Raw genomic sequence first — 57,671 nt, 5'->3', positions numbered from 1 at the left:
GTCCAGCGGGTGCGAATCACGGAAGACCCGCCGGGTGTACGGGTCGACGCGGTCCAGCAGCGGGTCGTCCCGGTCGACCACCCACAGCTCGGCGTCGGCGGTGGACGAGAAGACGTCCCGGCCGCTCACCGCGCCGCTGCCCGCACGTACCCGCAGCCGGGTGCCCTCGTGCCGCTCCCAGAAACGCTGCGCGTCGGTCAGCTCGGCCGGTGGCACCGCGTCGGTCACCGCGACCGCGGTGTCCACGGCCAGGCCGCTGGCGATCCGGCGGACCAGCGAGGCGCCGGAGAGCTGGGTGAGGTTGAAGTACTCCGACACCCGGGCCCGGAGCACGACCTCGTCGCCGACCGTGGGGACGTAGCCGCCGATCAGCGAGGTGAACGTGCCCATGAACACGAAGATGCCGTCGGAGCTGGTCGGGTCGCCGTCGGTGTCGCCGGTCCGGCTCTGCAGGAAGAAGCCGTGCTGCTCCGCCCCGGCCGAGGTGCGGGCCAGGGTCAACTGGGTGATCACGCCGCGTACGTCGTACAGCGTGCTGCTCGTGCCGTTGCCGCTCGCCGGTGCGAGCGGCGACCGGTCGGTCGGACCGGACTCGGCGCCGGTGGTCGGGCCCTGCACCTCGCCGACGGTCAACTCTCGGGTCACCTGCACGGCCAGCGCGCAGGTGGCGGTGCCGCCGCCCGCGTCGGTCGCGGTGACGGTGACGGTGTACGCCCCGGCGGAGAGGTCGGCGCTCGCGCCGACCGTGGCGCGGGCGGTGCCACCCACGCCCTCGGCGGGGGTGAACGCGCTGCGGGTGATCGAGCCGGTGGCCGGTGCCGGGCTCACCGCGGTCACCGCCAGGTCGACGATCGTGTCATCGGGGTCGGTGGCGGTGACCTCCCGGGTCGCCGCCGTGCCGACGGCGGTGACCAGCGGACCGCCACAGGTCAGCGTGGCCGGCGCGTCGACCGGCCCGCCGCCGTCCACGGTGTGCGTACCGAGCCCGTCGAAGGTGTCGACCGGGAAGCCGGCCCACTGCGTCGCGGGGTCGAACGCGTCCGACGGGTCGGTGTCGCCAGCGGCCACGGTGGGCAGCCGGCGCAGCGTGTTGTCCGCGGTGCTGGTGGCACCGGCACCCCACTCGGTGCCCGGGTCGACGCCCACCTGACCGATCGAGTCGAGCACGGTGGTGCCCCGGCGCAGCACGACAACGTCGTCACCGTTGAACAGGCTCGCCCCGGTGGTCTGATCGGCCTGGGCGAGAACGGCGGCCCCGGCCGAGGCGCTGGCGAACACGAACGCGTCACCGGCGGCCACGCTCCCGGTCAGCGCGATCGTGGTGGCCGTGGTGGAGCCGTTGAAGTAGAGCTGGAGTTGGTAGCCACCGGCGGTGAGGTCGACCGGGGCGCCAGTGCCGTTGAACAGTTCGATCGCCTTGTTGTTCGACGAACCTTCGACGTACTCCGAGATGAACAGGTCGGTGGGCGCGGCGCTGGCCGCGGTGGGTGCGACGCCGAGAGCCGTGACGGTCACGGCGGCGGTGGCGGTCGCGAGCGCGGCGATTGTGCGGCGCGGGCGCATAGGGCCTCCACGATGGGTGGATGGGGTCAACGCACGTTAAGGTGCGCAACTGTCCACCGTCCATCCCCTGATGGACGGTTTCGTGAATTCCTCAGCGTGGCGGATCGAGGCGGTGCACCAGCTCGGCGACGTCGACGCTGTATTCGCACCAGTCCCGGTCGGGCCGGTAGCCCAGCTCCGCGTTGACCTTCAGCATCGCCTCGTTGGCCTGCGCGTTCCAGGTCTGCACCTCGATCAGCTCCGACTCGGCGGAGCGCAGCTCCAGCAGCATCCTGGCCTTGATCGCCCGGTCGATGCCGTAGCCCCGGTGGTCCTGCGCGACGATCGTGTCGTACTGGTCGGCGCGGGTCGGGTGCTGCGCCGGCACCACCACCTCGGTCAGGCCGGCCACTTCACCGCTCTGCTCGTGTCGGGCGAGCACGATGTACGGTTTCATGCCCCGCCGGTGCAGGGTGTCGAGGCTGTCGCGCAGCCGCTCCGGGTCGTAGGAGCTGGGGCGCAGCTCGCCGTCGTCGACGTCACGTACCTCGGCCTTGGCCCGCGCGTACGCCTCGATCAGGTCATCCGGTGGCCCGCCGGGGAAGAACTCCAGGTGGTAGCCCGCCCCGATGCCGGTGGCCATCTCGGCCAGCTCGGCCCAGTCGACCGAGGTCAGGTCGAGCACGCTGCGCGTCTCCACGTATTCCCGGATGAAGCCGAGCGACTCGTAGAACCCGACGGCGGGCGTGTCGCCGACCACCTCGACCCCGATCGACCGGAAGCCCTCCTGGTAGACCCGACGGGCGGCACGCAACACCAGGTCACGACCGAGGCCGCCGCGCCGCACGGACGGGTGCACCAGCACCTCGAGCACGCCGATGTCGCCGAGGAGCAGCACGTGAACCTGGCCGAGCACCGCACCCGGGTCACCGGGGGCGGTCGGCTCGGCCTGAGCGATCCAGGAGATCCGCCGCTCGCCGGGCATCACCTCAGCGAGGTATTCCCGCAGCGAGGTCTCCCGCCACGGCGGGTCCTGCGGCAGATCGGCCGCCAATACCGCGTTCAGCGTGGCCAGCAGCGACGCGATCTCGGCGGACGACGCGGTCCTGGGGTCCCACTCGCGCACCATCACCCGTCTAGCTTGCCGCTAACAGCTGCCCGGGGGAAGTGTCCAGTTCTCCAACGTATCCGGACGATCACTTCACGAACGACTGGCCCGTCCGTACCGGTTTGCGGTGTCGTAGACGTCCTGGGCGTACCGCCGTACGTCGTTGTAGGAGAGGATCGCGTTCCACCAGTCGCCCGGAATGCTCAGGTTCCGGCCACCCTTGCAGAGGTAGTTTCCCGCTGCCAGGGCGGCGTCGTCCAGGTCGTGCGGGTCCTTGCGGCCGTCGTTGTCGGCGTCCGCGCCGATCTCCTGCCAGGTGGTCGGGATGAACTGCATCGGCCCGATCGCACGGTCGAGGACCCTGTCCCCGTCCAGCTCCCCACGGTCGGTGTCGATGATCCGCATCCGACCCTCCTTGCCGTCCAAGGGCAGCCCGATGATGTTGGGCAGTGCCTTGCCGTCCTGCCCCAACCGCGCGCCGTTGGCCGAGCCGTGTCCTGATTCGACCTGACCGATCGCGGCCAGGGTGGTCCAGCTCAGGGCGCAACTGCGGTTGGTTTGCGTGAGCACCAGCTCGGCGTATCCGTACGCCTGCATGGCGGTAGCCGGGATGCCGACCTTGGCGCCGACCTGCTGAGCCCAGCCGGCCAGGGCGTCCGACGGCCGCCCCCCGGTCACCGGCCCGACGGCAGGCCCGGTCGGCAGACCGTAGGTGGGTAGCCCGCCACTGGGCAGCGGGCCGGTCGGGATCGGCCCGGTGGGCAGCGGGCCGGTGGGAAGGCCGGACGGCACCGCCGGTGGTGCGGCCGCCGTCGGCGGGGCGGACGAGTCGGCCGCGACCGTGCGGGGTGCGCGGATCGTGGCGGGCACGAGCAGCGCGCCGGCGGCGGCGGTCGCGGCCACCAGCGCCAGCAGGAAGACACCAGGCAGGGTGAGCCGGCCGCTCGGCCGACGAGCCCAGGCGCGGGTCGCGCGGGCGGCGGAGGCTGCCGCCCGGCGCGGTGGCAGTCGTACCGCGTGCGCGAACGGCATGCGCCGTCGCCGGGTGGGGGCGTCGGGCGCCGGTACGACGGCCACCCCGTCCACAAGGGTCTTCGTCAGACCCGCGACCTCGGCCTTGGCGTCTTCGGCCTTCGGGTCTTCGGCCTTCGGGTCTTCGGCCTTGGCGTCCTCGACCTTCGGGTCCTCGGCCTTGGTGTCGTCGACCTTTGGGCCTTCGGCCTTGGCGTCGGCGGTCGGGGACGACTCGGACTTGCCGGGGCTGCTCTCGTCGGTGGCGTTCGCGTCCGTGCCGGACCCGGCGGGATCGGTCGGGGTCGCTGCCGCGGTCGGCGTGTTCCCGGATCGGCCGCTCAGCCATGGTCGGCGTGGGCGGGGCACCGCGCGCACCGGATCGGGCGCTGCCCCCGAGCCCTCGAGTGGCCCGTCCAGCGGCGCGGCCGGTCGTAACGGTTGCACACGCGTGTCGTCCTCGCCGTCCACCACCCGTCGAGTATCACCCATACTCCGCCAGACGTCAGATCCACGTACCCTGGTGGCATGCCCCGGTACGAGTTCCGCTGCCGCGCCTGCGGCGACACCTTCGAGGTCAACCGTTCCATGGCGGCGGCGGGCGATCCCGCCACCTGCCCACAGGGACACGCCGACACGGTCAAACTGCTCTCCGCGGTCGCGGTCACCGGCCGGGGTGGGGCCACCGGTGGTGCCCCGGCGCCCGCCGGCGGTGGGTGCTGCGGCGGCGCCTGCGGCTGCTGATCGGGCCAATTCGCCGCCGCCTGGTGAACTGGCCTTGCCGGGAGCGGGTCCGAGTGGCACCTTGAGGCGGCACCTGCCCGGCCGTTCTCACGATGTGTGACCTCTCGGACTCAGGCAGCATGAACCCGACGTCACGGGCGGAGGTTCCACGCATGTCGCCACGGATCCAGCTCCCGAGCGGTTGGGTGACCTTCGTGTTCACCGATATCGAGGGCTCGACCCGGCTGGCTCAGCTGCTCGGCCCGGACTACCGCCCGGTGCTCGCCGAGCACCGACGGCTGCTGCGCCGGACGCTGGCCAGCACGGGTGGCGCGGAGTTGCTGACCGAAGGCGACTCGTTCTTTCTGGCCTTCGAGGACGCGGCGGCGGCGCTGACCGCGTGCCTGACCGCCCAGCGCGCGTTGGCCAACCACGACTGGCCCACCACAGAAGCGGCGCCCCGGGTGCGGATGGGCCTGCACACCGGCTACGCCGAGCCGCGCGACGGCGAGTACGCCAGTCCCGAGGTGCACCGGGCCGCCCGGGTGGCCGCCGCCGCGCACGGCGGGCAGGTGCTCTGTTCGGCGTCCACCGCACGTCGGGCCGAGCCGTTGCCACCCGGTGCGACCCTGCTCGACCTGGGCCTGCACCGGTTGCGCGGCTTCGACGACCGGGAACGACTGTTTCAACTGCTCGCGCCGGGGCTGGAGCGGCAGTTCCCCCGGCCCCGCACCGCCGACGCGGTGGCGCACAACCTGCCGACCCAGGTGACCTCGTTCGTCGGCCGGCAGGCCGAGCGCGTCGAGCTGGGCCTGTTGGTGGAACAGCACCGCCTGGTCACCGTGCTGGGCGCGGGCGGCGCGGGCAAGACCCGGCTCGCGGTGGAGTTGGCCAGCGGGGTGGTCGAGGCGTACCCGGACGGGGTCTGGTTCGTCGACATCGCCGCGGTGACCGACCCGGGGCTGGTGGCGTTCGCGATCGCCGCGGTGCTCGGCCTGCGACCCGAGCCGGGCCGGCCGATGCTGGACACTCTGGTCGAGTACGCGGCCGGCCGCCGCATGCTGGTCGTGTTGGACACCTGCGACACGCAGCCGGCCGCCTGTGCTGAGGTGATCGCCCGACTGCTCTCCGGCGGGGGCGGTGTGCGGGTGCTGGCAACCAGTCGCGAGTCGTTCAGCCTGCCCGGCGAGGTGGTGTGGCGGATCCCGCCGCTCTCGGTCGACCCACGGGCGGACGGCACCGAAAGCGACGCGGTGGCGCTACTGCTGGACCGTACGGCGGCGGCGCGCGGCGGCCGGCAGCCGGATCCGGCCGAGTCAGCCGATCTGCGCCGGGTGGTGCAGCGGCTGGATGGGTTGCCGCTTGCCATCGAGCTGGCCGCCGCCCGGCTGCGGGTGCTCTCTGTCGGTCAGCTCGCCGAGCGACTCGACGATGTGCTCGGCACATTGGACGCAGGCCGGGAGGACCCGGAGCCGCCGCCGGTGGAGCGGGGTTGGTCCGGCAACCAGCAGGACACCGTGGACCTGGTCGCTGCGGCGGCCGGGGCGCCGCCGCCCACTCCGGCGAGCAGGGCCGTGCAGCGTTCGGCCACCGAACGGCACGTGACCATGCAGGCCACCGTCACCTGGTCGTACCGGACGCTGGGGCCACGGGCCGCCCGCCTGCTGCGGTGGCTGTCGGTCTTCGCCGGGCCGGTGGACCTGGCGACGGTGGAGTGGCTGCTGGGTGACGACCCGCTGGATCCGCTCTCGGTGCTGGTGGACAAGTCGATGGTGCTGGCCGAGCCGCGTGCCTCCGGCAGCACCTACCGGATGCTCGACCCGATCCGGGCGTACGCGGCGCGCCGGTTGGTCGAGGCGGGTGAGGAGCAGGCCGCCCGGGACCGGCACGTGGCCTGGTCGGCGCATGCGCTGGACCGGGCACACCTGGGCCAGGACGGTCGGCCGGTGACGCTGTCGCTGTACGCCCTCGACCCCCTGGCCGGGGAGTTGCGTGCCGCGCTGCGCTGGTGCGCCACCGGGGGCAGCGCCCGCGCTGGTCTCGGCCTGGCTGGTGGCCTGGACCAGTGGTGGCTTGAGCGGGGCCTGGCCCGGGAGGGGCGGCTGTGGCTGTTCCGGTTGTACGGGCGGATCGCCGAGACGGGCGAGCGGATCCCGGAGGCGGAGCTGGCGGCGGCCTACCACATGCACTCGCTGCACGCGGGTGCGGACGGCGAGTTCGCCGAGGAGTTGCGCTACTCCCAGCGGGCGGAGGCGGCCGCCCGCCAGGCCGGTGATGCCGGGCTGCTGGCCCGGGTGCTCGCCGGCCGGGCCGCGCCGCTGGTGGACATGGGGCAGTTCGTCGAGGCCGAGCGGGTGTGTCGGGAGGTCATCGACTGGGCGCACGGGCAGGACGTGGTCGGCGAAGCGCTGTTCGCGGTGTTCAGCCTGGCCGAGCTGCTCTGGCGGCGGGGTGCCCTGGAGGAGGCGGCGGATCTGCTGGGGGCGGTCCGTCCGGTGGAGGCGGCCCGGCCGGTGGAGCGGGGCCGGCGTTCGGTGGACATGCTTCTCGGGATGGTCGCGCTGGCCCGGGGTGACGTGATCGCCGCACACGAGCACCTGCTTGTCGCGCTGCGTTCCCGGATGGGCCACGGCTACCACGGCCGCGCGTGCGACACGTTGAACGCGGTCGCGGTCCGCTGCGCGATCGGTGGGGACCGGTTGACCGCCGCCCGCCTGTTCGGGGCGGCGCAGGCCACCCGGGCGAGCATGCGAGCGACCCCGGGCATCTACGGCGGCTACTGGGCCGACCAGCAGGCGGAGTTGCGCGCGGTGCTGGGCGACGCGGCTTTCGACGACGCGTACGGCGAGGGTGCCGAGTTGGGGCTGGACGAGGCCGCGGCGCTGGCACTGGACGTGGAACACCCGGACCTGGCGGCCGATTCGACCCGCTTCAGCACCGGCCTGTCCCAGCCAACCCCCCGCCGCCCCGCCGACCCAGACCGCCAACCAGCCACCCGAACCGAACGCGCCTGACCCCCACCCACCCCACCCCCGACGGCCTTGTTGACCAAGAGGTTTGCGTCAGGAAACGGGCTCCCGGTGACCGAAACCTCTTGATCAACGCGGCCGGAGGGTGGGGGTGGGGGGTGGGGGTGGGGGTTAGGCGCGGGCGGCGGCGCGGCGTTCGGCGTCGGCCTTCATGCGGGCGGCGCGGTCGATGTCGGCCTGCTGCACGGCTGCCACCGAACCGAAGATGCTGACCGCCTGGTAGTAGGTCCAGGCCAGGCTGTAGCAGGCCGGCCGGACGATGGTGTTGTACGTGGCGCAGACGCGCTTCAGGTCCTCGTAGAAGGCGCTGTCCAGTCGGGACTTGTTGGCGGAGAACTGGCCGACCGCCTTGTAGTTGCGGTAGCCGAAGTCGTGCCGGTAGCAGCCCAGGTTGAAGGTGAACCCGAGCGGGTTGTCCGGGCTCGACGAGCAGTAGTCGGTGGACCAGTTGAAGTTGTACTCGACCCAGGGTGCCCGGTTGAGCCGGGCGCTGTTCCAGGAGCTGTAGCTGGACGCACTGGTCTGGGTCCAGCTGGAGAGCACCGACAGCCGCTGTTCGGGGGTGACGGCAGCGGCGGCGGGGGAGGCGACGGCGAGGGTGGCGAGCAGCGCGAGCGCGCCCGAGGTGAGCAGGGTGGCGAGACGTCGGGGCACAGGTGACCTCCGCGGGTGAGCGGGCGGGACTTAAGTTACCGGCGGGTTACCGGATGTTGATGAGTCTCGATCAACTGATCAACCGCGCGGTATGTGCTGCGCCAACTATTGGTGACATACGTCGAAACAGACGAATGCCCCGGGCGCGCAGGGCACCCGGGGCAATCGGTGAGGGTCGGACGGACCGTCAGCGCAGGACGAAGGCCGGCGGGCTCGTCGGGCTCTCGTTGGCCGACCGGTCCAGCGCGGTGAGCTGGTAGGTGTACCGCCGGCCGGGCTCGGCCGACGTGTCCACCCAGGACTGGGCGTCGCCGGAGGTGGACCGGACGGTGCCGACCAGGTGCGCCGCGTCCGCGGTGCCGCACCGGCCAGGCGGCGTGGTGCCGTCGAACCGGTAGATCGCGTACGAGGTGGCGGTGCCGAACGGGCCGGCGCCGTTGGCCGGCTGATGCCAGGTCAGTCGGACCCCGTCGCCGTTCCGGACGGCCTCGGTGACCACCGGGAAGAGCAGCGGCTTGGCCGGCAGGTGTGGCATGGCCGGCACCAGCGCCGGACGGGAGTAGTGCTCGGCGGCGTAGATGTCGGTGGCGCCGAGCCGGTTGGCCCGCACCTGGACGGCCGAGAAGTGCACGTTGCCCTGCACCCCCGGGTGCGCACGGTTCAGCGTCAGGTGGTCGGAAAGCTCACTCGGGTTCTGCCAGAACGGCCCGTACGCCGGGTCGCCGCTCTTGTAGTCGGCCTGACCGATGTAGAGCTGCACGCGGGTGCCGCGCACCGTCTCGGCCCACCACGGCACCAGCCGCGCGTAGTCGGCCGCCGGGTACTGGCCGATGTGCCAGTAGAGCTGCGGCACCACGTAGTCGATCCACTCCTGCTTGACCCACCTGCGGGTGTCGGCGGAGATGATGTCGTACGACTGGCTGCCGGTGGTGTCCGAGCCGAGCGGATCGGCGGCCTTGTTGCGCCAGATGCCGAACGGACTGACCCCGAACTTCACCCACGGCTTCGCCGCCTTGATCTTGCCGTTCATCTCCTGGATCAACAGGTTGATGTTGTCCCGCCGCCAGTCCGCCCGGTTGGTGAAACCCCGGCTGTACGCCGCGAACGTGGCGTCGTCCGGCACCTGGTGGGTGCCGCTCGGGTATGGGTAGAAGTAGTCGTCGAAGTGCACGCCGTCGATGTCGTAGCGGCGGACCGCGTCCATCATCGCGGTCTGTACGAACTCGCGGACCTCGGGAATGCCGGGGTTGTAGTAGAGCCGGCTGCCGGCCACGCCGGCCGGCGGGTAGGCGAAGGTCCAGTCCGGGTGCTGCCGGGCCGGGTGGCCGGGGGCGAGCTGGGTGGCGTCCGCCCCGGCGCCACCGGGGGCCGGCATGGAGACGCGGTACGGGTTGAACCAGGCGTGGAACTCCAGGTTGCGCCGGTGCGCCTCCTCGACGAGGAAGGCCAGCGGGTCCCAGCCCGGGTCCTGACCACGGACGCCGGTCAGGTACTCCGACCAGGGCTCGTACGGCGAGGGCCAGAGCGCGTCGGCGGTCGGCCGGACCTGCACGACGACGGCGTTGTGGTGCAGCCGCTGGGCGAGGTCGAGCAGTTCCCGGTACTCGGCCTGCTGGGCGGCGACCTGGTCCGGCCTGGTCTGGGACGCCTTGCTGGGCCAGTCGATGTTGACCACCGACGAGATCCACATGGCCCGGAACTGCCGTTTCGGGGTGGCCGGGTCGGTGGCGCAGGTGGTGGTCGTGGTGGTGGCCGCGCTGGGCGCGGCGCTGGCGGGGGTGGTGGTGACGAGCGTGCCGAGCAGGGCTGCGACCAGCCCGGCGGCTCCGAGCCGAGTTGCCTTCATGCGGTGTGTCCCTTCGTTGGGGCTCCCGGGTGTCCGGCGCGGCACGCCGGCAAGATTCGCCGTCGGCTATCTGCCGCTGGTAGGAAATTTTCACACCTCGACGGTTCCCGCAAGGGTTCACGCCGCCCGATTCGATGGCCGGATGTCGGGTCCCCGCCGAGCCGATCGTCGAGGTCACCGAGAGTGATGAAGATCGCATCTGATGTCACCGTGCGTACGGGCGGTTGGCGGCTCTCGCCGGTGGGTAGCAACGCCGGTCACCGGCCGCTTCGGTGGCGGTCACACGGTGAAAGGGGTGAACGCGGTGTCCGTGCTGCGTACCAAACCGATCAGGGACGTGATAGCCCAGAGCGAGACGGACGGCGACGACGGTCGGCCCGGGCTGAAGAAGCGGCTCGGCGCGGTCGACCTCACCGGCTTCGGCATCGGGATCGTGATCGGCACCGGCATCTTCACGCTCACCGGGATCGAGGCCAGGGACAGCGCCGGACCCGGCGTGGTGATCTCCTTCGCCATCGCTGGCGTGGTGGCCCTGCTCGCCGCGCTCTGCTACGCCGAGTTGGCCTCCAGCGTGCCGACCGCTGGCAGCGCCTACACCTACGCGTACGCCACGATGGGCGAGATCGTCGCCTGGATCATCGGCTGGGACCTGCTGCTGGAGTTCGCGCTCGGCGCCGCCGTGGTGGCCCGCGGTTGGTCCGGCTACCTCGCGGAACTGCTCGACCTACCGACCCGGTGGTTCGGCGAGGAGGGCAGCACGGTCAACGTCGGTGCCATCGCCATCGTGCTGATCCTCGGCGTCGTGGCGATCGTCGGCATCCGGGAGTCCGCTCGGATCACCAACCTGCTGGTGCTGGTCAAGGTGGCCATCTGCGTCTTCGTGGTGATGGCTGGCCTGTTCTTCGTCAGGGCCGCAAACCTCACCCCGTTCATCCCGCCGACCGAGCCCGCGGGCAGCGGCGACGACGGCATCAAGCAACCGGTCACCCAGGTTCTCTTCGGGCTGGAACCGTCGGTCTTCGGCTTCGTCGGAGTGCTCAGCGCCGCCGCCGTGGTCTTCTTCGCGTACACCGGCTTCGAGGCGGTGGCGAACCTGGGTGAGGAGACGAGGAAGCCCAAGCGGGACCTCACCCTCGGTCTGCTCGGCACGCTGCTGATCTCCACGGTGCTCTACATCGGCGTCTCGCTGGTGGTGGTCGGGATGGTGCCGTACACCGAGATCGACCGGGGCGCCCCGATCGCGTCGGCCTTCGAGGCGGTCGGCGCCGGCTGGGCTGCCGTGCTGGTCTCCATCGCCGCGGTCGCAGGTCTGACCAGTGTCATCCTGGTCGACCTGGTGGCCATGGGTCGGGTCGGCTTCGCCATCGCCCGGGACGGGTTGATCCCGCCCTCGATCGCGAAGGTGCACCCACGCTGGGGCACCCCGTACCGGATCTCGGCGATCATGACGGTGGGGGTGGCGCTGCTGGCTGGCTTCCTGCCGCTGTCCGCGTTGGCCGACCTGGTCAGCATCGGCGCGCTCTGTGCGTTCGTGCTGGTCTCGGTGGCGGTGCCGATCCTGCGCCGCAAGCGTCCTGACCTGGAGCGGCCGTTCCGGGTCCCGTTCTCGCCGGTGCTGCCGATCGTCTCGGCGCTGGCCTGCTTCTACCTGATGCTCAACCTGTCGGTGGAGACCTGGCTGCGGTTCCTGGCCTGGATGCTGCTCGGCGCCTTGATCTACTTCGGCTACGGCTACCGCCGCAACCGGCTGGCCCGCCACGAACCGGCGGTTGCCCCGGCTCCCCGCGAGCCGAGCGTCTGACCGATGTGCGGAGGGGTCGAGCGCCCCTCCGCACGATCAGCTCAGGGGCGGGGCTGGGGCGTGGCGGTCGGGCCCTTGACGACCGGCTTGCCGTCGACCCAGGTCACCTCGTCGAGCCAGACCTGCCGACCGGGGTCGGTGCTGCCCTCCTGACCGGGCGGCCAGGCGTGGTAGAGCAGCCAGGTCCGGCCGTCCTTGACCACCATCGAGGCGTGGCCAGGGCCCGAGGCGGCCTCGTTGCTCTTCAGGATCGGGTTCTCGGCGGCCTTCACACAGGGCCCGGTCGGGCTCTCGCAGACCGCGTAGCCCTCGGCGTACTCCGCCCGGTCGTAGGCGTTGGCCGCGAAGAAGAGCAGCAACCGACCGTCCTGGCGGTGGAAGAACGGCCCCTCGATCAGGGTGCCCTCCCACGGCTCGGTCTGCTTGAGCAGCTTCGTCGGCTCGCCGAGCAGGGTCAGGCCGTCCTCGGCGAGGCGCTGCGACCAGAGCCAGGTGTCCACCCCGATGGCGTTGCCGTCGTTCTTCCACAGCAGCCAGAGGCTGCCGTCGGTGTCGCGGAACGGGCCGGCGTCGATCGCCCCGCCCAGCTCGGCCTGGCAGATCAGCGGGCCGGCCGCGTCGTCCCGGTACGGCCCCTGCGGCGCGCCGGCCACCGCCCGCCCGACGCACTGCCGCCCGGATTCCCGGCCCGCGACCGTGTAGTAGAGCACGAACCGGTCCGGTGCCAGCTGGATCGCCTCCGGCGCCCAGGTCTTGCCGGCGTCCGCCCAGTCCGGCAGTGCCGGCAGGGCGTCCCCGGCCTCGGTCCAGTCGACCAGGTCGGTGGAGGTCAGCACCGGGACGTTGCGGCTCCCGGAGTTGGTGTGGAACAGGTACCAGGTGTCGCCGACCCGGATCGCCTGCGGGTCCGGGGCGTCGGTCTGCACGACCGGGTTGGTGATCATGCTGGGGTCGCTCCCGCTGCTCGTCGTGGGGGTGGGTTCGGTGTCGTCGGCGCAGCCCGAAACGAGCAGCGCGGCGGCGATGATGATCGCCGCCGCGCCGCCGCGCCAGGTCGTTGTGGGGGTCACCCCTTCAGGCCGCTGCGGGAGACGCCCTGGATGATGTGCCGCTGCGCCAGGACGAAGAGGATCAGCACCGGCAGGCTGGCCAGCACCGCGCCCGCCATGATCACCGGGTAGTCGGTGACGTACGAGCCCTGGAGCAGGCCGAGACCCGGCGGTAGGGTGAGCTTCTCCGGGCTGAACAGCACGAAGATCGGCCAGAGGAAGTCGTTCCAGTTGGTGAGGAACGACAGCACGGCCAGGGTGGCCAGCGCCGGCTTGGACAGCGGCAGCACCACCTTGAAGAAGATCTGCCACTGGTTGGCGCCGTCCAGCGTGGCGGCCTCCTCCAACTCGTTCGGCAGGGACAGGAAGAACTGCCGTAGGAAGAAGACCCCGAACGCGCTGGCCGCGCCGGGCACCACCACCACGGCCAGGGTGTCGATCCAGTTGAGCTGGTCGACGATCAGGAAGTTCGGGATGATCAGCGAGGTCGGCGGGATGAACAGCGTCCCGACGATCAGCGCGAAGGTCACCCCGCGTCCGCGGAACCGCAGCCGGGCCAGGGAGTACGCCGCCATCGAGGCGGTCACCAGCACCAGCAGCGAATGCAGCGTGGCGGCCACCATGCTGTTGAGGAACCAGCGCAGCACCGGGTTCGCCGAGTTGTTGAGGATCTGCTCGTAGCCGTAGCCCGCGAGCGGGTTCGGCAGCCAGCTCGGCGGGATCTGCTGGGCGGCGGTGTAGGTCTTCAGCGAGGTGATGACCATCCACACCAGCGGAATCAGGAAGATCAGGGCCAGCGCCACGAGGGTGGCGTAGAGCACGACCCGGCTCCCGGTACCGGAACCGCGGGTGGTCGGCGTGGGCGTCGTCATGGCGGTCCCCTCAGTCTTCCTTGTAGCGGAAGAGGCGGAAGTTGGCGATGCTCACGACGGCCAGCATCAGGGCGAACATGATGCTCATCGCGGCGGCCCGACCGGCGTTGTTGTTCCGCAGGCCCTCCTCGACGATGAACCACACCACCGTGCGGGTCTCCGTACCGGGCGTCCCCTGGGTGATCAGGAACGACTGGCCGAACATGTTCGCCGAGGCGAGCACGGTCGTGGTGATCACGAAGAGCAGCACGGGACGCAGACCGGGCAGGGTGACGTTGCGGAACCGCTGCCATGCGCTGGCGCCGTCCATCCGGGCCGCCTCGTACAGCTCCGGCGAGATGTCCTGAAGACCGGCCAGGTAGATCACCGCGTTGAAGCCGGAGGTCCACCAGACGGTCACTCCGACCAGGGAGATCCACGCCCACGGCATGTTGGTCACCCAGGGGGTGTCCGACGGCAGCCCGACCACCCCGAGGAGCCGGTTGACCAGACCCAGGTTGGCGTCGAGCAGGAACCGCCAGAGCAGGCCGATCACCGCGACACCCAGCACGTACGGCGCGAAGTAGACCGCCCGGAAGAAGGTCCGGCCCGGGAAGGAGCGGTTGAGCAGCAGCGCCAGCCCGAGCGGTACGACCACCAGCAGTGGCACCGACAGCACCGTGAAGATGGCGGTGGCCCGGACGCTCTGCCACCAGTCGCCGTAGACGGCGGAGTCGCTGGAGAAGAGCTGCTTGTAGTTGTCCAACCCGACGAACGGCCGGTTGGGCAGTTGGAAGTCCCACTGGTGCACGCTCAGCCAGAGGCCGAGGATGATCGGCAACAGGCCGAAGACCCCGAACAGGACCAGATAGGGGGCAAGGAACAGGTATGGCGTCGCCCGTCTGGTCCGACCCGCCGAGGCGGCCCGGCGGGCTGCGTTGGCCGCCGGGGGCGGCGCGTCACCGCGCGCCGCCCCGACCTCGATCACGTCCGCCACTGGCTATCAGCTCCCGTACTTCTTGCGGTTGTCCTCGAGCTGCTTGTTGGCCTTGGCCACGCCCTCGTCGAGCGCCTCCTTGGGCGTCTTCTTGCCCAGCGCAGCCACGTTGAACGTGTCGTAGAAGGTCTTGATGACCTCGCCGAGGCCCGGAGTCGCCGGCGGGAACGCCGCGTACTCCAGCTCGGGGGCGAGCGCCGAGATCTCCGGCAGCGCCTTGAACTCGGCGCTCTCACGGACCGCCTTGCGGGCCGGGATCTGGCCGCCCTTGGCCCAGTCCAGCGAGTGCTGGCTCAGCCAGTTGATGAAGACCTTCGCGCCGGAGACCTTGTTGGCGTTGGTGGCCCGCTGCTTCACGATGGTGAAGTTGTGCGAGTTGGCCCAGGCCGCCGGCTTGCTGCCGATCTGGGGAAGCGGCGCGACGCCCCACTGCACCTCGGGGCTCTTCTTCAGATCGTTGATCTGCCAGATGCCGTTGAAGGTGAAGGCGTTCTTGCCGCTCTTGAACGCCAGGTACTCGGCGTCCTGACCGACGTTGGCCGGCGAGTGGCCCTGCTTGATCATGTCGACCAGCCAGGTGCACGCCTCGACGGCCGGGTCGGAGTTGAACGTCGCCTTGGTCACCTCGGCGTCGAACAGGGTGCCGCCCCACTGGTTGAGCAGGGAGTAGAACGTCATGCCGCCGGTGAACTGGAACGGGCTGACCCAGAAGCCCTGCACGCCGGCCTTCTTGAACTCGCCCAGCGCCGCCGTGAAGTCGTCCTTGGTGGTCGGCGGCTTGTTCGGGTCCAGGCCGGCCTTCTGCATGACGGCCTTGTTGTAGTAGAAGCCCAGCGGGTGCATGTCCAGCGGAATGCCGTACCGCTTGTTGTTGTAGAGCCCGCCCTTCCAGACGGTCGGAGCGAAGTCCGCCTCGGAGAGCTCCAGGTTCTTGGCCACGTCGTCCAGCTCGGTGATCACGCCGCGGGCGGCGAAGGTGGCGAGCTGGTCCATGTGCATGACCGCGATGTCCGGACCATTGCCGCTGGAGGCCGCACCGGGGAGCTTGTTGTAGTAGTCCTCCCACTGGTACGTGGCCACCGAGACGGCGATGTTCTTGTTCTCGGTGTTGAACTGGTTCACCAGAGCCTTGAAGATGTCGCCATCACCGCCGGTGAAGCCGTTCCACAGCTTCAGGTCCACCTTGGGGCCGGTGTACTCCTTGCCACCGTTGCCGGCGGCCGGCCCGGAGGCGGTGTCATCGCCGCCGCCGCAGCCCGCGAGGGTCAGCGAGGCTGCGGCGCCGAGTCCGAGACCGAGGCCGAGCAGGCGGCGCCGGCTCATGTCGTTCTGGATCATGCGTATCTCTCCTTGGAGGGGGACGGAATGAATTGTGCCTGCTCAAACCCGGTGCGACATCAGGCGCTGATCGGGGCGAAGCGCAGCACGCTCCAGGACACGGCGGGCAGGCGCACGGTGCACCGGCCGCCGTCGGGGGTGGGGGTGGGCAGTTCCCGCGGCGTCACCCGGTCGGGCTCGGCCTCGGTGTTCGTCGCCGACGGGTCGGACCCGGCAGCGATGCTCTGGAAGGACAGACCGGACATGCCGGGCAGGCCGCGCAGGTCGATCTCCAGCGGGAGGTCCGTCTCGCCGCGGTTGACCGCGAAGACGGTCAGCTCGCCGGTCTCCTCGTCGTGCACGGCGACGGTGTCGAGCACCGGCACGTCCCCGTACTTCTTCGTCTCGTAGCGCGGCGACACCGGGTCGGTGCGCAGCACGGTGCCCCGGGCGTACCGGGCGGTCAGCGCGAACGGGTGGAAGATGCTCTGCCGCCAGGCGGGGCCGCCGTTGCGGGTGCGGATCGGCGCGATCACGTTCGCCAGCTGGGCCTGTGCGGCCACACCGACCCGGTCCGCGTGGCGCAGCAGGGTGATCAGCAGGTCGCCGACGACCACCGCGTCGACGGCGGTGAAGTCGTCCTCGATCAGCGCCGGGGCCTCGACCCAACCGCGCCGGTCCAGGTCAGCCTGGAGGCGGGACTCGTACCAGACGTTCCACTCGTCGAAGGAGATCTTCAGCTTGCGCTTGTGCCGCTGCTTGGCGGCGACGTGGTCGGCGGTCGCGACGACCTCGGTGATGAAGTTGTCCATGTCGACGGCGGAGGCCAGGATGCTGGCCTGGTCGCCGTCGGACGGGTCGTAGTAGGTGTGCGCCGAGATGTAGTCGACGTGCTCGTAGGTGTGCTCCAGCACGGTCGCCTCCCACGAGGCGAACGTGGGCATCCGCCGGTTGGAGCTGCCGCAGGCGATCAGGCTGATCGAGGGGTCGATCATCTTCATGGCGCGGGCGGCCTCGGCGGCGAGGCGGCCGTACTCGTCGGCGGTCTTGTGGCCGACCTGCCACGGGCCGTCCATCTCGTTGCCCAGGCACCACAGCCGCACCCCGTACGGGTCCTCCGCGCCGTGCTTGCGCCGCAGGTCGGAGAGCTCGGTGCCGCCCGGGTGGTTGGCGTACTCCAACAGGTCCAGTGCCTCCTGGACCCCGCGCGTGCCGAGGTTGACCGCCATCATCGGCTCGACACCGGCCTCGGCGGCCCAGGTCATGAACTCGTCCAGCCCGAACGCGTTGGTCTCGATCGTCTTCCAGGCCAGGTCGAGCCGGCGCGGCCGGTTGCCGACCGGGCCGACCCCGTCCTCCCAGCGGTAGCCGGAGACGAAGTTGCCGCCCGGGTAGCGGACCACCGAGACGCCCAGTTCACGGGTCAGCTCCAGCACGTCGCGGCGCAGGCCGCGGGAGTCGGCGCTGGGGTGGCCGGGCTCGTAGATGCCGCCGTAGACGCACCGCCCCATGTGCTCGACGAAGGAGCCGAAGAGGCGTCGGTCGGCCGGGCCGATGGAGAAGGCCGGGTCGATCGTCAGCTGCGCGGTCCGCAAGGGTTCCACCTTTCCTCATTGCCGGTGCCGGGTGACCGCAGTCACCGTTCACCCGGTGTCCATCGTTTCTACAACGTTGTAGGCAACGTTGTAAAGGGCTGCTGACGCGGTAGGGTGCGGAGTGTTACATCGGGGAGGTTGCGGAGTGCGACACAGGCTCAAAGACGTGGCCGAAAGGGCCGGCGTGTCGGTTAAGACCGTCTCCAACGTCGTGAACGGCTACGTGCACGTTCGACCGGACACCCGGGCCCGGGTCGAGGAGGCGATCGCCGAGCTCAACTACCGGCCCAATCTCTCGGCGCGCCACCTGCGCAAGGGCCGCACCGGCGTGATCGCGCTGGCCGTGCCGGAACTCGACATTCCGTACTTCGCCGAGCTGGCCCGCTACGTGGTCACCGCTGCCGCCGAGTACGGCTGGACGGTGCTGATCGACCAGACCGGCGGTCGGCGCGAGCAGGAGCGGGTGGTCGCCTCCGGCATCACCGACCACCTGATCGACGGGCTCATCTTCAGCCCGTTGGCGCTCACCGCGGAGGACCTGGCCGGCCTGGACGGCACCCCCATGGTGCTGCTCGGAGAACGGGTCGAACACGGCCCGGCCGATCGCGTGATGATCGACAACGTGGCAGCGGCCCGGGAGATCACCAACCACCTGATCCAGCTCGGCCACCGCCGGATCGCGGCGATCGGCTCGCAGCGCACCGACGAGGGCGCCAGCGCCCGACTGCGACTGGCCGGCTACGCCGACGCGCTGCGCGCCGCCGGGCTCGACTACGACGACGCCCTGGTGGCGCCCGCGTCGGCCTGGCATCGCGCCGACGGCGCCGCCGCCATGCGGGGCCTGCTCACCTCCGGCGTACGCCCCGACGCCGTCTTCTGTTTCAACGACACGCTCGCCCTCGGTGCCCTGCGTGCCCTGCACGAGGCCGGCCTGCGGGTGCCCGAGGAGGTGGCGGTGGTCGGCTTCGACGACATCGAGGACGGGCGCTTCTCCATCCCCACCCTGAGCACCGTCGCCCCGGACAAGGAGCAGATCGCCCGTCTGGCCGTCGAGCTCCTGGCCAACCGCCTGGACGGCGACCGCACCGCCCCCGCCCGTGAGCTCTCCGCCCCCTACCGCCTAGAACTCCGCGAATCCACCCAAACCCCCTAACCCCCACCCCCATTCTCATCCCCACCCCCATCCCCCACCCTCCGCCCCTCACCTGCCCCGGTGATCAAGAGGTTTGCGTCATGGAGAACGCGATTTCTGACGCAAACCTCTTGATCACCGGACCGGATGGACGGGCGAACCGGGCGTACCGGGTGGGGTGGGGGTGGGGTGGGTGGGTGGGGGTTAGTCGAAGAAGCGGGCCAGGTGGGACTTTGGTGCCGGGTCGGCATCGGGTGGGAGTGGGGTCAGGTCGGCGAAGATCGAGGCACCGTCGCAGCCGGCGTGCAGTGGGTACCACCGCGGGGTGCCCGGCGGCCGGAGCTGGCAGATCCCCTTGAACGTCTGCACGTCCATCAGCCGGACGTGGGTCGGGTCGGCCACCGCGTTCACATGCCCCCACCAGGGGCTCATCACGTGCAGCACCCCACCCGGGCGGAGCACCCGGTGGCACTCGTCCACCAGCGGCAGGAAGTCGATCAGGTGCTCCAGGATGTGCACCGCGAAGAGGACGTCCACCGAGTCGTCGGCCAGCGGTAGCGAGCCGGAGAGGTCCGCCACCGCGTCCACACCCGGAGCCGGGTAGATGTCCAGCCCCAGGTTGCTCGACCACTGCTTGGTCGGCCCGCAGCCGAGGTCCACCACCACCGGTTCCCGCCCGCCGACGCCAACCCGGCACCAGACGCCGTAGACCCCGGCCAGCCGCCCCACCAGGTCCCGTACCAGCCGTAACTCGGCGGGTTCGGCGACGTCCCCGCTCAGATGGGCCACTCCCCGGTCGAACCGCACCTCGACCGCGAGGTCCCGCAGCCGGTCATCGTGCCGGACCTGGTCCGCCCATGCCTGGGTGAGGAAATCGTCGATCGCCCGCAGCCGGTCGGCCGAGGGTGGAGTCTGCGCCAAAGCGACCATTCGGGCCACCTCCCGCCGCGCGATACCCGCATTCGCACCCGATATGCCCCGCTCGTCGGCCGCGCCTGCGGGTCGGCGTGCCGCGCGGTCGGCGTGTCGCAGTCCTCGGGGCAGGACCGTATCGAGCCTGATACCTCAGAGTCATAAAAATGCCGGTGAGGTATCGGGCTCAACTGCGACCTGTGCCCGGCGGCGCTGGAACGAGCCAGCGCCCCGGCGGTCGGAGCCGACAGCCCCCGGAGCCGGCGCCCTGGCCGGGCCGGAGAGAGCCGGAACCGGCGGAGGTCAGCCGGAGAGGGTGCGGCGGCCACCACGCATCCGCTGGCGGGGTGGCGGAGCGGCGGGCTTGGGCCGCTTGAGGTGGTAGCGGTGCAGTTCGTTGTTGCCGGGCAGGGATGGATCCTCGCTCATGGCGACCAACTCCCACCCCTGGTCGCCGGCCCGGTTCAGATGGGCCAGGGCCGTGTCGCCGTACAGCGTCACGTCGACCATCGAGCCGTCCGGGCCGTACCAGACGAAGACGACCTCCCAGCCGAGGTCGTTGGTCGCCGCCTGGCGGCGACGGACCAGCAGGGCGTACTCCCACTTGAGCATGGCGTCATTCTCACCCCGCGGTGGCCCGCCGGCACGGATCAATCCTCGGCGATCCGCCCGGCATCGACCCGGAGCCGGCGGTTCGTCTCGATGGCGGCCAGCATCCGCCGGTCGTGGGTGACCAGCAGCAGCGTTCCGGGGTAGCTGGCCAGCGCCGATTCGAGCTGCTCGATGGCGGGCAGGTCCAGGTGGTTGGTGGGCTCGTCGAGCACCAGCAGGTTGACTCCCCGGCCCTGGAGCAGAGCCAGCGCCGCCCGGGTCCGCTCACCGGGGGAGAGGGTGGCCGCCGGTCGGGGCACGTGCGCCGCGCGCAACCCGAACTTGGCCAGCAGGGTCCGCGCGTCCGCCGGTGACATGTGGGGTACGGCCGCCTGGAACGCGTCGATCAACGGCGCGTCGCCGAGGAACAGCCCGCGCGCCTGGTCCACCTCCCCCACCACCACGCCGGGCCCGAGCGAGGCGGTGCCGGCGTCCAACGGCAGTCGCCCGAGCAGCGCGGCCAACAGGGTCGACTTGCCCGAACCGTTCGCCCCGGTCACCGCGACCCGGTCCGCCCAGTCGATCTGGAGGTCGACCGGGCCGAGGGTGAAGCCGCCCCGGCGTACGACCGCGCCGCGCAGCGTGGCCACGACGGCGCCGGCGCGGGGCGCGGCGGCGATCTCCATCCGCAGCTCCCACTCCTTGCGGGGCTCCTCGACCACGTCGAGCCGTTCGATCAGCCGCTCGGTCTGCTTGGCCTTGGCGGCCTGCTTCTCGCTCGACTCGCTGCGGAACTTGCGGCCGATCTTGTCGTTGTCGGTGGCCTTGCGGCGGGCGTTCTTCACGCCCTTCTCCATCCAGCCACGCTGGGTGCGGGCCCGCGCCTCCAGCCCGGCCTTGGTGTCGGCGTACTCCTCGAAGTCCGCGCGGGCGTGCCGGCGGGCCACCTCGCGCTCCTCCAGGTAGGCCGCGTAGCCACCGCCGTAGTGGTGCACCTGCTGCTGCGGCAGGTCCAGCTCCAGCACCCGGGTCACCGTGCGGAGGAGGAACTCACGGTCGTGGCTGACCAGCACCGTGCCGGCCCGTAGCCCGGTGACGAACTCCTCCAGCCGCTCCAGCCCGGCCAGGTCCAGGTCGTTGGTGGGCTCGTCGAGCAGGAACACGTCGTACCGGCTGAGCAGCAGCGACGCGAGCCCGGCCCGGGCCGCCTGGCCGCCGGACAATCCGGTCGTCGGGTGGTCCAGGTCGACCGCGAGCCCCAGGTCGGCGCTCACCTGCTCGGCGCGCTCGTCGAGGTCCGCGCCGCCGAGGGCGAGCCACCGCTCCAGCGCGTCGGCGTACGCGTCGTCGGCGCCCGCCGCCCCGGCGGTCAGCGCCTCGGTCGCCGCGTCCAACGCCGCCTGCGCGGCGGTCACTCCGGTCCGCCGGGCCAGGAAGCCGCGTACCGTCTCGCCGGGCCGCCGTTCCGGCTCCTGCGGCAGGTGCCCGACGCTCGCGGTGGGCGGGCTGAGCCGCACGGTGCCGGCCTCGACCGGCAACAATCCGGCGAGGGTACGCAGCAGCGTCGACTTGCCGGCCCCGTTCGGCCCGACCAGGCCCACCACGTCACCGGGGGCGACCACCAGATCCAATCCGGCGAAAAGTGGGCGGTCCCCGTGCCCGGCGGCCAGGTCCTTGACGATCATCGTGGCGCTCATCAGGACGGCAGCCTATCCGGCTGCTCGCATACGTGCGGACGGCAGCGGGCAGACTCAACGACGTGGTGACCACACTGGCGATCGACTGTGGCGGCGGGGGCATCAAGGCGTCCGTGCTCGACGAGGCGGGGACGATGCGGGCCCGGCCGCTGCGGGTGCCGACCCCGTACCCGCTGCCGCCCGCGCTGTTCGTCCGGACCCTGCTGGATCTGGGCGGGCGGCTGCCGGTCGCGGACCGGCTGACGGTCGGCGTACCCGGGATGATCCGGCACGGGGTGGTGGTCACCACACCGCACTACGTGACCCGCAACGGCCCACGCACCCGGATCGACCCGGACCTGGTCGCCGAGTGGTCCGGCTGGGACGCGCGGGGCGCGCTGGCCGACGCGTTCGGGGTGCCGGCGCTGGTGCTCAACGACGCCGAGGTGCATGGCGCCGGGGTGGTCGCCGGCACCGGCTGCGAGCTGGTGCTGACCCTCGGGACGGGGCTGGGCAGCGCGCTCTTCGACGGCGGGGTGCTCGCGCCGCACCTGGAGCTGTCGCACGCCCCGGTTCGCTGGGGCACCACCTACGACACGTACGTGGGCGAGCCGGAACGCCGCCGGCTCGGCGACGCCTTCTGGTCCCGACGGATCCGGCAGGTGGTGGACGGGCTCCGCCCGGTGTTCCGCTGGGACCGGCTCTACCTGGGCGGGGGCAACTCCCGACTGATCCGGCCCGAGCAGCTGGCGCGGATGGGCGACGACGTGGTGGTGGTGCCGAACACCGCCGGAATCGTCGGCGGTGTCCGCGCCTGGGAGCTGTCCGCCGGACGCCGGGACGCCCGTACCTGACCCTGTCGCGGCCGGAACTGACCCGATCTCGACTCCCGGGAACAGTCGCCAAACGCCAGGTGTTGTGCCAGCGTCGGAACAGGTGACGGTGCGACCCGAGGAGGTGGGCAGATGGATCTTCTGGCGGACTACCGGCGGGCGACCATGTTCTTCGAGACCGGTGACCCGAGCGGGGCAGCCCGGCTGCTGGAGCCAATCGTCGACGCCGAGCCCGGCAACACGGCGGTCCGGCAGTTGCTGGCCCGGGCATACTTCCAGTCGGCCCAGCTCAACCGGGCCGAGGAGCAGCTGCGCGAGCTGGTCGACCGGGACCCGAGCGACCACTACGCGCACCACGTGCTCGGTCGCACGCTGGAGCGGCTGAACCGACACACCGACGCGCTGCGGCACCTGCGGATCGCCGCGGCGATGTACGCGGCCAACGACGACTACCGGATGGCGCTGGAGCGGGTGGAGACCCGTCTGGGCGGCAGGCGCTGAGCCTGACCCGGTGACGCGTGCGGGGCGGCCCTTCGGGGCCGCCCCGTCGTCGTCGGGCAGGCCGAGGCGCGTGCCTAGGATGGCGGACATGGGACCTGACCGGCCGGGGGCTGCGGCATGAAGCTCAAGCTGGACCTGCACGAGATCTTCAACAAGGGCCAGGACATCGACCGCGCGTTGCGCGGGATCATGGACGAGGCGGTGGCGAAGAAGGCCACCCTCGTCGAGATCATCCCCGGCAAGGGGTCCGGGCAGCTCAAGAAGCGGGTGCTGCGGTTCCTCGACCAGAAGGACGTCAAGCAGCTCTACCACCGCGTGGAGAAGGACTCGAAGAACTTCGGCCGACTCTTCGTCCACTTCCGCTGGAAGTAGCGACGCCATAGCCTCTGACCTGCGGCTCCGGTCGCTTCCAGGGCCGTTGAACCATGATCATGCCGTGTCCAGGCCGTCAAGGCGGCCCGCTTCGCAGGCCGCTCGCGCCGCCGAACCAGGGCCGGGCCGATGGCCCGCCGCCGCGCCTCTGGCCTTCGGCCGCCAGCGCGTCGGTGGTAGCCCGCCGGCGGCGCGACACACGAAGAAGCCCCGGGCCGCCATGATGGGTGGCAGATCCGGGGCTTCGGTGTTGAAGACGACGACCAGGGCGTGCCTCCGGCGGGGCGCTCGGGCACTCCAGGATGGTTGGCGCCATCCCGACAACCTCCGTCCGGGCAGAGCCGAGCGGATGGGGCCTGCCCGGTCAAGGTCGTTCAGACGGTGGGTGCTCCACCTTGACCGGGCAGGCCCCACCCACTCCACCGGTGTGCGGACGAAGGCCGACAGGATGGCTAGAGGGGCGCGACGGCGGATGAGGTGGCAGTTCGCTCGATCTACTCTGCCCGCAGCGAAAGACCGGCTAGGGCTCCCCACCCACGATTGAGCTGGACTCGCTAACTAGCGTTGCTTCCCGATTCAGCCATAGTTGCCCACCCCTCGACTATTGCATGCGTGTCCGCTATGGCCTTCATGCCGCCTCGCAGATGGCCTAGCGGCTTACGCAGCGCACGTGACAGCGAGTCGCCTGCTTGTAGCTGCTCCAAGAAACCTTCAATTTGACTCGCCATCCCGCCAACCGAGTCTGCCAAGCCCCGAACAGTTGCGGTGAAGCTATTCACCTCATCGGCGTCACCGTCGACCTGGCTCTCTAGGTGCATCTTTTCGATAAGGCTTCGAACCCCAGGCTCAGCCTCTGCCACCGATCGGAAAAAGTTGTTGCCTAATTCTCTCACTTTAGCGCTCGGCTCAGCGATTTCGGCGGCGTACTGTTGCGTGATAATGAGACGCTCCCGCGCAGACGCCCGATTCGATCCGGGTTGTCCGAGCCGCGCGCCCACCTTCTCTGTGGCGGCCATGATTTCCTGGAGTTCCGCCCATACTGCCTCCAGAGTTCCTTGCCATGATTCGACGCTTTCCTCTGCTGTTGCCACTTCTTCGAGGAATCCCGGCATTTCTTCTTCACTAACTTCAACTATAGCCGGGAGGGGCCTTGCCGACTCGCTCTCCATCACTTCGACGAGCCGTTTCGCAAGAGCGTGAACTTTTGTTCGGTACCGCTCGGAATGCTCCTCGGCCAGCCGCAGCTGTCGCCAATCGGCTTGCTGGGTTGCTCTTACTGTCACGGCAATTTCATCGTCCGTGTGTTCGTCTGCGACAGCCGGAGTTTCCGAGTAGAGAATGGGCATCACGAGATCGTTCGCACCTACGCTATTCGCTCTAGCGGAGAACTCAACGAATTCTTTACGGCACTCCCTGCTTCTCAGGTACAAGGGGGTGATCACTGGGATGAAGAACGCTGTTCGCGCCAACGCGTCATCTATGACGTCTCGCCACTTTTGACCCCAAGCGACCGCCGAACTGTCAACGAACAATTCGAGCTGTTCTCCCGTGAGAAGCTCATACTCGTTGGCAATCGAGTCAGCCAGTCGGCGAATTCGGCCATTCTCAAGTTCGTTGTCCCGATGGGTGTAGCTCCAGAAACAAATTGGTCCCGAAGTACTCACGATCCATCCCTCCAGCTCGGGTTCTACTGCTAGCGCATGGCCAGGGCGAGGTAAGCAGTGGCGAGATAGTAGCTGGATGTGGCGTGCAATACCGGTAGCGGGCCAAGGGAGTGGAGGGGGTGTCGCTGAAATTATGCCCTAATGGCCCCGATGTGATCGGCTTTCGATCGCAACGGGAGGCGAGGTGGCTGAGATGCTCAAGCATCGTGCCGGCAGTCGACGGTAGGGCTGGAGGACGCAGAAGGAGCGCCTCGCGAAGATCATTGGGCTCAGATCCGGCACAACTGGGACCGAGAAGACGTGTCAAACGTCGAGAGGTGTTGGTGACGGCTGTGCAGGCCATCCCGACGATCCGTCCGATAGCAGATGATCTATCTAAACCGAAGGTATAAGGGGTTCAAATCCCCTGGATCATTGGCCGCCGCGCTGCTCGTGCAAGGCGATGAGCGCTGCTTCGACTCGTAATCCCACACCCGTCAACACGAGCACGCCGGCCAGGACGTACCCGCCGGTTTGAGGGTTCTCCGGACTGACCATGAGCAGAGCGATCAGCAGACCGGCTCCAAGCGCTACGTTGCCGCCGACTCGGGTTGATCCGCTGCGGGTGTACCGGAGATCCATGTCGCTCACGATAGTGAAGGAGCCGAACTAACGGCGGCCCCGAACTCCCAGCGTCGGTTCGCCTGCTGCCCGACGGGACCACCCCAAGATCATGCCGTTTTCAGGCCGCCTAACGAGGGCCAGCAGTGACCATCGTTGGCCACGCATGCCAGGTCTAGCGGCAGCTCAGAGGACAGGTCGTCTGGTTTGATCGACTACGCCCCTGCCCTGGATCAATACCGCTGGAAATAGCGGCGACATAGCCTCTGACCTGCGTCTCAGACCGCTGCCAGGATCATTGAACGACGACCGGGACAGAGTCACGGCAGGTCATGAGGGCGAACCCGTGCCCCGCCGACCTGAGGTCGACGGGGCACGGTTGGTGCAGGGAGTAGATCAGGCGACGAAGCGGGTCTTGCGGCGGCGGGCCGCCACGAAGCCCGCAGCACCGGCGGCGAGCAGTACGCCACCGATGCCGGCGGTCAGGCCGGCCTTGGCACCGGTGATCGGCAGCGAGCCATCGGTGTCCCCGCCTCCCTGGCCGTCATCCCCACCGGGAATCTCGCTCCCGCCGTCAGCGCTCGCGATGATGGTGATCGTCGCACTGTCGTTGGCTGGGTTGAGATCCACGCCCGTGTCGAAGGTCAGCCGCACCTGGGCGGCCCGGGTGCCGGCCTCGTCCAGGCGCAGCTCGAACTCGTACTCGATTTTCTCGCCCTGCGCCAGGCGTTTGTTCTCGCCGCAGCGGTACTCCTTGGCGCCGAGCTTTCCAGGCACCCACTCGCCGTAGCTCGAGCAGGTCATCGGAACGCGTACGGCCGTGACGCCACTCGGCAGCGAGAGCAGGGTCCGGGTCCGGACATCCTTGACTCCGTCGATGCTGACAGCCGCCGGGCCGTTGTTGACGTAGCCGACCTTCAGCGGCACCGTTGCGGAACGGAGGGCCAGCATCGCCGTAAGGTCGGGTGCCGCACCAGGGCGACCGTCATCGTTCTGATCCTCCGGGGGTCGATCCCCTAGCATGGCGTCATGACCGTAGATCTGTTCGCGGGCATCCCCGTTCGCGACTACGCCGCCGCGGCGGCCTGGTACGAGCGACTCCTCGGTGCCCCGCCGTCGTTCCTACCGAACGACACCGAGGCGGTGTGGGAACTCGCCGAGCACCGGTACGTGTTCATCGAGGTGCGGCCCGACCATGCCGGGCACGCCATGCACACCGTCTTCGTCAGCGACTTCGACGCCCGTATCGCCCAGATCGCCGAGCGCGGCCTGGAGCCGGCCGGGCGCGAGACCTACGACAACGGCGTTCGCAAGGCCACCTTCCGCGACCCGGACGGCAACGAGATCGGCTTCGGCGGCGAGCCGGTCTGACGGAGGCCGGCGAAGCTGATCAGGCCGGTTTCAGCCGTCTCGCTCGGGCAGTTCGGCGCGAAGTCGTTCGTATTCGACCTGAGTGCCGATCGCGGCCCGGTGTTCGGGGTGACTGACGTAGTGCCCGATGACAGCGGCGAGAAATCCCGCGTCGACGTTGTCCGTCCGCAAAGCGCCCCGGCTCCACGGAAGGCCACGCCGCACGACCAGTTGAGGTTCCGCGACGCTCATCCGGAGCCACGTGGGGCGGTCGGCGGCCGGGGGGATCTGTGGGGCCCGCAGGGCCTCCCACGGCACAGTGATCGAGCCCAGAGCCCAGGTCTGCCGTACCCCGTGCGGGTGGAGCCGCACCCCGTAAGCCCGCCACGCCCGAGCCGTCGCCAGCGCGCCCAGTACGACCCAGCCGACATCGATAACCACGTCGAACGTCGACACAGTGCCCTGCCTGGTCGAGCGCACCAATGCGCCGAGGTAGGCCGACGCGGGCCCGAGGAAGCCCAGGGCGAAGAACACCGTCCACGCCGGTCCGGGTGTGGCGAAGGCCGGAATGTGCGGCTGCACCACGAAATAGGCCGGACGGACCCCCATGACGATGATCGCCAGGATCAGGGCCGCCAGGGCGAGGACGAACAGGAGGCGGAACAGGCGTGGCCCCAGGGTGGGCGCGAACCCGAGGGTCGCGGCGCTCACGCCGGTCACCAGAAGCCCGAGCACCAGGACGAGGTGCCGGTGGCGCACGGTGGCAGCGGAAACCTTGGCGATCATGCCCGTGACCATACGAGCCGATGATCGCAGGACCTGCTGGCCGATCGGTCGACCCTGAACGCCGAAGCGCCCGGGGTAGCCGGCCGAGCCGCTGGAGGTGATCGGTCAGTAGGTCTTTGCGTCCGGGCGGGAGCCGTGGCCGGACGGGCGTCGGGACCAGCACTGCGGGCGCTGCCGGACGGCGAGCTCCAGTGCCTGATGGTCGGACTCGATCATTTCCCGGGCTATTCGACGCGCCATTTCCAGGCGGTCGACGTGCATGTCAAGATCAGTCGGGCCGGCGCCAGCCATAATCGAACTCCTCGTCAGCGTTCGAACTATTCGCATCATCCGTCACGCCGGGAGCCGTCACCATTCTCCGATCGGTGGAAAGCGCTCGCCGTACGGCTCGGTGTCGCGTACCCCGGTTGCGCCGATGGTAGCGACGCCCGCGCCACCCCGCCCGGAACTGCGGAAACCCGGCCTTGCTGGAGGTTTGTACATTGCACGGTGCGCGGATCGGGGGGCGCGACATGTCCGGTGAGGGATCTTCGCTACGGGAGGACCGCCGTGCAGCATTCGAGCAGGACCGATCCGTTGTTCGTCGCCGTCGAATCCGATTCGATCACCCGTGCGGATGTGGCCGGGCTCATCGCGGGGCGGCTGGCCGCCGTCCGGGTGCCGGGGCTGCTGTCCGCGGCCCGTTGCCACGCGATCACCGCCGCCCTCGCCGACGCGCCCATGGACCGCTACGACGAGAGCCGGGTCTTTCCGGTCGTCGCCAAGTTCGGCCCGGCCATCAACGATCACCGGGTCGCCGGTGAACTCCGCGAGGACTACTGGGACGCGGCCCGCGCGGCCGAGAAGAGCTGGTCGACGCTGAGCCTGGCGGACGCGCCACGGGAGCTGTGCCTGGCCGCGTTCCGGGCCGCCTGGCCGGACGTCGCACCCGGGCGGCGGCAGGGCCGGGAGATGCACGTCGGCATCGTCCGCGAGATCAACGCCGGTCTTCAGGTGCACTTCGACGACGCGGTCCGGGAGTACGCCGGCCGGCTGCTCGACGGTGAGGTGGTGGCGCAGTTGGCGTTCAACATCTACATCCGGGTGCCGCCGGCCGGTGGTGAGACCGTGCTGTGGCGGCGACGCTGGCAGCCGCACGACGAGGACCTGCGGATCCCTGGCGGATACGGCTTCCACGAGTCGGTGGTCGCCGACGCGCAGTCGTTGACACTGCGGCCCACGCTCGGGGAGGGCTTTCTGTTTGATCCGCGGCACTATCACACGGTGCGTCCCGCGACGGATGGCCGACGGATCTCCATAGGATGTTTCGTCGGGCTCACCGACGCCGGTCGACTGGCCCTCTGGTCGTAGTGAAGGGCGTGTTCCCATGGTGGACAGAAGCGACGTCGAGGCGGCCGCGGCCCTGGTCGAGGGGCGGGTTCGGCGAACCCCGGTCATCGCGGTCGATGGCGCCGACCTGGGTGTGCCCGGGCAGCTCAGTCTCAAGCTGGAGCTGCACCAGCACACCGGCTCGTTCAAGCCGCGTGGTGCGTTCAACCGGATGCTCCAGGGGGCGCTGCCGTCGGCCGGGGTGATCGCCGCCTCGGGTGGTAACCACGGCCTCGCCGTTGCGTACGCGGCCCGGTCACTGGGCGTTGCGGCGGAGGTCTTCGTTCCGGTCACCGCCTCGCCGGTGAAGGTGCAGCGGTTGGCCGGTCTGGGCGCCCAGGTGCGCCAGGTCGGTCAGCACTACGCCGAGGCTCTGGCGGCGAGCACCCAGCGCGCCGGGGAGACCGGTGCGTTGGTCGTGCACGCGTACGACCAGCCGGAGGTGGTGGCCGGTCAGGGCACCGTCGGCCGGGAGTTGGAGCGGCAGGTGGACGGGATCGACACCGTGCTGGTGGCGGTCGGCGGCGGCGGGTTGGTGTCGGGTATCGCCAGTTGGTTCGACGGGTCGGTACGCGTCGTCGCCGTCGAGCCCGAGCAGATCCCCACCCTGCACTCGGCGCTGAAGGTCGGTCGGCCGGTCGACATCGAGGTGGGGGGCATCGCCACGGATTCGCTGGGTGCCCGTCGGATCGGCGAGATCGCTTTCGACACCGCCCGCCGGACCGGGGTGGTCTCCGTGCTGGTCCGTGACGAGGATCTGGTGCGGGCGCGCCGGTTGCTCTGGTCCGAGCTGCGGGTCGCCGCCGAGTTGGGTGGCGCTGCCGCGCTGGCCGCGCTGGTCGGTGGCGCGTACGTGCCGCAGGCGGGGGAGCGGGTGGCCGTGATCATCTGTGGTGGCAACACCGACCCGAGTGACCTGGGCCCGGCCGCGCCGCACTGACCCCGCCGTCGCCGGGCGGCCGGTGGTCAGCCCCCGTTGCGCAGGCGGCGCAGTGCGTGCTCCACCTGGAGGGTGTCCAGGTGGGTGTCGCCGAGTAGTCGCCGCCGGTCGGCGAGCAGTTGCTCGTACGCCTCGATCGCCGCGTCGACCTGTTCCTCGAGCAGGAGCACCAGGGCCAGGGTGTACCGGATGGCGAGCACCTCGCTGCGGTCGGCGTGCCGGGGTTCCACGGTCGCCAGGGTGGCCCGCAGCTCGGCCTCCGCCTCGGCGAGCCGGCCCTGCGCCTGCATGCAGCGGGCCAGTGTGTGCCGGGCCTGCCAGGTCTCCGGTTGGTTGAGCGGCCACAACCGGTAGCGGACCTCCAGGATGGCGTGCAGCATCTCCTCGGCTTCGGGTGCCCGCTGTTGGGCGAGCACGGCCAGCGCCAGGCTGTGCCGCACGATCATGGTGTCCCAGTGCTCCGGGCCGCGGACCTGGTCCTCCGCGGCGACGATCTGCCGCAGCTCCAGCTCGGCTTCCGGCCACTGGCGCTGCGCCATGATCGCCTTGGTGAGCTTGTGTCGGCTGGCGAGGGTGTCGGCGTCGTCGCTGCCCAGCACCCTGGTGCGGTCGGCGATCACATCCCGGAGCACCCGGTCGGCCATCTCCGGCTGGTTGCGCTCCAGCCAGGTGCGACCCAGCTCGTGGCGCAGCGCCAGCACCTGCGGCCGGTCCAGGTCGTGGTCGTACGCGGCGCAGCCGCGCACGATCGGGTCCAGGATGTCGAAGGCCGAGCCGGGCAGGCCGACCGCGATGAGGTAGCGGGCGGTGAGTCGGGTCAGCTCCAGCGCGCGGCGTACCGTCTCGGGGTCGTGCTTGTGTTTCTGCGGCGCGAGGTATTCCCGCACGGCCTCGACCAGGTGCGGCACCAGCACGTCCCAGTTGGCCCAGTCGGCGGGGTAGTCCGGGTTCTGCCCCTCGGTGGCGGCGAGCAGCAGCTTCATGACCAGCCCGTGGTAGTCGGCGATCTGCTCACGGACCTCGTCGCGGTCGCGGAACATCGCGTGCACCAGCGGGTGCAGCGACAGCACGTGCGCGAAGGCCGGGTCGGTGACGTCCTCCTGGACGTCGAAGTCGACCAGGGCAAGGTCGCCGATGCCCTCCAGCACCTTCACCCGTTGGCGGGCGGTCAGCCCTTCGAACAGTGGCGACCTGGCCAGGATGGCTGGCTTGAGCACCACCTCGTAGGGCACCGGGGAGATACTCAGGCAGGCCAGCACGTTGAGCAGCGGCCGGCTCTGCTGGAGCTGACGGCGGGCCAGCAGGTCCAGTGAGATGTCGTCGACCTCGCGGACGATCTCCAGGCCGAGCGACTCGTCGAGGTCGACATCGTCCGCATGGCGGGGTGAGTGGAACCGACGCTGCACGGCGGCCTGGTAGTCGGCGAAGGTGGTGATGGTGGACGAGCCACGCCAGACCGGGCTGGCGTTGACCGACCGCAGGTAGTTGCCGGCGGCGCGCAGGGCGAGTGGCAACCCGCCCAGCTCCCGCGCCAGCTCCCGGGCGTCGGCCAGGTCACCGGCCTGCTCACCGGCCCGGTCGATCAGCACCTGCGCGCCGGCCTCGGCATCGAGCGGACGCACCTGGTGCAGCGTCGACCAGGTGCCCCAGGTGGCCCGGTTGCCGTCCCGGGTGGTCACGATGACCATGCCATCGTCGGCCTCCGGGTGGCGCAGCCAGCCGGTGCCGTCGGCGAGCACCCCGTCGGTGGGGCCGAGCGCGGCGGGCTCGTCCGCGCTGTCGAAGATCAGCAGCCAGGGCTGCGCGGCCTGGTTGAGATAACGCCACACCAGGTCGGTCGCGCTGATCATCCCGGCCCAGGCCTGGTCGACCTGGTTCTCCGAGGCACCGAGTTGGCTGACCACCTCGCGCATTCCGGAATTGAGCCGCCCCGCCTGCACCCACCAGACCGTCCGGCCGTCCGCTCGGGCGCGGCGGGCGATCTCCAGGGCGACGTGGCTCTTACCCGAGCCGCCCATGCCGCACAGGATGTGCACCGAGGGTCGATCCCCGGCGGCCTCTCCTGGTTGCACGATCTCGTCGATCAGGTCTTCGCGCCCGTGCAGGGCGCTGTCCAGGCGTCCGAGTGGTGGGTCGACGGAAACGCGGCTCGGCCGGTCGTACGCTGGCCGGGTCACACCGGCATCCTCGGGTGGAACGTCCGCAGTCAATGCGGTCCCCCTTCGGTGGCGACATCGCAATGGCCGGCAGCGGAAGATCCTGTCCATCTGGTGGACAGTCGGAGGGATTGCCGCCCGGGCCACGTCAACCGCAAGGGTATCCATCCCCGTACTGGGTTGCACACTCTCCGTTTAGGTCACCCGGATGACCGGAATCGGTGTCACGATTCCCATTTCGCGGCTGATTCCGGCCGATCCGCCGTGCTTGACGCTCGACCGGGCCCTCCACGATGGACTCATGAACTGGTCGCTGATCCAGGATGTGGTCGACTGGGGTTCCGTACCGGACTGGTTCGGGGCGGTCGGCTCCATCGCCAGCGTGCTCTTCGTCTACCTCGGGCTGCGGCGGGAGATCCGGGCCCGCCGCAGCGACGACCTGCGGGCCCGGGCCACTCAGGCCCGGCTGGTCTCCGCGGTGGCCGAGATTCGGGGCACCTCGGTGCTGCGGGTCACCGTCGCCAACGAGAGTGACGCCCCGGTGCTGGACGTGGCGGTGCTGGCACGGCTCGTTCCGCCCGACGATCCGGATGGCCCACCGGTCGGACTGGCCGCGGCGAAACAGGTCCGCCGGGTTCCTGCCCACGATGTTCACGACGTCTTCGTCACCGTCACGGCGGAGCACCGGTTACGTACGGCCGACACCGTTCTGGTGGAGCTCACCTTCACCGATCACGACGGAAATCGCTGGCGGCGAATCGGCGCCGGCCAACCCGAACCGGCGGGCTGACCGAATTGACGCCAGGTGGCATTTCCGGTCGCCAGGAAAGGCCGGTGGTCCGGCGGATGAATCGCACCGCCGGACCACCGGGCTGTTCGTCAGATGGGATACGTGCGGGCGACCGCCAGCATCTCGGAGCTGTGCGACCCGACGACGCCGACGGCCGGCGGCCGGGGGCGGAAGCCGGGCAGCGCGTCCAGGCCGTCACTGGCGTCCATCACCCGCAGCGCCACCTGCCCGGCGGTCGGCCGCAGGGTCAACGTGACCTCGATCCCGTCCGTCGGCGGGGCGTGGAAGACCAGCCCGAAGCCCCACCTCCCCTCGCGGGGGTCCACCGGCACCGACCGGCCGGCCACCTCGGCCCGCAGCACGGTGGCGGTCGACGTGTCGACGTGCAGGGTGGCGAGCCGGGCCGTCCGCTGCGGGGTGAGTCGCAGCCGTAGCGTGCGTTCCCCGCCGGAGCTGGCGTCGGCCAACACCTCCAGCTTCGGTGCCGGCAGGTTCGCCGACTGTGCCGGGCCGGCCCGCAGCTCGCCGTCACCGAGCCCGGGGAAGTCGTCACCGACGTCGGTCACCCCGTCCACGTAGCCGTCCGTCCACGGCTGCGGGTCGGTCTCGTGGCTCAGCCAGCGGGCCTGGCCGGTGCCGGCGTCCATGGCGTACATCAGGTGGGTGGGTGCGGGGTGCGCGGCGTCGAACCGGTCGACGCCCAGCCCGACCCCGGCGAGTACCACCGCCGCCAGTGCGGTCGCCCCGGCCGGCAGCATCGCGAGCCGTCGGGCCCGCAGCGCCCGCAGGCCGCGCTGGCCGCCGGCCTGCGGGTGCAGCAGGTCGACGACCGGCAGGGCCGTCAGACCGAGCAGCACCGCGACCAGCGCGGCCACGCCGCCCATCGCCATCCCCAGGGCGGGGAAGAGCAGCACCACGGTGGGCAGCAGGATGACCACACCGACCGCGGCGGCGGCGGTCACCGCCACCACCGGCCACGGCCCGGTCTGCCGGGTGCGCAGCGCGACCAGCCCGCCCAGGGCGCCGGCCAGCGCCGGCAGGGTGGTGAGGTACGCACCACCGGGCACCGCCACGGCGAGGAGCACCCCGAGCAGGGCCAGCCAGGCCAGCCCGCCGACGGCGAGCGCGGCCGGGCCGATCCGGCGGCGGGTCAGCGCGTACCAGGTGAACAGGATGGCGCCGGCGAGCGCGAGCACGGCCAGTCGGTACCAGATCGGCCGGTACGGGTCGAGCAGCTCCGCGTACCCCGGCCGGATCGTGGTGATCGCCAGCCAGAGCAGTTGGGCGGCGACCGGCGCGGCCACGATCGGCACCAGGGCCAGCCCGAAGCCGGCGGCGAGCCGACCCGCGCCGGCCCGGCCCTGCCGACGGGTCAGCCAGGCCAGTGCGCCCACCGCCGCCACCGCGAGCAGAGCCAGCGGCAGGGTGAGCCAGCCCGGATAGCGGACCAGCCCGCCCGGGACCGGGAAGTAGGTGGCGTCGTGCCCGGAGCGCAGGGCGGTCAGGTCGGTGCCGCCGAACTCCCGGGCCAGGCCCAGCGCGTTGTCCCCGTGCTGCTGGAGGCTGCCCCGGTCCATCGCCGCCGGAGTGTCCAACGGCGTGTGGTAGATCGCGCCTCCGTCGATGTACGCCGAGTTCAGCCCGACGAACTTCTGGTCCAGGAACGCGGTGAAATCGGTGTCGTTGGGCAGCGCGCGGTAGATCTCCACCGCGAACGAGGTGCCGACCGAGTGCGGGGCGGCACGGCCGAAGACGTCCACCAGCTTCGCGTTGTTCCGGGACGTCTCAAACATGATCACCGGCCCGGTGGAGCCCCGCGCCTCCAGGTTGAGCACCACACCGCCGTCGGCCGCCAGTGGGTGACTGGCGGCGAACGCGGACGCGCCGCAGAGGCACGCCTCCTCGGCGTCGGTCAGCACGAAGACGATGTCGTTGCGGGGCCGGGGACCGGTGGTCAGCGCGCGGGCCACCTCCAGGATCGCGGAGGTGCCGGCCGCGTCGTCGTTGCCGCCCGGCCCGGTCTGCACCGAGTCGTAGTGGGCGACCAGGAACACCCGGCCCGTCGAGTCGGTGCCGGGCAGCCGGGCCACCACGTTGCGGACGCGGGCCAGGGTCGCTCCGCCCGCCGCCCCGCTGAGCTGGCCGGCCTCCGGTGCCACCGTGTCCTGCACCTCGGTCTCCAGGCCCAGCCCGCGCAACTGCTGCTCGATGTGCGCGCGGACCTGGTCGTTGGCCGGGCTGCCGGCGACGTGCGACCGCGCCGCGACGACGTGGACGTCCTCGTACGCCCGGCCGGCGCTGAACTCACCAGCCGGCGCGTCCGCCGGTTTCGGCGCCGGGGTGCGCAGGTCGAGCAGGCTGCCGGCGCCGACGGCGGCCAGCGCGACCAGGGCCGCCGCGGCGGCCACGAGCCGGCGGCGAGGCCGGGTCAGTGCCCGGTTGGCAGCGGGTACGGCCGGAGTCGGACGGGCCGGCGTGCCCGTCGCGGCCGGGGTGGTCGGTGCGCCCACGGAAACTCCTCGGGGGGTGGTGGGGCCTGGCGTGGCACCATCCTGCCCGCCGGCGGACCCGGATGGGATGGCCGGTACGCCCTGCCTCGACCGCCCGCCCGGTTTGTCATCCGACGGGCAGTGACGGGGCCCATCCCGGCCGCGCCGCAGGCGTCGTGTTGTGTGCGACCGTTGTCTAATACAGGATCAGCAGGGCACTCGGAAGGAGCCCGACATCACCAGCGAACTCCCGCGTCTCGCGGCGGTGACCCGGCCGAACCGGGGAGCCGGCTTGGCCGGTTCCCCAGTCGTGCCGTACCCGCACGGCGGCCTGGCGCGGCACGCCAACCTGCCGCCGGGCGAGCGGTTGCGGGTGCTGCTGGTGGAGGACGACGAGGGCGACGCCTTCCTGGTCGGTGAGCTGCTGGCCGAGACGAACTCGATGATCGAGCTGTTGGTCGCCACCAGCCTCAGCGAGGCGCGGCAGCGGATCGCCAACGTCGACTGCGTCCTGCTCGACCTGGGCCTGCCCGACGCGCAGGGGCTGGACGGGCTGCGCCAGGTGCTGGAGATGTCCAGCGGCGCCGCGGTCTGCGTGCTGACCGGCCGCTCGGATGAACACCTGGGCATCGTGGCGGTCGCCGAGGGCGCACAGGACTACCTGGTCAAGGGCCAGGTCGACGGGGTGCTGCTGACCCGGGCGCTGCGCTACGCCGTGGAGCGCAAGCGCGCCGACGTGAACGCCCGCCGGCTGCGGGAGGTCGAGTTGCGCCAGGCCGAGTCGGCTCGACTCGAACGCGGCCTGCTGCCCCAGCCGCTGATGACGACCGACCAGGTGGCGGTGCACACCTTCTATCGGCCGGGCCGGCATGCCGCGCTGATCGGCGGGGATTTCTTCGACGTGGTGCAGACCCGTCCGGACCGTCTCGACCTGATCGTCGGCGATGTCTGCGGGCACGGCGTGGACGAGGCCGCGCTCGGTGTGGAGCTGCGAGTGGCCTGGCGGGCCCTGGTGCTTGCCGGAGTGCCGGACGACGAGGTGCTGCCCGCACTGGAGCAGGTGCTGATGAGTGAGCGCCGCCTGCAGGAGATCTTCGCGACGGTGGCCACCACCAGACTGGATCTGGACGCCAACCGGGCGACCGTCCGACTGGCCGGGCACCCGCCACCGCTGCTGCTCTCCGGCGGCCGGGTCGCCCCGGTGCCCGCGCCCGGCGGCCGGCTGCTGGGCGTACGACCTCGCCGGCCGATCGCCTACGACCTGGAGTTCGACACCGATGACTGGTCCCTGCTGATGTACACCGACGGCCTGATCGAGGGGCGGGTGGGCGCCGGCAACGAACGGCTCGACGTGCCGGGCCTGAGTGGGCTGCTGGACGAGCCGGCCAACCGTTCGGTGTCGCTTCCCGAGCTGCCGGCCTGGCTGGTCGGCCGGGCCGAGCAGCTCAACGGCGGCCCGCTCGCCGACGACGTGGCCATGCTGCTGGTCAACCGGGGTGGTGGCCGGTGAAGCCGGAGGTCGGCGGCTGGAGTCTGCGCCGCCGGGTCATCACCCTGCTCACCGTCGTGGGTGTGCTGCTGATCGGCCTGGCTACCGCTGAGGCGGCGATGGCCGCCCGGAACCGCACCCAGATCGACGCCGTCCTGAACCAGACCGGCCCGCTGCGGGTGCAGTCGCAGGAGTTGCTCAACGCGCTGCTCGACCAGGAGACGGCGGTCCGGGGGTACGCGGTCAGCGGTGACCCGGCCGACCTGAGCCCGTACCGTGCGGGGCTCGACCAGGAGAGGAGCGTCGTCGCCGCGATGCAAACGCTGCTCGACGACTATCCGCAGATCGGTCAGGAGCTGCGGATAGTCGAGGAGCGCGCCGGGCAGTGGCGGCAGTCCGTGGCCGAGCCGGTGATCGTTACCACCGAGCAGAGCGGCACCCGTGCTGGCCAGGCGTTGGTCACCGACCAGGCCCGGCAGCAGTTCGACCAGGTCCGTTCGGCGGTGGGCGACCTCCAGGAGGAGATCCAGGCCGCCCGGGAGCGGGCTGCCACCGACGTACGCAACAGCAGCAACCTGCTGGTCGTGCTGTTGATCGTCGCCGCGCTGGTGGTGGTCGTGGCCGGTGCGGTGCTGCTGCTCTCACTGGACCGGATGGTGATCCGGCCCCTGACCGGGCTGGCGGACCAGGTCCGCGAGGTCGCCGAGGGCGACTACCAGCACGGCATCGCCACCGCCGGCCCGCCGGAGTTCATTCGGCTCGGCGAGGACGTGGACGCGATGCGTCAGAAGATCGCCGCCGACCTGGCCGAGGTGCGGGCCGCCCGCGAGCGCATCGAGTGGGTCAACAGCCAGCTCCAGAAGCAGGCCGAGGAGCTGACCCGGTCCAACCGTGACCTGGAGCAGTTCGCGTACGTGGCCTCGCACGACCTGCAGGAGCCGCTGCGCAAGGTGGCCAGCTTCTGCCAGTTGCTTCAGCGCCGCTACGCCGGGCAACTCGACGAGCGGGCCGACCAGTACATCGCCTTCGCGGTCGACGGCGCGCAGCGGATGCAGCGTCTGATCAACGACCTGCTCGCGTTCTCCCGGATCGGCCGGCTCACCACCGGCTTCGCGGAGGTCGACCTCAACAAGGTGATGGGCGACGTGGCTGGCCAGACCGAGGCCGCCCGGCAGTACGCCGATGCCGAGCTGACCTGGACCGAGCTGCCGGTGATCTCGGGCGAGGAACCACTGCTCACCAACCTGCTGGCCAACCTGGTCAGCAACTCGATCAAGTTCCGCCGCCCGGACGTACCGCCGAAGGTGCACATCTCGGCCCGGCTGGTGGGGGCCGAGTGGGAGATCAGCTGCCAGGACAACGGCATCGGGATCGAGCCGGAGTTCGCCGACAAGATCTTCGTGATCTTCCAGCGGCTGCACTCGAAGGACGCGTATCCGGGCACCGGCATCGGTCTGGCCATCGTCAAGAAGATCGTCGAATATCACGGTGGCCGGGTCTGGGTGGACACCGATGTGCCCGAGGGCACCGCGATCCGGTTCACCCTGCCGGCGCTTCCCGGGACCGTCGAGCCCGTCCCCACCGCCGCTGTCGACTCGCCGGAGCAGCCGCAGGCGGCGGAGGGCGACACGATGCCCTCGAACGAGGCGCCGGCAGCACCGGGGGAGCAGTCCGCCGGCTCGGACCGGCCGGACCGGGCCGACGAGTCGCCGGAAAGCGGTAGAACGGGTGACATGAGGGAGACGGTGGGATGACCGCGCCGGCGGACGGCAAGTGCCCGATCGAGGTCCTGCTCGTGGAGGACGATCCGGGTGACGTGTTGATGACGCAGGAGGCGTTCGAGGAGCACAAGCTGCGTAACCGGCTGACCGTCGTCTCCGACGGCGCTGAGGCGCTCGCCTACCTGCGGCGGGAGGGTCAGTACGCCGACGCGGTGGCGCCCGACCTGATCCTGCTCGACCTCAACCTGCCCCGGCGCGACGGCCGGGAGGTGCTGGAAGAGATCAAGAAGGACGAGGAGCTGCGCCGGATCCCGGTGGTGGTGCTCACCACCTCACAGGCCGACGAGGACATCCTGCGTAGCTACCAGTTGCACGCCAACGCGTACGTGACCAAGCCGGTGGACTTCGAGCGCTTCATCTCGGTGGTCCGTCAGATCGACGAGTTCTTCGTCAGCGTGGTCAAGTTGCCGCCGCGTGGCTGACACCCTGCTCGATGACGTCGGCGACCTGCTCCGGGAGGCCGCCGACCAGGTCGTGCTGCCACTGTTCCGCAAGCTCGACGACGCCGACGTGTCGGAGAAGGCGCCCGGCGAGGTGGTCACCATCGCCGACCGTCGGGCCGAGGAGTTGCTCTCGGCGGGGTTGCGCCGGCTGCGGCCGGGCTCGATGGTGGTCGGCGAGGAGGGCGTCGCCGACGATCCGGGATTGCTGCGGCATCTGCGCGACGGTGGGGACGTGTGGCTGGTCGACCCGGTCGACGGCACCGCCAACTTCGCCGCTGGTCGTCGGCCGTTCGCCCTGATGGTCTCGCTGCTGACCGACGGGCGGCCGACCGCCGGCTGGATCCTCGACCCGCTCGCCGACACTCTCGCCGCCGGCTGGGCGGACGACGGTGCCCTGCTCAACGGCCGTCCGGTGCACGGCGGCGTCCCGGTGCCGCCGCTCGGTGAGCTGCGCGGCGCGGCGATGACCCGGTTCCTGCCGCCGGAGATCCGCGACCGGGTCCGTGCCGGCGGTCGGCGACTCGGTGAGCTGCTGCCCGGCCAGCACTGCGCCGGCCGGGAGTATCTGGACATCCTCACCGGCGAGCAGCAGTTCACCCTGTTCTGGCGCACCCTGCCGTGGGATCACGCCCCGGGCACCCTGCTGGTCCGCGCGGCTGGTGGTGTCGCCCGCAGGTTCGACGGCGTCGACTACCACCCCGCCGACGATGGCCGCGGTCTGCTGGTCGCCGTCAACGAGCAGGTCTGGACCGAGGTGCGCGACGCCCTCCTCGGCCCCTGATCCGCGCACTGCGCGACGGTGTCGGGACGCTCTGTCGACATCAGGGCGGTCGGGCGGTCAGGGGGCTGGTCACCGGCCCACCGTCCGGTATCGTGACCGGCGGTCTCCGCCAGCAGGCCGCCGACCGGCGCCGGCGGGACCGCCGCCGCGCAGTGGTTCACCGGGCGCCGGCGGTCGACGGAAGGACGCTTTCGTGCCCAGGACCAGGCTCAGCACGCGGCTCGGTCGCCGCACCCTGCTTACCCTGCTCGCCAGCGTCGCGCTGGTGCTCGGCGGTGCCGCCGTGCCCGCGTACGCGGAGCCCGGCGAGGGCGGCAGCAAGAAGCTGCAGGACGCGTTGGAGCTGACCGCCAAGGGCCACATCGAGGCCAAAGCCAAACTGGACAACTCCAAGCGCCGGCAGACGGCGCTCACCGGCGAGCTGGCCGCGGTCGAGGGCCGGCTGGTCGGCCTCAGCGCCCAGGTTGGCGAGGTGGCCGCACAGTCCTACCGCGTCGGCCGGCTCACCGCGGCGTCGATGCTGCTCAACACCGCCACGCCGCAGGCGTTCCTGCAACGCGCGAGCGACCTCGACCTGATGGCCCAGCGGGACAGCAAGCGGCTGCGTGATCTCGTCGAAGCCCAGCAGCAGGCGAAGCAGGCCAAGGTCGCCATCGACGCCGAGGTCCGCGAGCAGCAGAAGCAGCTCGCCGTGATGGCGAAGAAGAAGAAGGAGGCCGAGGCGGCGCTCGCCGAGGTCAGCTCGGGCGGCAGCAACGGCTTCAGCGGCGGCAGCTCCCTCTCGGCGAAGCCGGCCCCGCGCAACCCCGACGGGTCCTGGCCGTCGGAATCCTGCTCCGTGAACGACCCGACCACCTCCGGCTGCATCACCCCGCGCACCCTCAACGCGCTCAAGCAGACCCAGGCGGCCGGCTACAAGCGGCACGTCTCCTGCCACCGCAGCGGCGGTGGCGGCGAGCACCCGAAGGGTCGGGCCTGCGACTTCGCGGCTGCCACGAACGGCTTCGAGGACCGCTCGGCGACCGGCGGCGACAAGGCGTACGGGGACAGCCTGGCCGCCTGGCACGTGCGCAACGCCAGCCGGTTGGGTGTGCTCTACGTGATCTGGTACCGGCAGATCTGGCACCCCGGCACCGGGTGGCGCTCGTACAGCGGCAGTGGTAGCCCGGCCGCAGATCACACGAACCATGTTCATCTCTCGATGTACTGACCCGAAGCACCAGCTTCGCTGCGTACCATCGCGACGATGAGCTCCCCACCGCCCGACGTAGCGACCCCGCCGGCATCCTCGGCCACACCCGTGCCGGTCACCGGCCGGGCGCTGCCCAACGGCCTGGCCGCGTTCCTGGTCTTCTTCTCCAGCGGCGCCGTGCTGGTGCTGGAGACCGTCGCGCTGCGCCTGGTCGGCCCGTACGTCGGGGTGACCCTCCAGGTGACCAGCTCGGTGATCGGCATAGCGCTGGCCGCGATCGCCTACGGGGCGTGGTCCGGCGGCTGGCTGGCCGACCGCCGCAACCCACGGGGCCTGCTGGCACCGGCGCTGGTGCTCGCCGGCATCGCCACCGCGGTCACCCTGCCCGTCGTCCGGTACGCCGGGGAGGTGCTGCGCGGTGGCGCGGCCAGCGGCATCCTGCTGCTGGTCTCGCTGGCCGTGTTCGTGCCGGCCGCGCTGTTGGCCGCGGTCACCCCGCTGGTCGTGAAGCTCCAGCTCGCCGACCTGCGCCGCACCGGCCAGGTGGTCGGTCGACTCTCCGGAATCGGCACCCTGGGTGGCATCACGGCCACCCTGCTCACGGGCTTCGTGCTGGTCGCGGCCCTGCGCAGCACGGTCATTCTGCTGGCACTGGCGGTCGCGCTCGGGCTGGTCGGCATCGGCCTCGGCTGGTACCTGCGACGGCAGGAGCCCACCGAGCTACCCGGTCCGGCCCGGATCCGGGCCGGGTTGGCCGTGCTCGGCCTGATCGGGGCGGGGCTCAGCACCGTGGCACCGAACCCGTGCGACATCGAGACGGCGTACCACTGTGCCCGGGTCACGTCGGACCCGAACCGGCCCACCGGCCGGACGCTGCTGCTCAACTCGGCCCAGCACTCGTACGTGGACCTCGCGAACCCGAAGCACCTGGAGTACGCGTACACCAAGTGGATCGGCGCCGTCGCCGATGTGGCCGCGCCGGCCGGTCAGCGGCTGGACGCCCTGCACCTGGGCGGTGGCGGGTTCACCGTGCCGAGCTACCTGACCGCCGCCCGGCCGGGCACCGACAACGTGGTGTTCGAGATCGACGGCGGGCTGGTCGAGCTGGGCGAGCGGGAGTTGGGCGTACGCCCGGGACCGGAGCTGCGGGCGGTGGTGGGTGACGCCCGGATGCTGGTCGCCGACGAGCCGACGGACAGCCGCGACCTGGTGGTCGGCGACGCGTTCGGTCACCTGGTGGTGCCCTGGCACCTGGCGACGCGGGAGATGGCCGCCGAGGTCCGGCGGGTGACCCGGCCCGGTGGCGTGTACGTGCAGAACGTCATCGACTACCCGCCGCTGCGGTTCATCCGCGCCGAGCTGGCCACGGTGGCCGCCGAGTTCACGCACGTCGCGTTGATCGCCCCGCCGGAGGCGCTGGCCGAGGAGCGGGGCTCCAACTTCCTCATCGTCGCCTCCGACTCGCCGCTGCCGCTGACCGCCGTGCGCGCCCGGCTGGCGGAGGTCGACCGCGGGGTCAGCCTGATCTCCGGCGCGGACCTGACGGACTTCGTCGGCGAGGCGCTGGTGCTGACCGACGACTACGCCCCGGTGGACCAACTGCTCGCGACCGCCTGAACGGGTGACATTCCTGACCGATTCCGATACTTCAGGTGTAGTCGGGGGCGGCGTGGGCAACAACGGCCACCATGGGTGGTGGGGACCGGAACGGCGCGCAACTGCTCGATGAGCGGTACCGGCTGATCGAGCAGCTCGGCGCGGGTGGCATGTCGGTGGTCTGGCGCGGCTACGACGAGGTGCTCGGCCGCCAGGTCGCGGTGAAGGTGCTGGCCTCGCGGCTGGCCAGCGACCGGGCCTTCCGCCACCGGATCCGGATCGAGGCGCAGGCCGCCGCGCGGCTCTGCCACCCCAACATCACCAACGTGTACGACTACGGCGAGTCCGAGCAGGTCGGTCTGACCGTGCCGTACGTGGTGATGGAGCTGGTCGACGGCGCGTCGCTGGCCAGCCGGCTGGGCCGGGAGAGCAGGCTGCCGTGGCGGGAGGCGGTGACCATCGGCGCGGAGGTCGGGTCGGCGCTGGCCACCGCGCACGCCCGCGGCGTGGTGCACCGCGACGTCACCCCGGGCAACGTCATGCTCACGCCGACCGGGGTCAAGGTGGTCGACTTCGGCATCTCCGCGCTGGTCGGTGAGAGCGAGAAGGGGCCGGACGGCGCGCTGCTGGGCACGCCCGCGTACCTCGCCCCGGAACGGCTGGACAACGGCCAGGTCTCCCCGGCCACCGACGTGTACGCCGTCGGGCTGTTGCTGTACCGGATGCTCACCGGTCGGCTGCCGTGGCGGGCCAGCACGACAACCCAGATGTTGCGCGCGCACATGTACAACGACCCGGAGCCGATGCCGACCGTCCCGGGCCTGCCCGACGAGGTGACCGACCTGGTGGGGCGCTGTCTGGCCAAGCGGCCCGACGACCGGCCGAGCAGCGCCGAGCTGACCCGGACCCTCGCCGAGGCGGCCGGCATGCTGGCGGCGGTGCCGGTGTCGCCGGCCGCCGGGCCCCTGGACCCGGCCATGCTGGGCAGTGCACGTACCACCATCCTTCCGTGGTCGGCGGCGACGGACGCGTTGCCGCTGTCGCGTACCCGTAACCGCACCCGCCGTGGGCAGCGACGTCGGCGGGTGGAGGCCGGGGTGGCCGCCGTCGGCCTGATCGCGGTCACCGGAGCGATGTGGGGGTTCACCTCGCGCAGCCCGGCCGGCGGCAGCGACCGGCCGACCACCGAGGCCCGGATGGGCCTGCCGAAGGCGGCGCCCTGCGAGGTGACGTACGCGCTGCGTTCCGACTCCGGCAAGGATTTCGCCGCCGAGCTGACCCTGACCAACAGCGGCGACGAGGAACTGCGGGACTGGACGATGAGCTTCACCTTCCCCGGCCAGCAGGCGGTGACGAAGGCCGAACCGACGCCGGTGCAGCAGCAGGGGAGTACGGTGCTGGTCCGACCGGCGGCCCAGCGCACCACGCTGGCTCCCGGTGCGGCGGAGAAGGTCACCCTCATGGGCACGTACAACGGGGTGAATCCGCTGCCGGTGGAGTTCCGGCTCGGCGAGGCGACCTGCGGGGTACGCGTGTCCGGGGTCGCCGGCAGCGCGCCGTCCACGGCCCCGCCGAGCAAGGCCGCCACGACGAAGGCCCCGCCGAAGGCGACGACCGGACGTGGCGGCTCCGGTCCGGGCGGCGGTGCGGCGAAGGCAAAGCCCCCGAAGCCGGCCAAGGGCCCCGCGAAACCGGGCAAAGGATGAGGGGCCGGGTGGTCCGGGAAGCTGACCGGGGTCGCAACCGCCAGCGAAGGTGACGGTCAGCGCCGTCCCGCGAACCGCTGCACCTGGTCGATCCCACCCTCCACGATGAGCAGCCCACCCGGGGGGAGCGCCGTGTCGTCCGAGGCGTACCGGAAGCGTTCGCCCGGCAGTTTGGCGCCGACCACCCGTACCCCGTAGCGCTCCTCCGGTCGCAGGTCGAGCAGGGTTCGCCCGGCCAGGGACTCCGGCACGCGGACGGTGGCGATGGCGAAGTCGTCGTCGAACTCGATGAAGTCGAGCAGCCGGCTGACGATCAGGTGCGCCAGGCGGTCCCCGGTCTCCGCCTCCGGGAAGATCACGTGGTGTGCGCCCACCGACGACAGGATCTTGGCGTGCTTCTGCGAGGTCGCCCGCGCCCAGATCTGTGGCAGGCCCAGCTCGACCAGTGCCAGCACGGTGAGCACGCTCGCCTCCACGGAGGCCCCGATGGCCACCACCGCCCGACCAAAACCGGCGATGCCGAGCTGTCGCAGCGCCCCCTCCTCGGTCGAGTCGGCCTGAACGACCCGGTCGAGCTGCGCCGACCAGCGCTGCACCTGTGCCGGGTTGCGATCGATGGCCAACACCTCGCGGTTCATCCGGCTCAGCGACCCGGCCAGGTGGCAACCGAACCGACCCAACCCGATCACCACGATGCCGCCGCTGTCCGCTCGTCTGGCCGACACCTCGCCCCTCCTCCTACTAGCCGACAATGGGTTGTTCCTGGGGATAGCGGTAGAGCCGGCGTCGGGTGTTCAGGGCGATCGCCGACCCGAGGGTGAGGGGCCCGACCCGGCCGATGAACATCAGCACGGTCAGGGCCAGTTGGCCGCCGGCCGGCAGCTCAGCGGCCAGACCGATGGTCAGACCGGTGGTGCTGAACGCGGAGGTGACCTCGAACAGCGCCGCGACGACGCGGACGCCCTCGGTGAGTAGGAGCAGCAGCATCGTCCCGGCCGTGACCAGCGCGACGCTGAGCAGCGCCACGGTGATCGCCTGCCGCTGGCTGGCGGTGGCCACCCGGCGGTGCCCGACCGTCACGTCGGGCTCGCCCCGCAGCTCCGCCCAGATGGTGAACGCCAGCAGGAAGAACGTGGACACCTTGATGCCACCGGCCGTGCTGGCGCTGCCGCCACCGATGAACATCAGCACGATCAGCAGGGGGTAGCTCTCCTCCTGTAACGCGGCGATGTTCAGAACACTGAAGCCGCCGGTCCGGCTCAATGCGATCTGGGTGAACGACGCGAGCATCTTTCCCGGTACGTCGTACTGGCCGATCGTGCTCGCGTTGGTCCACTCGGCGGTGAGCAGGCCGACGAAACCGATCAGCAGCAGCACCACGCTGCCCCAGATGGTCAACTTGGTCGCCACCGCCCAGTGCGCCGGCTGGCGCCACTCGCGGACCGCCTCGAACAGCGCCGGGAACCCGAGCCCACCGATGATCGCGCCGACGGCCAGGGGTAGCGACACCCACGGGTCGCGGCTGAAGGCCAGCAGGCCGTCGGAGTAGAGCGCGAAGCCACCGTTGTTGAACGCCTGCACGGCGTGGAAGACGCCCGACCAGAGGGCCTGCCCGGGTGAGTAGTCGTAGGCCAGCCAGAGTCGACCGGCGACCAGCGCGGTCATCACCGCCTCGCAGGCGAAGACGGTGACCGCGATCCGGCGGAGCAGTCGGCCGACGTCGCCGACGCCGAACTCCGCCGTCTCGGCCTGCACGAGCAGCCGGTTGCGTAGTCCGAGCTGACTGGAGACCACCAGGATCACCAGCGCCGCGACGGTGAGAATGCCGAGACCGCCGAGCTGGGTGAGCAGGGTGATCACCAGTAGTCCCCAGCCGGACCAGTAGTTCGGGGTGTCGGTGATCGCCATGCCGGTGACCGACACGGCCGAGGTGGCGGTGAAGAGCGCGGTGACCAGGGGTGGGCGCTGGTGTTCGGCCGTCGCCCAGCGCGCCATGAGCAACCCGGTACCGAGCAGGATCGGCACCAGGAACGCGAACGGCACCAGCCGCACGGGGTTGCGGAAGAACCGGCGCACCAGACAATCTTCCTTTTCCGCCCGCCGTCCGGAGCGGGAACGGGCATTCCGGAGATTCATCTCCCGGCCAGCCATCGACCAACTGCCGGTCAACCCGAGGGGATCTGCTGAGGCCGCTTCCCCCGACGACAGGAGACGGCGTTGCGACGTACCCTTTCGACCCTCGGCCTGGCCGGCGTACTGCTCGCCGCCGCCGTGGCCGTACCGACCATGGCCGAAGCGGAACCGGCCGCCGACGCGGACCGCTCCCGGGCGAACGACCAGCCGATCGTGATCGGTCACCGTGGCGCCAGCGGCTACCGGCCGGAGCACACGCTGGAGGCGTACCGGCTGGCGATCCGGATGGGCGCCGACTACATCGAGCCGGACCTGGTCTCCACCTCCGACGGCGTGCTGGTCGCCCGACACGAGAACGAGATCTCCGGCACCACCGACGTGTCCGCCCGCCCCGAGTTCGCCACGCGTAGGGCGACGAAGACCATTGACGGCGTCGCGGTCACCGGTTGGTTCACCGAGGACTTCACCCTCGCCGAGTTGAAGAAGCTGCGGGCCAAGGAGCGGCTGCCGCAGGTCCGGGTGGGGAACACCGCCTTCGACGGCCGGTTCGAGGTGCCCACCCTCCAGGAGGTCATCGACCTGGCCCGCGCCGAGGGGCGGGCACGGGGTCGCACCATCGGCATCTACCCGGAGACCAAGCACCCGAGCTACTTCGCCTCGATCGGGATGCCACTGGAGGAGCCGCTGCTCCGGGTGCTGCGGCAGAACAAGATGGACCGTAAGGACGCGCCGGTCTTCATCCAGTCGTTCGAGACGGCCAACCTGCGCCGGTTGAGCCGGCTGACGGACGTCAAGCTGGTCCAACTGCTCGACGCCACCGGCCGCCCGTACGACTTCACCGTCGCCGGCGACACCCGCAGCTACCAGGACCTGGCCACGCCGGCCGGGCTGAGGTGGATCGCCGGGTACGCCGACGGCATCGGGGCGAACAAGAACCTGATCGTGCCGCGAGACGCCGCCGGTGCCCTGCTCGCCCCGACCAACGTGGTGCGCGACGCGCACCGGGAGCGGCTGCTCGTGCACTCCTGGACGTTCCGCGCCGAGAACCAGTTCCTCCCGGTGGACTTCCGCATCGGCACCGACCCGAACGCGCGCGGCGACATCACCGCCGAGTACGAACTCTTCCTCGGCCTGGGCCTCGACGGGGTCTTCAGCGACCACCCCGACACCGCCGTCGCCGCCCGCGCCGGGCTCGCCGGGCACTGACCCACTCCAAGCCTCGGTCGGGAGCCGGTCCGCTCCCGGCCGACCGCCGGGCCGACCATGCCTGGCCCACACGCTGGCCCGTCGTCCGTCACCCGGACGGCGGGCCAGCGGCGGTGGTCGTGGGAGCGGTTCGTGGTGCACCTGCCGGTGGTTGCGGCAGAGCTGCCGGAATCGACCCCGGATGGCTCGCGACGACACACGGGCCGAGTGACCCGTGGGGGTTCGGGCCATCGGGAGACCGCGCCTTCGGGTGGTAGTGCGGCCGGTTGTAACCCCCGGCCACCTCATTCCTGTTACTTGTGTGTTTCCGCCACATAGCTCGTGGGTGACGTCACTTCTAGCGTGAGCCGACACGAAGAAGTTCTCTCCCTCCGAGTCCTCATGTGGAGTCGCGATGACGGTCCGGACGACGCGGCGGGTGTTCCTCTCCGCCGCCACGATGATGGCCGCGGCGTTGGCCGCCACGGCCTGTGGCAGCCCGCAGGACACCGCCACCGGCGGCGGCGACAGCGCCGCGCCGGTCAAGGTCGGCCTGGTGTACTCCCAGTCGGGAGCCCTGGCCAGTTACGGAAAGCAGTACATCGAGGGGTTCAGGGCGGGGCTGGACTTCGCCACCCAGGGCACCGGCAAGGTCGGTGACCGCAAGATCGAGCTGACCGAGGTCGACGACGCTGGCGACCCGGCCAAGGCGGTCTCCGCGGCGAAGGACCTGATCGGCAAGGGCACGAAGATCATTGCCGGCTCCACCGCCTCCGGCGTGGCGCTCCAGGTCGCGCCGATCGCCGCGCAGAACAAGGTCCTGTTCCTCTCCGGGCCGGCCGCCACCGACGCGGTGACCGGCGCGAACAAGTACACGTTCCGCTCCGGCCGGCAGTCCTACCAGGACGTGGTGACCGCCAAGTCGTTCATCGGTGACCCGGCCGGCAAGAAGGTCGTGGTCTTCGCCCAGGACGGCGCGTTCGGCGACGCCAACGAGGCGGCCGTCAAGACCGTCATCGGCGGTGCGGGCGCGACCGTGAGCAGCGTCCGGGCCCCGGCCAGCGCCACCGAGTTCACGCCGTTCGCCAGCCAGATCAAGGCGGCCAAGCCGGACCTGCTCTTCGTCGCCTGGGCCGGCACCACCGCCCCGGCCATGTGGCAGACCCTCGACCAGCAGGGCGTGCTCTCGTCCACCACGGTCGTGACCGGTCTGGACATCCGCGCCTCCTGGCCGACCTTCGGTGCTGCCGGCGCGAAGATCTCCTTCCTGTCGCACTACTTCGACGGGGCCAGCGACACCGAGGCCAGCAAGGCGCTGAAAGCCAAGGTCAACACGATCGACCTGTTCCACCCGGACGGCTTCGCCGCCGCCCAGATGGTGGTCCGCGCGGTGCAGGAGGGCGGGGACGACGTCGACAAGATGGTCACCGCTCTGGAGGGCTGGAGCTTCGACGGGGTCAAGGGCAAGATGACCATCCGGGCCGCCGACCACGCGCTGTTGCAGCCGATGTTCCAGGCCAAGCTGACCGGCAGCGGCACGGCGTTCACGGCGACCGCGCAGAAGAGCCTCACCGGTGACGAGACCGCGCCACCGGCCGTGGCCATGAAGGGCTGACCCATGCTCGCCACCCGCGGTCTGACCTGGCGGATCGGTGAGGTCGCCATCGTCGACAGCGTCTATCTCGACCTCGCGCCCGGGGAGTTCCTGGGCGTGATCGGGCCGAACGGCGCCGGCAAGACCTCACTGTTCAACCTGATCACCGGCCTGCGCCGGGCCACGGAGGGCCGGATCACCCTGGACGGGCAGGACATCGGGGCGCTCCCGCCGCACCGGCGGGCCCGCCTCGGGTTGGGCCGTACCTTCCAGGCGTCCTCGGTCTTCGGCTCGCTCAGCGTGCGGGAGAACGTCCGGCTCGCCGTGCAGGCGCACCGCGGGGGCTCGATGGCACTGTGGCGGCGGGCGGCGGCCGACCGGGAGGTCGCCGCCGCCGCCGACACGGCGCTCGACCGGGTCGGCCTCGCCCACCGGGGTACGGCCCTCGCCGGCACCCTGGCGCACGGCGAGAAGCGCAAGTTGGAGATCGCCCTGCTGCTCGCCGGTGAACCGCGGGTGATGCTGCTGGACGAGCCGATGGCCGGGGTCAGCGCCGAGGACGTCCCCGAACTGGTGGCCGTCATCAAGTCGTTGACCGGCGACAGCGGCCGGGCGGTGCTGATGGTCGAGCACCACATGGACGTCATCCTGGAGTTGGCCGACCGGATCGCCGTCATGCACCACGGTGCGCTACTGGCCTGCGACACCCCGGAGACGGTGATGGCCAACCCCACGGTGCAAGAGGCCTACCTGGGGGAGTCGCTCTGATGGAACCGATCCTCAGCGTGGAGGAGCTGTCGGTCCGGATCTCCGGGCTGCACATCCTCCAGGGGGTGTCCTTCACGGTCGCCCCGACCGGCGTGACCGTGCTGCTCGGCCGTAACGGCGTCGGCAAGACCACCACGTTGCGCGCGATCGTCGGCCTCACCCCGCCCGCCGGGGAGGTTCGCGGCACCATCCGGATGGGCGCGCAGAGCCTGCTGGCCCGGCCCACCCACCGGCTGGTCCGCGGCGGGCTCGGCTACGTGCCCGAGGACCGCTGCGTGTTCGCCGGCCTCACCGTCGCCGAGAACCTGCGGCTCGCCGAACGGCGCGGCACCGAACCGGCGTACGACAAGGTCTTCGCGCTCTTCCCGGAGCTGGACCGGCGCGGACGGCAACGGGCCGGCTCGCTCTCCGGCGGGCAGCAGCAGATGCTCGCGATCGGTCGGGTGCTGCTCAACGACAACCGGCTGCTGCTGGTCGACGAGCCGACCAAGGGGTTGGCGCCGAAGGTGGTGACCGAGGTGGCCGAGGTGCTGGAACGGGTCGCGGAGTCGGTGCCGGTGCTGCTCGTCGAGCAGAACCTGGCGGTCGTACGCCGACTGGCCCGCGACGCGGTGGTGCTGGCCGCCGGCAAGGTGGCCTGGACCGGCGACGCCCGCGAGCTGCTGCTGGAGACCGCGCTGACCAAGTCGCTCCTCGGGGTCGGCTCGGCGGAGGTGTCGCACTCATGAGTACCGTGATCCTGTTGGCGTTGACCGGGCTCGGCCTGGCGGCGCTGTACTTCCTGGTCGCCTCCGGGTTGTCCCTGGTCTTCGGCCTGGCCGACGTGCTCAACTTCGCGCACGGGCTGTTCCTCGGCGTGGGCGCGTACGGCACCTGGTGGGCGGCGGGCAACCTGCCGGGCGCGGGTGGTGACGGGTTCGGGTTCGTGCTCGCGGTGGCGTTCGGGGTGGCCGCCGGCACGTTGGTGGCGATCCTGGTCGAGCTGGTGCTGATCCGCCCGCTCTACTCCCGCACCATCGAGCAGGTGCTGGTCACCGTCGGTCTGTCACTGGCTGGGGTGGCTCTGCTCCAGGCGACCTGGGGTGCGGACGCCCGACCGTTCCCGCGTCCGGACTGGACCCGGCAGGTGACCGGGATCCTTGGCGCGCAGGTGCCCAACGGGGGCCTGCTGCTGATCATCGCGGCGGTGCTGGTGCTCGGGGCGATCCTGGCGTTCCTGCGCTGGACCCGGTACGGCCTGGTGATCCGGGCCGGGGTGGAGAACCGGGAGATGGTGACCGCGCTCGGCATCGACGTACGCAAGGCGTTCACCCTGGTCTTCGCGATCGGCGGGGCGGCCGCCGCGCTCGCCGGGGCGCTCGGCGGGGTCTACTTCGGCACCGTCTCGCCCGGGCAGGGCAGCTCGCTGCTGATCTTCGCGTTCATCGTGGTGGTGATCGGCGGAATGGGCTCGGTGGTCGGCTCCGCGTACGCGGCGGTCGTGGTCGGGCTGGTGCAGCAGTTCGTCAACTACTACGGCACGTCCGGGCTGGGCGACATCTGCGTGGTCGGGCTGCTGGCCGTGGTACTGCTACTGCGCCCGCAGGGCATCGCCGGAAAGGTGGCAACGGCATGACGAACTCCGTGGTCGACGCGCCTGCCGCGCAGGTACCCGCCGAGCTGACCCCGCAGCGGTCGAGGTGGCACCGGGTCCGCCCGTTCCTGCCGCTGGTCGCGCTGGTCGTCCTCGCGATCCTGCCGTACTCGACGATCTCCCTGCCGGGGATCTTCGAGGGGCCGGTCAACTCGCCCGGCACCCTGCAACTGCTCGCCATCTGCCTGATCTTCGGTGGGCTGGCCGCCGGGTACGACCTGCTCTTCGGTCGGACCGGGATGCTCTCCTTCGGGCACGCGCTCTACTTCGCCGCCGGCGTCTACGGCACCGACATCCTGGTCACCCGGGCCGGCCTGCCGCTGTGGCAGGCCGCGCTGCTGACCATCACCGGCGGCACGATCCTCGCCGCGTTGCTCGGCGCGGTGGCGCTGCGGACCGTCGGCATCGCGTTCGCCATGGTCACGCTGGCCTTCGCCCAGGTGGGGGCGATCCTGGTCGCGCGGGACTTCGGTGGGCTCACCGGCGGCGAGGAGGGTCTGCCGCTGGACGTGTCCGGGTTGCCCGCCGGGCTGGTCGGGGTGACGAACACGGTCAACCTGTACTGGTTGGCGTTGGCGTACCTGACCCTGGTGGTCTTCGTGGTGCACCGCGTGAGTGGTTCGCCGACCGGCCGGGTGCTCGCCGGGCTGCGCGACGACGAGCGGCGGATCGGTGTGCTCGGGTTGGACCCGTACCGCTACAAGCTTGTCGCGTTCACCCTGGCCGGTGGGTTGGCGTCGGCGGGCGGGGTGGTCTACGTCCTGATCGTCGGCGGCGCGTCGCCGCACATCACGTCCTCCGAGCTGACCCTGTCGCTGCTGGTCATGGTGGTGCTCGGCGGCCCGGGCACCCGGTGGGGGCCGGTGCTGGGCGGTGTCCTCTACATGTACCTGGACCACCGGCTCACCGCCTTCGGCACGAGCGACGCGGTCGACAACCTGCCGGCCGTCCTCAGCCGCCCGCTGAGCCAGCCGCTGTTCGTCCTCGGCACGGTGTTCATCCTGGCCGTCTACTTCTTCCCCGGCGGCCTGACCAGCCTGGCCCCCCGCCTGTCCCACCTGACCCGTTCCCTCCGCACCCGCCGCTGACCCTCCGCCGCACCCCTTCTGACCCCGTCGATCATGAAGTTATCGCCATGACACGCCGTGTCGAATGGCGATAACTTCATGATCGACGGGGTTTGCGCAATGGGGAGGTTGGGAGATGCAGGTCGCGGTTGTCAGTGGGGGCGGGACCGGGATCGGGGCGGCGGTTACCCGGGCCTTCGCTGAGGACGGGTACGACGTTCTGATCGTCGGGCGGCGTCCGGACGTGTTGACGGCCGCCGCTGAGCAGATTGCCGCCGACTGCGGGCGGCCGGGCGCGGTCACCCCTGTGGTCGCGGACCTGACCGACCCGGGGCAACTCGACCGGGTGCTCGCGGCGGTCGACGGTCGGCCGGTCGACGTGGTGGTCAACAACGCGGGTGGCTACCTGGGCGGGGACACCGGCACGTTGGCCGGGACCGCCGCGCACTGGCGGGCCAACCTGGACGCCAACGTGCTCACCGCCGTGCTGCTGACCGAGGCGCTGCGGCCGGCCCTACGTCGACCCGGCGGGCGGGTGATCCTGGTCAGCTCGATCGCCGCGCAGCGCGGCGGCGGCGGGGCGTACTCGGCGGCGAAGGCGGCCCTGCACGGCTGGGCTTACGACCTGGCGGCTCAGCTCGGCCCGGAACAGATCACGGTCAACGTGGTGAGCCCCGGCTATGTCGCCGAGACCGAGTTCTTCGGCGACCGGATGACCGCAGAGGGGCACGCGAAGCGTGTCGCGGCGACACTGGTGGGGCGGGCCGGGCTGCCGGACGACATCGCCGAGGCCGTCCGCTTTCTCGCCAGCCCGGCCGCCGGTTACGTCACCGGCCAGGTCCTCGGCGTCAACGGGGGCTCGGTCCTCGGCCGCTGATGCACGGGCGCGCCCATGAACGACGAAAGGGCGGCGGCCCCCCGTGTGGCCGCCGCCCTCCTGCGTCGTGGGTCAGCCGTTCAGCATCTCGTAGGCCATCTTCGGCGCGTTCGTCGCGGCGGAACCGGTCGGCACGCTGATCTTCGGCGTGGTGCCGTAGTCGGCGTAGGTGACGACGTAGTCGTACGCCTTCGCCTTGCCGGCGGCCGGGATCTTCAGCGTCAGCGAGGTCAGGTGCTTGTCCGCGTCGACGACTGCGGTGAACGGCACTGTCCTGGCAGCTTCGCCGAGCGCTGCCGCCTCGCCCTCCTCCAGCACCTGGGCCGCATTACCAGTGCTCAGGTCGACGACCCCGACGTACTGCCCGGGGCTCTGCTCCTTGACGGAGGTGGCCGCCTCGATGAGCGGGCCGGCGTTGCCCTGGTCCGCACCGTCGTAGGCCGGGATGGTGTCGCTGTCGGCCAGCTTCGTGCGGTCCAGCTTCATCCACTTGTCCGGGAACTTCGGCAGGCCCGGCTGGCCGCTGAACTTCGCCTTCAGCCAGACCTCCTCGCCGATGAGCAGGAACGACATTTTCGTGGTGATGCCGTCGGAGCCCGGCGCGCCAGTGGTGTTGATCTCGACAGCCTTCGAAGCGGGGTCGACCCGTCCGCTGTGCGTGTTGGAGGAGTCCTTGCCACTGAACTGGAACGTCCCCTCGGTGCCGTCCGGGACGGCGTCGAGGAGCGCCTGCTTCGGGTCGACGGTCGGGCTGGCGCTCGGGCCGCTCTGCGGTGCCGAGGCCGGTTCGCTCTTGGGCCCGCACCCACCGAGCAGGGTGGTCGTGGCCAGCATGGCGGCGACCGCGCCCACCGTCCGTCGGATGGTGCGCGCGCTGCCCGTTGCCTGTGTCATCACATTTCTCTTTCTCGCTGCGTGGCTTGTGCCGATGACCATGTTGTCGGCGGGCACGGCGGTACGGCTGCCGATATGCTGCCGTCCGGCTGCCGGGCACTGCCGTCCGGCGATCGTCGGGGGTGTCAGGAGCGGAAATTCGCATGTCAGGAACGCTGCGTTTCGAGATCCTCGGGCCTCAGCGGGCCTGGTACGCCGACCGTGAAATCGACCTCGGTCCCGGCAAGCAGCGGGCGGTGCTGGCCGTGCTGCTGCTCAGTGCGGGCCGTCCGGTGGCCACCGGGCAGATCGTCGAGGCGGTCTGGCCGGACGATCCGCCCGCGAACGGCCCCAACGTGGTGCAGAAGTACGTCGCCGGGCTGCGCCGGGTGCTGGAGCCGGACCGGTCGCCGCGTACACCGGGTCAGGTGTTGAGCCTGACCGACGCCGGTTACCTGCTCCGGGTCGACCCGGACGCGCTTGACGCGGTCCGCTTCGAGCGGAGAATTCACCGCGCCCGGCAGCGACGCGCCGAGGGCCGTGCCGCGGAGGCGATGACCGAGCTGGCCACTGCCCTGGCCCTCTGGCAGGGGGAACCGTTCACCGGGTTCACCGGGCCGGTCTTCGAGGCGGCCCGGCAACGGCTGGTGGAGCTGCGGGCCGTGGCGTTGGAGACCCGGGCCGAGCTGACACTGGACCTCGGGCGGCACCGCGAGCTGGTCGGGGAACTGGTGGAGCTGGTGGCCGAGTTCCCGGTCCGGGAGCGGCTGCGGCACCAGCTCATGCTGGCGCTCTACCGCAGTGGGCGGCAGGCGGAGGCGCTCGCCGCCTACCGGGAGTTCGGCGACCTGCTCCGGGAGGAGTACGGCATCGAGCCGGGCGAGCCGCTCCAGGAACTGCACCGGCGCATCCTCCGCTCCGACCCGGCGCTGGCCGTGGCGGTGACGCAGCCCTCGAACGATCCGGAGCCGCCCCGGCCGGTGGCGGTCACCCAGCCCGTTGAGCCGGGTACGCCGATCGTGCCGAGCCAGCGCCCGAGCGACGTCGGACCCCCGTCGCCCATTCCGCCGTCGCTCCTTTCGGCCCCGGTCCACGCACCGCCACCGTCAGCCACCGCGAAGCGCGAGAGGCGGCAGACACCGCACTGGGCGAGCAGGACCGCCACGATCGTCGGCACGGTGCTCGTCCTGCTCTCGTTCGGTTGCCTGACCTGGCTGGTGATCCTGGCCTACGCGGTGTGGCGGCGTAGCTGGCGCCTCGCCGTCGCTGGCGTCGGGTATCTGGCCCTCATCACCGTCGAGGTGAACATTCTTGACGTCGAGAGCGCGGACGAGATTTCCGACAACCAGGCGCTGGCCTTCGTCGGCCTGGCCATCATCCCGTGGCTCGTCGGGGCGGTGCATGTGGTGTTGCTGAGCCGCGGGCTCTGGGCGGCAATCACCGGGCGCCCCTCCAGCGCCAGGGGCCGCGCCGACGAGGAGCGGCGCATCCGTCGGGAGCACGCCCGCTACCTGCTCTACCACTACCCGGCGGCGCGAGCTGAGTTGCGACTCGGACGGCCCGACCTCTCGCGCACCTTCGACGACGGCGGCCTGATCGACGTCAACGCCGTGCCGGAGCAGGTGCTCACGGGCCTGCCCGGCCTGACGCCCGAGCAGGGTCGGCAGATCGTGGTGGACCGGTGGCTGCGCGGCCCGTACGCCTCGATGGAAGAGCTCGCCGCGCGCTGCCTGCTGCCTCCGAACGCCACCGAGCCCCTCCGCGACCTGCTGATCTTCCTGCCCTTGAGCACCCTCCCCGACCAGGCCCAAACGGCGGAACCGTGACCGGGACCTCCGGCGTGAACCGAGGTCTTGACGCACGACGCTGGTAGAAATGCCGGGTGGAGACAGCAGAGCGGGCGGCAGTACGGGAGCGGGCCGAGGCGGTGCTGCGCCGGCTGGCCGGTGACCATGCCCGGCTGCGCGAGGATCAGTGGCGGGCCATCGAGGCACTGGTCGTCGACCGGCGGCGGGTGCTCTGCGTGCAGCGGACCGGTTGGGGCAAGTCGGCGGTGTACTTCGTCGCCACCGCCCTGCTGCGGGACGCCACCCGGCCCGACCAGGCCGGCCCGACGGTCATCGTGTCGCCGTTGCTGGCGTTGATGCGTAACCAGGTCGAGGCGGCCGCCCGGGCCGGCATCCGGGCCCGCACGATCAACTCGGCGAACCTCGACGAGTGGGACGAGATCACCGCCGAGATCCAGACCGGTGCGGTGGACGTGCTGTTGATCAGCCCGGAGCGGCTCAACAATCCGGATTTCCGCGACGGTGTGCTGCCGAAGCTGGCCGCGACCGCCGGGCTGCTGGTGGTCGACGAGGCGCACTGCGTCTCCGACTGGGGGCACGACTTCCGGCCGGACTACCGCCGGCTGCGGACGTTCCTCGACAACCTGCCCGAGCGCACCCCCGTGCTGGCCACCACCGCCACGGCCAACGCCCGGGTCACCCAGGACGTGGCGGAGCAGCTGGGCGACGCCCTCGTCCTGCGCGGCACCCTGGACCGTGAGTCGCTGCGTCTCGGCGTGCTCGACCTGCCCAGCCCGGCGCACCGGCTGGCCTGGCTCGCCGACCACCTGGATCAGCTGCCCGGCTCGGGCATCGTCTACACGCTGACCGTGGCGGCAGCGGGGGAGACGGCCGAGTTCCTGCGCTCCCGGGGCTACCCGGTGTCCTCGTACACCGGGCAGGCCGACGACGCCGACCGGCGGGCCGCCGAGCAGGACCTGCTCGACAACAAGATCAAGGCGTTGGTCGCCACCAGCGCGCTCGGCATGGGCTTCGACAAACCCGACCTGGGCTTCGTCGTCCACCTCGGCGCGCCGCCCTCGC

General features: G+C 70.9%; 49 protein-coding genes (2 of these 49 cut by a window edge). 27 read left to right on the top strand and 22 right to left on the bottom strand.

Translation table 11 applies throughout. The features are described 5' to 3' along the window. From ACQEUX_RS24650 to ACQEUX_RS24640, 3 genes are all read right to left on the bottom strand, one after another. A protein-coding gene (locus tag ACQEUX_RS24650) for a lamin tail domain-containing protein (RefSeq protein WP_433052779.1) crosses the window boundary here: on the bottom strand, positions 1-1,563 show its 5' end (the start). Its footprint begins 1,716 nt before the window's first position; 1,563 of the gene's 3,279 nt are visible here — the first part of the coding sequence; it begins with the start codon at positions 1,561-1,563; its stop codon lies off the left edge, out of view. A gap of 91 nt (positions 1,564-1,654) precedes the next feature. Next, positions 1,655-2,671, bottom strand: a complete 1,017-nt coding sequence (locus ACQEUX_RS24645) for a GNAT family N-acetyltransferase (RefSeq protein WP_433057105.1) — start codon at positions 2,669-2,671, stop codon at positions 1,655-1,657. Positions 2,672-2,743: 72 nt separating this feature from the next. Next, a complete protein-coding gene (locus ACQEUX_RS24640) occupies positions 2,744-4,135 on the bottom strand; it encodes a lytic murein transglycosylase (RefSeq protein ID WP_433052776.1) in 1,392 nt (463 codons plus the stop codon). Between the two features lie 54 nt (positions 4,136-4,189). Here ACQEUX_RS24640 and ACQEUX_RS24635 point away from each other — a divergent pair, with 54 nt between their 5' ends. Together ACQEUX_RS24635 and ACQEUX_RS24630 are read left to right on the top strand one after the other, a co-directional pair. Further along, positions 4,190-4,405, top strand: coding sequence for an FmdB family zinc ribbon protein (locus ACQEUX_RS24635; RefSeq protein WP_433052773.1), 216 nt, complete (start codon positions 4,190-4,192; stop codon positions 4,403-4,405). A gap of 152 nt (positions 4,406-4,557) precedes the next feature. Continuing rightward, a complete protein-coding gene (locus ACQEUX_RS24630; protein ID WP_433052770.1) occupies positions 4,558-7,398 on the top strand; it encodes an ATP-binding protein in 2,841 nt (946 codons plus the stop codon). 126 nt (positions 7,399-7,524) lie between these two features. Here the strand turns inward: ACQEUX_RS24630 and ACQEUX_RS24625 are convergent, their stop codons facing one another. Both ACQEUX_RS24625 and ACQEUX_RS24620 read right to left on the bottom strand, forming a co-directional pair. Beyond that, positions 7,525-8,067, bottom strand: coding sequence for a phospholipase (locus ACQEUX_RS24625; RefSeq protein WP_433052767.1), 543 nt, complete (start codon positions 8,065-8,067; stop codon positions 7,525-7,527). A 187-nt stretch (positions 8,068-8,254) separates the two neighbouring features. Beyond that, a complete protein-coding gene (locus ACQEUX_RS24620) occupies positions 8,255-9,913 on the bottom strand; it encodes a glycoside hydrolase family 10 protein (RefSeq protein WP_433052764.1) in 1,659 nt (552 codons plus the stop codon). 295 nt (positions 9,914-10,208) lie between these two features. Between ACQEUX_RS24620 and ACQEUX_RS24615 the strand changes: the two genes are divergently transcribed. Further along, positions 10,209-11,714, top strand: coding sequence for an amino acid permease (locus tag ACQEUX_RS24615; protein ID WP_433052761.1), 1,506 nt, complete (start codon positions 10,209-10,211; stop codon positions 11,712-11,714). A gap of 41 nt (positions 11,715-11,755) precedes the next feature. Here ACQEUX_RS24615 and ACQEUX_RS24610 read toward each other — a convergent pair whose 3' ends face one another. From ACQEUX_RS24610 to ACQEUX_RS24590, 5 genes are read right to left on the bottom strand one after another with little or no spacing between them, the layout of a single operon-like run. Next, positions 11,756-12,784, bottom strand: a complete 1,029-nt coding sequence (locus tag ACQEUX_RS24610) for a glycoside hydrolase family 43 protein (RefSeq protein ID WP_433052758.1) — start codon at positions 12,782-12,784, stop codon at positions 11,756-11,758. After that, positions 12,781-13,635: a carbohydrate ABC transporter permease gene (locus ACQEUX_RS24605; protein ID WP_433052755.1), complete on the bottom strand. Its 855-nt coding sequence runs from the start codon at positions 13,633-13,635 to the stop codon at positions 12,781-12,783. The genes ACQEUX_RS24610 and ACQEUX_RS24605 overlap by 4 nt, the downstream gene beginning before the upstream one ends. A 10-nt stretch (positions 13,636-13,645) precedes the next feature. Continuing rightward, the gene (locus ACQEUX_RS24600) at positions 13,646-14,611 is read right to left on the bottom strand and encodes a carbohydrate ABC transporter permease (RefSeq protein WP_433052752.1); all 966 of its coding nucleotides are present in this window, start codon (positions 14,609-14,611) and stop codon (positions 13,646-13,648) included. Between the two features lie 6 nt (positions 14,612-14,617). Beyond that, entirely contained in the window at positions 14,618-15,949 is a 1,332-nt protein-coding gene (locus ACQEUX_RS24595) for an ABC transporter substrate-binding protein (RefSeq protein WP_433052749.1), read from the bottom strand. A 59-nt stretch (positions 15,950-16,008) separates the two neighbouring features. Then, positions 16,009-17,523 (bottom strand): alpha-N-arabinofuranosidase, encoded by a 1,515-nt coding sequence (locus ACQEUX_RS24590; RefSeq protein ID WP_433052746.1) that lies wholly within the window; start codon positions 17,521-17,523, stop codon positions 16,009-16,011. Between the two features lie 145 nt (positions 17,524-17,668). On the opposite strand from ACQEUX_RS24590, the gene ACQEUX_RS24585 reads away from it, so the two are divergent. Then, positions 17,669-18,676 (top strand): LacI family DNA-binding transcriptional regulator, encoded by a 1,008-nt coding sequence (locus tag ACQEUX_RS24585; protein ID WP_433052743.1) that lies wholly within the window; start codon positions 17,669-17,671, stop codon positions 18,674-18,676. Positions 18,677-18,859: 183 nt separating this feature from the next. Here ACQEUX_RS24585 and ACQEUX_RS24580 read toward each other — a convergent pair whose 3' ends face one another. The 3 genes from ACQEUX_RS24580 to ACQEUX_RS24570 form a co-directional block, all read right to left on the bottom strand. Further along, positions 18,860-19,585, bottom strand: a complete 726-nt coding sequence (locus ACQEUX_RS24580) for a methyltransferase domain-containing protein (RefSeq protein WP_433052740.1) — start codon at positions 19,583-19,585, stop codon at positions 18,860-18,862. A gap of 285 nt (positions 19,586-19,870) precedes the next feature. Continuing rightward, on the bottom strand, positions 19,871-20,179 hold the full coding sequence (locus ACQEUX_RS24575) for a hypothetical protein (RefSeq protein WP_433052737.1): 309 nt from the start codon (positions 20,177-20,179) through the stop codon (positions 19,871-19,873). Positions 20,180-20,217: 38 nt separating this feature from the next. Continuing rightward, positions 20,218-21,855: an ABC-F family ATP-binding cassette domain-containing protein gene (locus ACQEUX_RS24570; protein WP_433052734.1), complete on the bottom strand. Its 1,638-nt coding sequence runs from the start codon at positions 21,853-21,855 to the stop codon at positions 20,218-20,220. A gap of 62 nt (positions 21,856-21,917) precedes the next feature. On the opposite strand from ACQEUX_RS24570, the gene ACQEUX_RS24565 reads away from it, so the two are divergent. The 3 genes from ACQEUX_RS24565 (at position 21,918) to ACQEUX_RS24555 (ending at position 23,540) form a co-directional block, all read left to right on the top strand. Further along, positions 21,918-22,688, top strand: coding sequence for an ROK family protein (locus ACQEUX_RS24565; RefSeq protein ID WP_433052731.1), 771 nt, complete (start codon positions 21,918-21,920; stop codon positions 22,686-22,688). 111 nt (positions 22,689-22,799) lie between these two features. Beyond that, the gene (locus ACQEUX_RS24560) at positions 22,800-23,168 is read left to right on the top strand and encodes a tetratricopeptide repeat protein (RefSeq protein ID WP_433052728.1); all 369 of its coding nucleotides are present in this window, start codon (positions 22,800-22,802) and stop codon (positions 23,166-23,168) included. 117 nt (positions 23,169-23,285) lie between these two features. Further along, positions 23,286-23,540 carry a Smr/MutS family protein gene (locus ACQEUX_RS24555; protein WP_007465523.1) on the top strand — a complete coding sequence of 85 codons (255 nt, stop codon included), beginning with the start codon at positions 23,286-23,288 and terminating at the stop codon, positions 23,538-23,540. A 554-nt stretch (positions 23,541-24,094) separates the two neighbouring features. Here the strand turns inward: ACQEUX_RS24555 and ACQEUX_RS24550 are convergent. From ACQEUX_RS24550 to ACQEUX_RS24540, 3 genes are all read right to left on the bottom strand, one after another. Further along, on the bottom strand, positions 24,095-25,204 hold the full coding sequence (locus tag ACQEUX_RS24550) for a TIR domain-containing protein (RefSeq protein ID WP_433052724.1): 1,110 nt from the start codon (positions 25,202-25,204) through the stop codon (positions 24,095-24,097). A gap of 411 nt (positions 25,205-25,615) precedes the next feature. Continuing rightward, complete coding sequence (locus ACQEUX_RS24545; protein ID WP_433052721.1) at positions 25,616-25,825, bottom strand: hypothetical protein; 210 nt, start codon at positions 25,823-25,825, stop codon at positions 25,616-25,618. Positions 25,826-26,200: 375 nt separating this feature from the next. After that, complete coding sequence (locus tag ACQEUX_RS24540; RefSeq protein ID WP_433052718.1) at positions 26,201-26,755, bottom strand: LPXTG cell wall anchor domain-containing protein; 555 nt, start codon at positions 26,753-26,755, stop codon at positions 26,201-26,203. Positions 26,756-26,833: 78 nt separating this feature from the next. Between ACQEUX_RS24540 and ACQEUX_RS24535 the strand changes: the two genes are divergently transcribed. After that, positions 26,834-27,175, top strand: a complete 342-nt coding sequence (locus ACQEUX_RS24535; protein WP_433052715.1) for a VOC family protein — start codon at positions 26,834-26,836, stop codon at positions 27,173-27,175. Positions 27,176-27,205: 30 nt separating this feature from the next. Here ACQEUX_RS24535 and ACQEUX_RS24530 read toward each other — a convergent pair whose 3' ends face one another. Then, a complete protein-coding gene (locus ACQEUX_RS24530) occupies positions 27,206-27,940 on the bottom strand; it encodes a hypothetical protein (RefSeq protein WP_433052712.1) in 735 nt (244 codons plus the stop codon). Positions 27,941-28,489: 549 nt separating this feature from the next. Between ACQEUX_RS24530 and ACQEUX_RS24525 the strand changes: the two genes are divergently transcribed. Next, positions 28,490-29,290, top strand: coding sequence for a 2OG-Fe(II)-dependent halogenase WelO5 family protein (locus ACQEUX_RS24525; RefSeq protein ID WP_433052709.1), 801 nt, complete (start codon positions 28,490-28,492; stop codon positions 29,288-29,290). Between the two features lie 16 nt (positions 29,291-29,306). Then, a complete protein-coding gene (locus ACQEUX_RS24520) occupies positions 29,307-30,248 on the top strand; it encodes a threonine/serine dehydratase (protein ID WP_433052706.1) in 942 nt (313 codons plus the stop codon). Positions 30,249-30,274: 26 nt separating this feature from the next. Here ACQEUX_RS24520 and ACQEUX_RS24515 read toward each other — a convergent pair whose 3' ends face one another. Then, positions 30,275-32,425 (bottom strand): tetratricopeptide repeat protein, encoded by a 2,151-nt coding sequence (locus tag ACQEUX_RS24515; protein ID WP_433052703.1) that lies wholly within the window; start codon positions 32,423-32,425, stop codon positions 30,275-30,277. Between the two features lie 280 nt (positions 32,426-32,705). Between ACQEUX_RS24515 and ACQEUX_RS24510 the strand changes: the two genes are divergently transcribed. Continuing rightward, positions 32,706-33,194, top strand: coding sequence for a hypothetical protein (locus ACQEUX_RS24510; RefSeq protein WP_433052700.1), 489 nt, complete (start codon positions 32,706-32,708; stop codon positions 33,192-33,194). 89 nt (positions 33,195-33,283) lie between these two features. Here ACQEUX_RS24510 and ACQEUX_RS24505 read toward each other — a convergent pair whose 3' ends face one another. Continuing rightward, entirely contained in the window at positions 33,284-35,704 is a 2,421-nt protein-coding gene (locus tag ACQEUX_RS24505; RefSeq protein WP_433052697.1) for a M28 family peptidase, read from the bottom strand. A 289-nt stretch (positions 35,705-35,993) separates the two neighbouring features. Here ACQEUX_RS24505 and ACQEUX_RS24500 point away from each other — a divergent pair, with 289 nt between their 5' ends. The 7 genes from ACQEUX_RS24500 to ACQEUX_RS24470 all read left to right on the top strand — a co-directional run bounded on the left by ACQEUX_RS24500 (position 35,994) and on the right by ACQEUX_RS24470 (position 44,671). Then, the gene (locus tag ACQEUX_RS24500) at positions 35,994-37,193 is read left to right on the top strand and encodes a PP2C family protein-serine/threonine phosphatase (protein ID WP_433057103.1); all 1,200 of its coding nucleotides are present in this window, start codon (positions 35,994-35,996) and stop codon (positions 37,191-37,193) included. Continuing rightward, positions 37,190-38,926, top strand: a complete 1,737-nt coding sequence (locus tag ACQEUX_RS24495; protein WP_433052694.1) for a sensor histidine kinase — start codon at positions 37,190-37,192, stop codon at positions 38,924-38,926. Before ACQEUX_RS24500 ends, ACQEUX_RS24495 begins: the two co-directional genes overlap by 4 nt. Next, entirely contained in the window at positions 38,923-39,375 is a 453-nt protein-coding gene (locus tag ACQEUX_RS24490) for a response regulator (RefSeq protein WP_433052691.1), read from the top strand. The genes ACQEUX_RS24495 and ACQEUX_RS24490 overlap by 4 nt, the downstream gene beginning before the upstream one ends. Further along, a complete protein-coding gene (locus ACQEUX_RS24485; RefSeq protein ID WP_433052688.1) occupies positions 39,368-40,177 on the top strand; it encodes an inositol monophosphatase family protein in 810 nt (269 codons plus the stop codon). The genes ACQEUX_RS24490 and ACQEUX_RS24485 overlap by 8 nt, the downstream gene beginning before the upstream one ends. 235 nt (positions 40,178-40,412) lie before the next feature. Next, a complete protein-coding gene (locus tag ACQEUX_RS24480) occupies positions 40,413-41,387 on the top strand; it encodes a coiled-coil domain-containing protein (RefSeq protein WP_433057101.1) in 975 nt (324 codons plus the stop codon). Between the two features lie 36 nt (positions 41,388-41,423). After that, entirely contained in the window at positions 41,424-42,986 is a 1,563-nt protein-coding gene (locus tag ACQEUX_RS24475) for a fused MFS/spermidine synthase (protein WP_433052685.1), read from the top strand. 71 nt (positions 42,987-43,057) lie between these two features. Continuing rightward, positions 43,058-44,671, top strand: a complete 1,614-nt coding sequence (locus ACQEUX_RS24470; RefSeq protein ID WP_433052682.1) for a protein kinase domain-containing protein — start codon at positions 43,058-43,060, stop codon at positions 44,669-44,671. 56 nt (positions 44,672-44,727) lie between these two features. On the opposite strand, the gene ACQEUX_RS24465 is transcribed toward ACQEUX_RS24470, so the two are convergent. Together ACQEUX_RS24465 and ACQEUX_RS24460 are read right to left on the bottom strand one after the other, a co-directional pair. Further along, the gene (locus ACQEUX_RS24465) at positions 44,728-45,396 is read right to left on the bottom strand and encodes a potassium channel family protein (RefSeq protein ID WP_433052679.1); all 669 of its coding nucleotides are present in this window, start codon (positions 45,394-45,396) and stop codon (positions 44,728-44,730) included. Between the two features lie 16 nt (positions 45,397-45,412). After that, positions 45,413-46,747: a TrkH family potassium uptake protein gene (locus ACQEUX_RS24460; protein ID WP_433052676.1), complete on the bottom strand. Its 1,335-nt coding sequence runs from the start codon at positions 46,745-46,747 to the stop codon at positions 45,413-45,415. Positions 46,748-46,888: 141 nt separating this feature from the next. On the opposite strand from ACQEUX_RS24460, the gene ACQEUX_RS24455 reads away from it, so the two are divergent. The 7 genes from ACQEUX_RS24455 to ACQEUX_RS24425 all read left to right on the top strand — a co-directional run bounded on the left by ACQEUX_RS24455 (position 46,889) and on the right by ACQEUX_RS24425 (position 53,928). Continuing rightward, entirely contained in the window at positions 46,889-48,010 is a 1,122-nt protein-coding gene (locus ACQEUX_RS24455; RefSeq protein WP_433052673.1) for a glycerophosphodiester phosphodiesterase, read from the top strand. Between the two features lie 394 nt (positions 48,011-48,404). Further along, the gene (locus tag ACQEUX_RS24450) at positions 48,405-49,604 is read left to right on the top strand and encodes a substrate-binding domain-containing protein (RefSeq protein ID WP_433052670.1); all 1,200 of its coding nucleotides are present in this window, start codon (positions 48,405-48,407) and stop codon (positions 49,602-49,604) included. A gap of 3 nt (positions 49,605-49,607) precedes the next feature. Further along, the gene (locus ACQEUX_RS24445; RefSeq protein WP_151492453.1) at positions 49,608-50,351 is read left to right on the top strand and encodes an ABC transporter ATP-binding protein; all 744 of its coding nucleotides are present in this window, start codon (positions 49,608-49,610) and stop codon (positions 50,349-50,351) included. Beyond that, complete coding sequence (locus tag ACQEUX_RS24440) at positions 50,351-51,079, top strand: ABC transporter ATP-binding protein (protein ID WP_433052666.1); 729 nt, start codon at positions 50,351-50,353, stop codon at positions 51,077-51,079. Before ACQEUX_RS24445 ends, ACQEUX_RS24440 begins: the two co-directional genes overlap by 1 nt. Then, positions 51,076-51,966, top strand: coding sequence for a branched-chain amino acid ABC transporter permease (locus ACQEUX_RS24435; protein WP_433052663.1), 891 nt, complete (start codon positions 51,076-51,078; stop codon positions 51,964-51,966). The genes ACQEUX_RS24440 and ACQEUX_RS24435 overlap by 4 nt, the downstream gene beginning before the upstream one ends. Continuing rightward, the gene (locus ACQEUX_RS24430; RefSeq protein ID WP_433052660.1) at positions 51,963-53,072 is read left to right on the top strand and encodes a branched-chain amino acid ABC transporter permease; all 1,110 of its coding nucleotides are present in this window, start codon (positions 51,963-51,965) and stop codon (positions 53,070-53,072) included. The genes ACQEUX_RS24435 and ACQEUX_RS24430 overlap by 4 nt, the downstream gene beginning before the upstream one ends. Before the next feature lie 115 nt (positions 53,073-53,187). Continuing rightward, positions 53,188-53,928 carry an SDR family NAD(P)-dependent oxidoreductase gene (locus tag ACQEUX_RS24425; protein WP_433052656.1) on the top strand — a complete coding sequence of 247 codons (741 nt, stop codon included), beginning with the start codon at positions 53,188-53,190 and terminating at the stop codon, positions 53,926-53,928. 72 nt (positions 53,929-54,000) lie between these two features. Here the strand turns inward: ACQEUX_RS24425 and ACQEUX_RS24420 are convergent, their stop codons facing one another. Beyond that, a complete protein-coding gene (locus tag ACQEUX_RS24420; RefSeq protein ID WP_433052653.1) occupies positions 54,001-54,822 on the bottom strand; it encodes a hypothetical protein in 822 nt (273 codons plus the stop codon). Between the two features lie 143 nt (positions 54,823-54,965). Here ACQEUX_RS24420 and ACQEUX_RS24415 point away from each other — a divergent pair, with 143 nt between their 5' ends. Both ACQEUX_RS24415 and ACQEUX_RS24410 read left to right on the top strand, forming a co-directional pair. After that, positions 54,966-56,627: a BTAD domain-containing putative transcriptional regulator gene (locus ACQEUX_RS24415; protein WP_433052650.1), complete on the top strand. Its 1,662-nt coding sequence runs from the start codon at positions 54,966-54,968 to the stop codon at positions 56,625-56,627. A 56-nt stretch (positions 56,628-56,683) separates the two neighbouring features. After that, a protein-coding gene (locus ACQEUX_RS24410; RefSeq protein ID WP_433052647.1) for a DEAD/DEAH box helicase crosses the window boundary here: on the top strand, positions 56,684-57,671 show its 5' end (the start). It continues 1,145 nt past the right edge of the window; only the first 988 of its 2,133 coding nucleotides appear in the window; the start codon lies at positions 56,684-56,686; the stop codon falls past the right edge of the window.

Source organism: Micromonospora sp. CA-259024, assembly GCF_050936255.1.
Classification (GTDB): Bacteria; Actinomycetota; Actinomycetes; order Mycobacteriales; family Micromonosporaceae; genus Micromonospora.
This window is presented reverse-complemented; position numbering and strand designations above follow the sequence as displayed.

Coding starts and splice junctions, on each gene's coding strand:
- ACQEUX_RS24595 (WP_433052749.1), bottom strand. CDS start 15,949: ATGATCCAGAACGACATGAGCCGGCGCCGCCTGCTCGGCCTCGGTCTC.
- ACQEUX_RS24540 (WP_433052718.1), bottom strand. CDS start 26,755: ATGCTGGCCCTCCGTTCCGCAACGGTGCCGCTGAAGGTCGGCTACGTC.
- ACQEUX_RS24535 (WP_433052715.1), top strand. CDS start 26,834: ATGACCGTAGATCTGTTCGCGGGCATCCCCGTTCGCGACTACGCCGCC.
- ACQEUX_RS24445 (WP_151492453.1), top strand. CDS start 49,608: ATGCTCGCCACCCGCGGTCTGACCTGGCGGATCGGTGAGGTCGCCATC.
- ACQEUX_RS24440 (WP_433052666.1), top strand. CDS start 50,351: ATGGAACCGATCCTCAGCGTGGAGGAGCTGTCGGTCCGGATCTCCGGG.
- ACQEUX_RS24635 (WP_433052773.1), top strand. CDS start 4,190: ATGCCCCGGTACGAGTTCCGCTGCCGCGCCTGCGGCGACACCTTCGAG.
- ACQEUX_RS24520 (WP_433052706.1), top strand. CDS start 29,307: ATGGTGGACAGAAGCGACGTCGAGGCGGCCGCGGCCCTGGTCGAGGGG.
- ACQEUX_RS24620 (WP_433052764.1), bottom strand. CDS start 9,913: ATGAAGGCAACTCGGCTCGGAGCCGCCGGGCTGGTCGCAGCCCTGCTC.
- ACQEUX_RS24415 (WP_433052650.1), top strand. CDS start 54,966: ATGTCAGGAACGCTGCGTTTCGAGATCCTCGGGCCTCAGCGGGCCTGG.
- ACQEUX_RS24435 (WP_433052663.1), top strand. CDS start 51,076: ATGAGTACCGTGATCCTGTTGGCGTTGACCGGGCTCGGCCTGGCGGCG.
- ACQEUX_RS24510 (WP_433052700.1), top strand. CDS start 32,706: ATGAACTGGTCGCTGATCCAGGATGTGGTCGACTGGGGTTCCGTACCG.
- ACQEUX_RS24430 (WP_433052660.1), top strand. CDS start 51,963: ATGACGAACTCCGTGGTCGACGCGCCTGCCGCGCAGGTACCCGCCGAG.
- ACQEUX_RS24425 (WP_433052656.1), top strand. CDS start 53,188: ATGCAGGTCGCGGTTGTCAGTGGGGGCGGGACCGGGATCGGGGCGGCG.
- ACQEUX_RS24450 (WP_433052670.1), top strand. CDS start 48,405: ATGACGGTCCGGACGACGCGGCGGGTGTTCCTCTCCGCCGCCACGATG.
- ACQEUX_RS24645 (WP_433057105.1), bottom strand. CDS start 2,671: ATGGTGCGCGAGTGGGACCCCAGGACCGCGTCGTCCGCCGAGATCGCG.
- ACQEUX_RS24575 (WP_433052737.1), bottom strand. CDS start 20,179: ATGCTCAAGTGGGAGTACGCCCTGCTGGTCCGTCGCCGCCAGGCGGCG.
- ACQEUX_RS24580 (WP_433052740.1), bottom strand. CDS start 19,585: ATGGTCGCTTTGGCGCAGACTCCACCCTCGGCCGACCGGCTGCGGGCG.
- ACQEUX_RS24545 (WP_433052721.1), bottom strand. CDS start 25,825: ATGGATCTCCGGTACACCCGCAGCGGATCAACCCGAGTCGGCGGCAAC.
- ACQEUX_RS24630 (WP_433052770.1), top strand. CDS start 4,558: ATGTCGCCACGGATCCAGCTCCCGAGCGGTTGGGTGACCTTCGTGTTC.
- ACQEUX_RS24530 (WP_433052712.1), bottom strand. CDS start 27,940: ATGATCGCCAAGGTTTCCGCTGCCACCGTGCGCCACCGGCACCTCGTC.
- ACQEUX_RS24555 (WP_007465523.1), top strand. CDS start 23,286: ATGAAGCTCAAGCTGGACCTGCACGAGATCTTCAACAAGGGCCAGGAC.
- ACQEUX_RS24605 (WP_433052755.1), bottom strand. CDS start 13,635: ATGACGACGCCCACGCCGACCACCCGCGGTTCCGGTACCGGGAGCCGG.
- ACQEUX_RS24570 (WP_433052734.1), bottom strand. CDS start 21,855: ATGAGCGCCACGATGATCGTCAAGGACCTGGCCGCCGGGCACGGGGAC.
- ACQEUX_RS24420 (WP_433052653.1), bottom strand. CDS start 54,822: ATGACACAGGCAACGGGCAGCGCGCGCACCATCCGACGGACGGTGGGC.
- ACQEUX_RS24470 (WP_433052682.1), top strand. CDS start 43,058: ATGGGTGGTGGGGACCGGAACGGCGCGCAACTGCTCGATGAGCGGTAC.
- ACQEUX_RS24490 (WP_433052691.1), top strand. CDS start 38,923: ATGACCGCGCCGGCGGACGGCAAGTGCCCGATCGAGGTCCTGCTCGTG.
- ACQEUX_RS24560 (WP_433052728.1), top strand. CDS start 22,800: ATGGATCTTCTGGCGGACTACCGGCGGGCGACCATGTTCTTCGAGACC.
- ACQEUX_RS24475 (WP_433052685.1), top strand. CDS start 41,424: ATGAGCTCCCCACCGCCCGACGTAGCGACCCCGCCGGCATCCTCGGCC.